This is a genomic window from Marinomonas flavescens, from assembly GCF_004352835.1.
Taxonomy (GTDB): domain Bacteria; phylum Pseudomonadota; class Gammaproteobacteria; order Pseudomonadales; family Marinomonadaceae; genus Marinomonas; species Marinomonas flavescens.
This window is the reverse complement of the sequence record NZ_SJSB01000006.1, coordinates 170,044-213,508: the sequence shown is the minus strand read 5'-3', so window position 1 is coordinate 213,508 and position 43,465 is coordinate 170,044. Positions and strand designations below refer to the sequence as shown.

Here is a 43,465-nt window from a genome sequence, read left to right as displayed (position 1 = left end):
TCCCCTGAAGAGCCGTTCGAGACTAGGACGTTGATAGGTTGGGTGTGTAAGTGCTGTGAGGCATTGAGCTAACCAATACTAATTGCTCGTGAGGCTTGACCATATAACACCAAAGTGGTTTTTGGATGAGAAAGCTCATCAAAGATGACAGAGACACATTACGATAGAAACTGGTTTAACCTTGATTTACGTTATTTCAAAACGAATTGTTAAAGATCCAAGCATGTCTTCGCGTGTTTTGGTTAGCTAGCTGAAAAGTTAGAGCCAGAACGAACGCAGCAGAATTGCTTGACGATCATAGAGACGTTGAACCACCTGATCCCATCCCGAACTCAGAAGTGAAAAGCGTCATCGCCGATGGTAGTGTGGGGGATCCCATGTGAGAGTAGGTCGTCGTCAAGCTTATAATTAAGAGAAGCCCCATCCTGCTACGCAGGGTGGGGTTTTTTCGTTCCCGTGCATATTAACCTCACACCCGTGTGGGGCTCTTATGAAGGAACGCATGTGAGAGTAGGTCGTCGTCAAGCTTATAATTAAGAAAGCCCTGATAGCTAACGCTGTCAGGGTTTTTTTTTGTCTGAAATAAGTCGGAAAAAATACAGAAGGGGCCTAACCCTCCTACGAAAAGTCACCTCTTAGGTTTGTAGTAAGAGTCGTTTCTTGTTCTTCCATTTGCTTGCGCCTGTCTCGTACCTCGACGCGTCAGCACAAATGCAAAACAAGAACCTTTAGTATCTATTGCACAAGGTCAGACCCCTTAAACTTAAACGTTCGCGCAGAATCTAACCAACCACATTACTCGCGGTTTAAGGGCTCTGACCCTCGTCGTAACCGACAAGTTTGCTAGCATCTCTATGTTCTTGATAATAGGTCTAGGCGTTCTTTTATTCAAGACAGGCACCTATAAAAACCAGTAATCACAAGGCTTCAGGTCTTATTCGGTTTATTCCCCCGTATCTCTTCTATACTTAGTGTTTGTTTTCTCAAGGAAGAGGAACGGATTATGCCAATGCCTAGAAGTCAGCAAGTTTGCTTAGACGATACCCCTTATTATCATTGCGTTGCCCGATGTGTTCGTCGGGCCTTTTTATGTGGTGAAGATCCATTCACAGGAACAAGTTATGAGCATCGGCGCAGCTGGGTAGAGAGCCGCTTGTTGTTTCTAGCCAGTGTTTTTTCAATCGATATTTGTGCCTATGCGGTGATGAGTAACCACCTTCATGTGGTGCTGCATATCGATTCAGAAAAAGCGAAGCATTGGTCTGTGTTTGAAGTGTTAGAGCGTTGGCATAGGATTCATAAAGGCACAACGTTTACTCAGCAATATCTGGCCGGTGGTACGCTTCCAGCCTATGTGATTGCTTTAGCAGAAGCTGCGGCAGAAACCTATCGAGAACGCTTAACAGACTTAAGCTGGTTCATGAAAGAGCTTAATGAGCCGATTGCACGGCGAGCTAATCTGGAGGATGAATGCACAGGACATTTCTGGGAAGGGCGCTTTAAGTCTCAGGCTTTACTTGATGAAGCGGCACTCATGGCTTGCATGGCCTACGTCGATTTAAATCCCGTAAGATCAGGTATCAGCGACACTCCAGAAGGCTCTGATTTCACCAGTATTAAGAAACGAGTAGCGGCGACGAAAGGAAAGTATCAAGCTAAGGCGCTTTATCCATTTGTCGGTAATCCACAAAAAGACATGCCAAGTGGTTTGCCTTTTAAACTAGTGGATTACTTAGAGCTCATCGACATGACGGGGCGAATAGTGAAAGAAGGTAAAAAAGGCTCTATTAATGCATCGTTGCTTCCCATTCTGCAAAGACTGAATATTTCATCCGACAATTGGCTGTGTATTGCCACTGAATTTGAAGCCAGAACGGGTAGTGTTGTTGGGCAAGAGTTATCGATTGATCATTACTGTGTATTGCACAACCGGCAGTGTAATAGGAAAAGTACTCAACTACTCGCCTGAGTGATTGTTATTTAGTCTCGCTTGCTTATTACTATCCTGTATATTTGATTTACGAGTAATAAATATGTTTCGGCATGGCGTCTAATTCTCTGTTTTTATTGGATTTATTAGGTGCCTGTCTTTAATGTTTTTTAATGAGGTTTCTTATATGTTGATTAAGTTTTACAGTGAAGAGTCGGCGAGTTTTGTCATGCTTGATGGCGTGGCTAATCAATTACTTACGATTATGGGTCACGGTAGCAGCACGGAAGGGTCGGTCAGTGGTGAGGCATTGAGCTCTGCCTTAGATTGTTTGACTTTGGCGACTAAGAACAACAAGGATGAAGCTGTTAGTGGTAACCCTGATGAGCCAGAAGAAGTTACGTTATCAGCTCGCGCCGCACCTTTGATCGCAATGTTACGTCGAGCCAGCGATGCTGATGGTTACGTGATGTGGCGTCCGAACTAACGCTAATGCTATGAAATAGTTAAGACTAAAATAGTTAAGACAGGCATGATTGAAAATCAGTAAACATATGTCCTCTGGCTCTTTATGGGTTAATTCACCGTAGCTTTTATAAACTTTACTTTTGTTTTCTTAAGGCAGAGGCGCTGGGTTATGTCTGCTGCCAGATGTTAGTCGTTATTCTAATAACAGTGTCTGTCTGTTGTGTTCCTTTCCTTTCTGTGACCTGTGTGATGCTTGGCTACGCAATATTTAATCAGAGGTGGTAAAATTTCATATCGATATTTTTAAGTCAATGTAGCCAGTCTGCTGTTATGGAGTATGTATGTCGGATAAAGGTCTTCTTGGGTCTGTGTATGAAAAAATCGCTAATGAAGAAGATGCAAGGGCGTGTGAGAAGATTGATAGCTCGGTGTGTAAGCAGGTGCCTGGTAATTTTATCAAGCTGATCATTGCGCAGTTTTTTACCAATTTAGGCGATGCGTTGATCAATCCAAAAGTGACTTTGCCTTGGGTGTTGCAAAGTGTAGGAGCGCCGGCGTATTTATTGGGTTGGTTGGTGCCGATCCGTGAGTCTGGGTCTTTACTTCCGCAGTTGGCGATTGCGAGTGTTATTCGTAAGTTACCCATTCGAAAATGGGTGTGGATTGTTGGTAGTGTGCTCCAGTCTCTGAGTATTATTGCTATTGGCGTTGTTGCCGCTACTTTTGATGGAGCATTAGCTGGCTGGTTAATTATTTTATGTCTGATTGTATTTAGTTTAGCGCGAGGCTTGAGTTCCGTTGCTTCGAAAGATGTCTTAGGTAAAACAGTTCCTAAGAGTCAGCGAGGTCAGGTCACTGGTTGGTCTGCGAGTTTGGCAGGCTTGGTTACGGTTGGCATTGCGGTGATGATGATGCTCAGCGCTTTTACGGCCTTTGAGGCCAGTCCTATTGTCTATGGCGCTTGTTTGGTGATGGCGTCTATGGTTTGGTTGATCGGTGCGGCGGTGTATTCTCGGGTGGTGGAATTTCCTGGTGAAGTTGATGGCGGTCGCAATGGTTTGATGGAAGCATTGAAACAGTTGACCTTGTTGAAAACAGATCGAGCGTTTCGTCTGTTTGTTATTACGCGCTCTTTGTTTCTTTGTTCCGCATTGAGTGCGCCTTATTATGTGGTTTTAGCTCATCAAAAACTGGGCAATGGTGTCTGGGTGTTGGCGATGTTTCTCTTTGCTAGCGGCCTTGCTTCTTTAGTGTCAGCGCCTTTTTGGGGGCGTTATTCGGATCGATCTAGTAAGAAAGTGATGGTGGTTGCATGCCTTCTCAGTTCTACTGTTGGTTTTGTTCTTTTTGCTATTTCTTACTTTAAACCCTCTCTCTTTAATCAGGTTATTATATTGCCTGCGTTATATTTTCTGTTAACGATTGCTCATCAAGGTGTGCGTGTAGGGCGTAAAACGTATCTAGTGGATTTGGCTGATGGCAATAAGCGTACAAGTTATGTGGCAGTGAGTAATACGGTGATTGGTTTTATGCTGTTATTGATGAGTCTTATAGGGACGCTGACTCAAGTCATCTCAATAGAGGGGCTTGTGCTTGTGTTTGCGATTATTGCTTTGATTGGCGTGCTAATGGCTATGCGTTTACCGGAAGCATAATGGAAGATTGATAAAACAAGGTTAGTAAAAAGCCGCTTAACAGTGATGTTAAAGCGGCTTTTTATTCGACATAGAATCTTAAGCAGGTAGGTTGGCTTTAAGCCATGTGATTGCTTCAGGATAAGGCGCAGGCATAGCAAGGCTGTTAAGCGCTGAATGTAACACTTCTAGATTGCCAGTACAGAAGTTCAGATGGCCGACTTTACGACCAGGTCTGACGTCTTTTTTGTACCAATACAATTCCAAGCTTTTGATATTTAGCCATTGGTAGTCTAAATCGACACCAATCAGGTTGACCATCATGCTTTGGTTTTTGATTTCAGCTTCGACAAGAGGTAAACCTGTTACTGCGCGGACATGGTTTTCAAACTGGCAAACATTACTGCCGGCTTGGGTCCAATGGCCGCTATTATGAACGCGAGGAGCCAGTTCATTGATGAGTAGCTCATCTCCCACGCGGAAGCATTCCATCGCCATAACACCAACGTAATCTAATGCATCCATCAGTTTGCTGAGCATTACTTCTGCTGTGCTTTGGTATTGATCAAGGCGTTTTAGCGGTGAAATAGACGCGTACAAGATGCCATTGATGTGAAGGTTAAGTGTGAGTGGGTAAAAATATTTTTTACCGTCTTTACCACGCACACCCACCAAGGATACTTCTTCATCAAAGTTAATTGCTTGTTCGGCAATGGCTTGGCCTTTCCAATCATCTGGGATCTCTGACTTTTCTGCTTGTTTAAGCCAATATTGGCCTTTGCCATCGTAACCGCCACGACGGCGTTTCATAAGTACACGCTCGCCTAAGGTTTGGTACGCGTAATCAGCAGTCGAGTCTTGCTCTACTGGAAACCAAGGCGCTGTCGCAAGCTCAAGGCGGTCTAGCCATTGTTTTTGCGTCAGGCGGTCTGCCAGTTGAGGGAAGGTCGCTAAGTTAACAAAGTTCTTATGTGTGGCAAGTTGTTTTGTTGCCACCGTTTCCGGCCACTCTTCACGTTCAGCCGTAACGATGTCATCGGCTTGCAAAGGCAGCGCTTCAGTGGCTTCTATGTCGACAGGGCGAACATCAAGACCAAGTGGTGTGCCTGCTTGTTTTAGCATGGCGCCAAGTTGTCCGGCGCCTAATACCCATAAAGTTGACATTTACACCTCTCGAGGGTCAGGGTGAGCAAGAACGGTTTCCGTTTGTTGAGTGCGGAATGCTTCAATTTTCTTAGCCAGCTCTGGATCAGAGTTGGCAAGAATCTGACAAGCCAGTAGGCCGGCATTAAAGGCGCCTGCCGTACCAATGGCAAGCGTGCCAACCGCAACGCCTTTTGGCATTTGTGCGATCGACAGTAAGCTGTCCATGCCGTTTAGGGCTTTGCTTTGTACTGGCACACCGAGTACAGGCAAGCGTGTGTGTGCGGCAACCATGCCAGGTAAATGTGCTGCGCCGCCAGCGCCGCCAATAATAACTTGGAAGCCTTTTTCAACGGCTTGTTCTGCAAACTGAGTTAATTTAACGGGCGTTCTGTGAGCAGAAACTACTTCTACGTGATAACTCACGCCAAGTATGTCCATTATTTCAGCGGCACTTTCCATGGTGGCCCAGTCACTTTTAGATCCCATAATAAGGGCTACTTTTGCTTGCAAAACAATTCTCCTGATGGCGGTTGTCAACGTGGTGTGCTGAGGGGCAAAGTTACGTTGACGTATGAAATAGAGTCGCTTGATATGACGTGGCCTATCACGTGAATGAAGCGATATTAATTGGGCGATAATATAGCCGATTTTGACAAAAACAGCGAGGGGTTGCAGGGATTGCTTGTTATAGATAGAACGTTAGAGGCAAAAAAAAGAGCGACTTAGAGTCGCTCTTTTAGATATTGTTCGTAATCTGGTATTTTTCGTTCGAATTCGCTATCAAATAATGGCGAAGAAACTAAAAAGTTTGCAGACGATACGCTACAGGCAATGGGGATGTTCCACACTGCCGCAACGCGCAGCAAAGCCTTTATATCAGGATCGTGAGGCATAGGTTCAAACGGGTCCCAGAAAAATATTAGGACATCAATTTTACCTTCTGCTATCAGGCCACCTAATTGCTGATCACCACCAAGTGGGCCACTGATAAGGGACTGAACAGGAACATTTAATTGCTTTTGCATTAAGTTCCCAGTCGTTCCTGTTGCTAATAAGTTGTGCTTGATAAGCTTTTCTTTATGCTTTTCAGCCCACTCTATTAGCTCTGGCTTCATGTTGTCATGTGCCACCAGAGCGACGTTTTTACGCTCTGGTGTTGTAATGAGTTTTTTCAGCAAGACTTTACTCGTCACTGTTGGTTATTCCTTTGCTTCGCCAACTTTCACGACTTTCATCATGTTAGTTGTACCATGACTGACTAGGTGATCACCTTTAGTAACAATAACAATATCGCCGTCATTGATTAAGCCAAGAGACTTAACGTGATCAACAAGACCTGAAACTATAGTCTCAATATTGAACTCTTTTGATGAGAATGCAACAGGGGTTACACCACGATAAAGCGTTACTTTATTCAATGTTGCTTGGTTTGGCGACAAGGCATAAATCGGTAACCCAGAGCTGATACGAGACATTAACAATGGTGTCGTACCTGATTCAGTCAAGCTGATGATCGCTTTTACGCCTTCCAAATGGTTGGCTGCGTACATTGCAGACATCGCAATAGTTTCATCAACATTTGTGAAAGTCACATCAACACGGTGTTTAGAGCGATTGATTGCAGGTTGTTTCTCTGCACCCAAGCAAACACGGTTCATTGTTTGAATAACTTCTTCAGGGTAGGCGCCTGCTGCTGTTTCTGCAGACAACATAACCGCATCGGTACCATCTAGTACGGCGTTAGCAACATCAAATACTTCAGCACGAGTAGGCATAGCGCTGGTGATCATAGTTTCCATCATTTGAGTCGCCGTAATGACTGGGCGATTCAATTGACGGCAGCGTTTGATCATGTGTTTTTGTACACCGATTAGCTCAGCATCACCGATTTCTACACCAAGATCACCACGAGCTACCATGACAGCATCCGACGCTAAAATAATAGCATCTAATGTTTCATTATCAGCGACGGCTTCAGCACGTTCCACTTTAGAAACAATGCCTGCTTTTAGGCCGGCTGCTTCAGCAAGTGCACGAGCTTCATGAAGGTCAGCTGCACTGCGTGGGAAAGAAACAGCTAGGTAATCTGCGTTTAGCAGCGCGGCTGTTTTGATGTCTTCTTTATCTTTAGGTGTTAGAGCGGCAGCCGATAAGCCACCACCTTGGCGGTTGATTCCTTTATTGTTTGATAATGGACCACCAACAATAACTTTAGTAATAACTTCTTGGCCTTTGACTTCAAGCACTTCAAGTACGACACGACCGTCGTCAAGAAGAAGAATGTTGCCTGGTTGAGAGTCTTTCGCTAATTGTGGGTAGTCGATACCAACACGAGACTCGTCACCATTATTTTTATCAAAACCAACATCAAGAACGAAAGTTGCGCCGTCTTTTAGTTGAACTTTTGTGTCTTTAAAGCGAGCGATACGAATTTTAGGACCTTGAAGATCTCCAAGGATCGCAACGTGGCGATTGTTCTTTTTCGCCATTTCGCGAACAATATTTGCACGATCAATATGGTCTTCTGGCTGACCATGAGAAAAGTTAAGACGGAAAACATTGGCACCTGCAAGAATCAATTTCTCAATCATTTCAGGGGAGCTAGAAGCTGGGCCAAGTGTTGCAACAATTTTAGTTCTGCGAGTCATTATAAATTACCAAACATTAGGAAGCGTGTTTCGGAGTATCAAATAGCATAAAGGCTGCATTAGCAGCCTTTATAGGTAGATATTATTTAGCGTTCATCAACGCGATGGTGTTATCTAACATACGGTTAGAGAAGCCCCATTCGTTATCATACCAAGCCATTACTTTAACTAATTTACCTTGGACGCGAGTTTGAGTCGCATCAAAGTTAGAGGTAAAAGCATTGTGGTTGAAATCGCTAGATACAAGTGGATCATGATTTACATGAAGAACTTGAGCCAAAATTGGATCGGCTTTTACTGCATCTTCAATAATTTTATTAACTTCTTCAGTCGTTGTTTCACGAGGTGCTAAGAAGGTTAAATCTACTAATGAAACATTGATTGTTGGAACGCGAACCGCCATACCATCAAATTTGCCTGCAAGTTCAGGAATAACTAAACCAACAGCAGCAGCAGCCCCTGTTTTACTTGGAATCATATTCATTGCCGCAGCACGAGCGCGGTAAAGGTCTTCATGATAAACATCAGATAGACGCTGATCATTAGTGTAAGAGTGGATGGTAGTCATCAAACCGCTTTCAATACCAAGCTTGTCGCTTAATGGCTTAGCTATTGGTGCTAGGCAGTTTGTTGTGCAAGATGCGTTAGAAATAACCGTCATGTCAGATGTTAGGACATCTTGGTTTACACCGTAAACAACCGTAGCGTCTACTTCTTTACCTGGTGCAGAAATAATAACTTTTTTAGCGCCGGCTTTAATGTGTGCACTGGCTTTTTCTTTTGTAGTAAAGAAACCAGTACATTCATAAACAACATCAACGTCTAATTCAGCCCAAGGAAGATCAGCAGGGTTGCGCTCAGAGAAAGTGCGGATTTTATCTGAATTGACATACAGAGCTTCGTGGTCAAATGTTACTTCTTCGCCGAAACGTCCATGCACAGTGTCATATTTAGTTAAGTGAGCATTGGTTTTAGAGTCACCAAGATCATTGATTGCTACAACTTGAATTTGATCACGTTTACCAGATTCGTATAGCGCTCTAAGTGTGTTGCGTCCAATACGTCCGTATCCGTTAATTGCTACTTTAATAGTCATACTCACCTCTAAATATAGTGGAACTCCATTTCGCCTTTGTCTGTAGTGCAACACCAGCAAAATGGGTAAATGTGCTCTTTGACGTAAAAATACTACATAACATGATTTTCAAGCAAGGGAAGAGGGTAAATCTTCCTTATATTGCTCGATAAATAGTCGTTCATTACGTTGTTTAAGATAATACAATAAATTATGTTACTGCTGGACGCTATTTTAAAGGAAAAATAGAGTTTTTTAACGCTTTATGTAAAAAAATTACAGTTTTTTATGATTTATAGCGCTATGCACAGTTTTATAGCGTGATTTTTATGAAAAATGTAGTAATATTACAAAAAAATGATTACACATCAGTCGGGCAGAGACTGCTGTTTAACAAAACGGAGTAAAGTATGAATACTATCGTTACGAAAGTAACTGAAGCCATCATTGAACGCAGCCAGTCTTTGCGCGCTCAATACTTATCCGATATGAAAAAAGCACAAGAGCAAGGCCCACACCGCGGTAAATTATCTTGTGGTAATTTGGCTCATGGTTTTGCCGCTTGTCAGCCGACCGATAAGCAAAAGCTGACATTAATGGAAGAAGCCAACATCGGCATAATTTCTTCTTACAACGATATGTTATCTGCACATCAGCCTTACAATAACTATCCTGACCAAATTCGCCAAGCGGTAGCAGAAATGGGCAGTGTTGCTCAATTTGCTGGCGGTGTTCCTGCAATGTGTGACGGAATAACTCAAGGCCAAGATGGCATGGAGTTAAGCTTATTTAGTCGCGATAACATAGCTCAAGGTGCTGCGATTGCGCTGTCTCATAACATGTTCGATGCCGCTTTGTATTTAGGTATTTGTGACAAAATTGTACCTGGTCTATTGATTGCGGCACTTCGATTCGGTCATCTTCCGGCTTTATTTGTACCTGCTGGGCCGATGCATTCCGGTATTACTAATGCTGAAAAATCGGCAGTACGCCAGCGTTATGCAGAAGGCAAAGCGAGTCGAGAAGAATTGCTTAAAGCAGAATCAGCCTCTTACCACAGTGCTGGTACTTGTACTTTTTACGGAACAGCAAACTCTAACCAATTGTTAGTAGAAATGATGGGGCTGCAATTACCAGGCTCATCGTTTGTTAATCCAGATGATCCATTGCGTGCGGCATTAACAAAACATACAGCACAACTAGCAACTAAGATTACGTCATTGGGTCGTGATTTCCGCCCATTATACGAAGTCATTGATGAGCGAAGCATCGTGAATGCGATCGTTGGCCTATTGGCTACTGGCGGTTCGACTAACCATACAATGCACATTGTCGCTTTTGCGCGTGCAGCTGGCATTATCATCACTTGGGATGACTTCTCAGCCTTGTCTAAAGTCGTTCCATTATTGACTCGAATTTATCCAAATGGCCAAGCAGACATTAACCATTTTCATGCTGCAGGTGGTATGGCGTATCTTGTTAAACAGCTGCTTAAAGGTGGTTTGCTTCATGAAGATGTGATGACCATTGTTGGCAAAGGCTTAACTCATTACACCAAAGAGCCTTTCTTGGAAGGTGACAATGTTGTTTGGCGCGATGGTACAGAACAAAGTTTGGATCTAGGCGTTGTTCGACCAATTGAAGACCCATTCAGCAAAGAAGGTGGTTTATCACTTCTTAAGGGTAATTTAGGTCGTGCGGTGATAAAAGTTTCTGCAGTAGCAGAAGAAAATCGCATCGTTGAAGCGCCAGCCATGGTATTTCACAATCAAAACGACCTAGCTGATGCAATTATTAATGGTGAATTAGAGCACGATTGTGTTGCTGTAGTTCGCTTTCAAGGGCCAAAAGCGATTGGTATGCCAGAGTTGCATAAACTCACCCCTTATTTAGTTAACTTGCAAGACAAGGGTTATAAAGTGGCCCTAGTAACAGATGGCCGTATGTCTGGCGCATCAGGTAAAGTGCCTGCCGCCATTCATTTGACGCCTGAAGCACTAGCTGGCGGCTTAATCGCAAAAATTCAGAATGGCGACTTGGTCCGTTTGGATGCAATATCAGGTACTTTATCAGTACTTGTTTCTGACGAAGAATTAGCCTCTAGAGCAGCAGCGCACCAAGATTTGACGGATTCTCATCAGGGTATGGGTCGCGAACTATTCAGTGCTCAGCGAGCGCTAGTAAACGGTGCTGAGCAAGGTGCTTGTAGCTTGTTTAACGATTAATTTAAGTGTTCCTCTGACTACTAACGTTTGTTAGTAATGGTGTTTAGGGCTTGCTTTGCAAGCCCTTTTTTTTATGCTCTAAATAATGAGTAGTAGCAGAGTAGCAGAGTAGCAGAGTAGCAGAGTAGCAGAGTAGCAGAGTAGCAGAGTAGCAGAGTAGCAGAGTAGCAGAGTAGCAGAGTAGCAGAGTAGCAGAGTAGCAGAGTAGCAGAGTAGCAGAGGCCGTTCAGTTACTGGTATGAGGAGTAAGAGTGATAAAAAAAGCCCAGTTCAATTTACTTGGACTGGGCTTTTTAATGGAATGCTTGTGCTTATTCCATCGTATCTAACGATTTAGTGTACTCGTCGAAAGTATCCGTCACTTTCTTCTCAGGAGCGCCGCTCATCAAACTAAATATGATGATAGCAAGTGTTGAGAAGATGAAGCCTGGAACAATCTCGTATAGGTCGAATATGCCGCCATGTAACTGCTTCCAAACAACGATAGTTACGCCACCAACAATAATGCCGGCAAGAGCGCCGTTGCGGTGCATGTTACGCCAGAAGAGACTCAAAAGAATGGCTGGGCCAAATGCAGCACCAAAGCCAGCCCAAGCATAAGACACTAAGCCCAATACTGAACTGTTTGGGTTCAATGCTAGTACTAGAGCTATGACAGCAATAGCAACAACACCAAGGCGTCCAACGTTTACGATTTCTTTTTGAGTTGCATTTTTATTGATGAGTTGTTTGTAGAAATCTTCAGCTAGAGCAGAAGAGGAAACCAACAGTTGAGAGTCAGCGGTACTCATGATAGCCGCTAATATAGCGGCAAGAAGAATACCCGCTACGACAGGATGGAAAATTGCATTAACCATGATCATGAAAATTTTCTCAGGATCTGCAAGCGTTCCGCCTAGATGATTATCAACAAATACAATCCCTGATAAACCAATAGCAAGAGCACCAGCCATACATATAATTGTCCAGCTAACGGCAATGCGACGTGCAACTTTGATATCTTTGTTAGAGCGAGAGGCTTTGAATCGTGCCAAAATATGCGGCTGACCAAAGTAACCTAATCCCCAAGCAACCAAAGAAACAATGCCAATGAAAGACAGAGGTTGACCTTTTACGTTGGTCCAAATGTCTAGCAATTCAGGATTTTTTGCTGCCAATGTACTTGGAAGCTCAGACCAGCTACCGTCAAGGGCAACTAAAGGAACGACAACCAATGCCGCGGCCATCATTAGGCCTTGCACAAGATCTGTCCATGCAACCGCTAAGAAACCACCAAATAGTGTGTAAGACACAACACAAACTGTACCGATAATAACCGCGTAGGTGTAATCGATGTGGAAAACAGTTTCAAAGAGTTTGCCGCCAGCAACAAGGCCAGAACTTGTGTAAAACAAGAAGAACAACAGGATAAATGCTGCAGAAATGGTTTGAATAAGTTTGGATTTATCTTGAAAGCGAGTCGCAAGAAAATGCGGGATCGTCAAAGAGTTGTCCGCTGTAATACTGTAGGTACGTAAGCGTTTCGCACACAATAGCCAGTTCAACCAAGTGCCCACTAGCAAGCCGCCACCTAACCAGATGGATTCCATGCCAGAGACAAACGCATACCCTGGTAGCCCTAGAAGTAGCCAACCACTCATATCAGATGCACCAGCAGAAATGGCTGTTGGCCAAGGTCCTAGTGAGCGTCCGCCTAAGAAGTAGTCTTCTGAGCTTGATGTGAGCTTATAAGCGTAAAGCCCAATGCCAAGCATGACTATTAGATAAGCTAAAAAAGTAAAGCTTATCGCAAAGCTTGAGTTTTCAATCATTTTAATCCCCGATTCGGTAAAATCATGCTGATACGATGGCTCTTTAAGTGAGAGCCTCAGTACTGTTGATAAAGTATCTACCAAGTTTTGGTAAATGGCCTAAACAGTATGTTGATAGAAGATTCTTCCACCAATTCGTATCGAATAATTATAATTTTTAAATGTTTTTAACGTATAAAGCCGGTGAAATATAGTGCAAGCGTGATGGTCAAACATTGTATATGTTGACCATTTTTAGCACACTTCATGACTAGATTGTGCATTCTAGGTGGGTATAGACGGATTATCTTTCAAAAAACTCTGGCAAAGTTACAAAATCATCTGGAAAGTAAATGAATGCCTGAAAATAAATGTCAAAATTTTGTCAGATCGTAAAAAGACATCCGATGGATGCCTTTTATATTTTCTCGCTTACGGCCGAGCCTATTTCTTTTCAACTTTAGGCAAGCGAGTGTCTTGAACGCTTAATTTAAGCTTTCTAAGGTGTGCATTAAACTCAGGCCCACGTTTCAATAAAACGCCGGTAGCTAATGCATCAATCAAGGTTAAGTAGACGATACGAGAACTCATAGGAGTATAAATATCTGTGTCTTCTGTTTCTTCAATTGGCAGTACAATAGAGCAGTGCTCAGTTAAAGGAGAGTCTGGGTTAGTTATACCGATGACGGTCGCTCCAGCTTCTCTTGCTACACGGGCAGTCTCAATGAGTGGTAGCGTTCTTCCTGTATAAGAAATAACAACAACTGCATCGCCTGGATGTGTTCCTGCCGCAGCCATACGCTGAACTAAAATATCAGTGTAAGCAACAACCGGCATGTTTAAACGAAAGAATTTATGATGAGCGTCTTTCGCAACAGGGCCTGATGCGCCTAAGCCGTAAAACTCAATGCGACGAGCTTGGGCAAGTACATCAACAGCTCGACTAATTAATGCTTCGGGTAAAATTTCTTGCGCGCGAGTTAAGTTGTTCTTAGCCGCTTCGAAGATTTTAGCTGTGACAGCACCAGGAGCATCGTCAGGTTCTACGTTAAGATTAACGTAAGGTGTTCCCGTCGCTAAACTTTGAGCCAAAGATACTTTGAAGTCAGGAAAGCCGCTGCCAATTAAGCTACGACAGAATCGGTTTACCGTAGGTTCACTTACTTCAGCTCGAGCAGCCAGTTTAGCGATGCTAGAGTGAATCGTCGTTTTAGGGTCGGCAAGAATTGCTTCAGCAACTTTGCGTTCTGATTTACTGAGAGTACCTAGACTCTCTTGTATTTTACGAATAATGTCTTCGTGTTTATTCATTGATTTGCTTCAAAATTGTCTATTGACTCGGATAGTTGTATTCGACATTCTGACAGTGACTTACAATTCTGGCAACAAAATGATTAATTTATCTGAGTATTTTGAAAGAATGGTGGTGATTTTACCCCAATTTGATCGAATAACAGCGATCCCTTTCGAAGAAGGTTTTTCAAATCAGGTTTACCGTCTTGATTGGGATGGTTTCCCGCAGTTGGTATTGAGAGTCCCAGCGCTGGATGAGTCTGCTTTTTACATTAATCGCCAGAGTGAAATGCAGATTCTATCGATGGCGGCGCAGGCGGGATTATCCCCAGAGCTGCTTTGGCATGATGAAGTTGGGGCTTTTGTTTGTCGGTATGTGTCTCAGCCTTCTTTTGATTGGAGTGTGACGCATACTTCAGAGAATATTGATCGCATTGCGAGAGCCTTGAAAGTAACACATCAACTCCCCGTCGTTGATCACACGTTCTGTATTTATAAGGTGATTAGTCATTACCTTAATGGTATTCAGCGTTTTCTTTCTGCTAGGCCAGAACTCAAAAAAGAGCATGCGTATTTGGAAGAAAAGTTAGGATCGCTTGAGCGAGTTTCCTTTAAAGGTTCTCCTGTTGTTTGTCATAATGATTTAAATCCTAAAAACCTGTTAATGGATGAGCAAAATTTTTGGTTGATCGATTGGGAGTATGCGGGAATGGGTGATCCTATATTTGATCTTGCGGTAGTCGCGCGATCGCATAATTTAAACCAGACTCAACGGCAAGCCCTTATATTCGCCTATGAACCTTTGCTGGATGAGAAAGATACTTTATGGCGTTTAGAGCAGTACTGTTTGGCGTATTCTCTCAGAGAAATGACATGGTTATTATTGAAACACCTGACAACGCCCGATGATCCTGAAGCACTGGGCTTTTATCATGATTTCAAAACAATGCCGTCTTTGAATCCTTTTTTACTATCAGAACCGACAATTTAGGGTTGTAATATGACACTACCTTCAAGTTGGCAAACACGATTAGCCAGCGAATTTGACAAAGATTACATGCACTCTTTAATGCAGTTTTTATCGCTTGAGAGGCAGGAAAAGAACATCTATCCAGAAGCCAATGATTGTTTTAATGCCTTAGTAGAAACGCCCTTTGAACAAGTAAAAGTAGTGATATTAGGACAAGACCCTTATCACGGCCCAGGTCAAGCTCATGGTTTGTCTTTTTCCGTTAAGCCGGGGGTAAAAGTCCCGCCGTCGTTAGTGAATATTTATAAAGAATTGACCCGTGATTTAGGGGTTCCTCCCGCCGAGCATGGCTTTTTAAATCAATGGGCAGAACAAGGTGTGTTGTTACTGAACAGTGTGCTGACGGTAGAAGCCAGTAAAGCAGGATCTCATCAAAAGAAAGGTTGGGAAACCTTTACCGATAAAATTATTGAGCGGATAAACCAAGAACAAGAAGGTGTAGTGTTTTTATTGTGGGGAGCGTATGCCCAGAAAAAAGGCCGCTATATTGATCGCCAAAAACACTGCGTGTTAGAAAGTGTTCATCCATCGCCTTTATCTGCTTATCGTGGTTTTTTAGGGTGTGGCCACTTTTCTCAAACCAATGCGTATTTACAGAGTATTGGAAAAACACCGATCAAGTGGGCATTAGATCCGATTTGAACGAATAATAAGTCTAAAAAAAGGAGCTCATTGAAGCTCCTTTTTTTGTGGATTATTTAGTGTTTTCAAGTCGATAGGGCAGAGGCTGCAAGGTGACCGCTTGTCCACCTAGGAAAAAATTATCTACATCGGTTGGTTCTATATTGAGGATGATTTGAGCAACATTCAGGTCATTAAAACGCGCGCTTTTAAATACGCTGCCAATGCTTTTACCTTCACTGTCTAATAAAGTGGGGCTAACGTCGTGGTCGCCTTCCCAGCTAAAGAGTGCTAGCTGCTTTTTCGATTTTCCACGGTATTGCATTCGCGCGACGATTTCTTGTCCAGTGTAACAACCTTTTGTGAAGCTGATGCCGCCAGTACGTTGCATATTAAGCCATTGGGGGAGTACTTCTTCACTTTGTTCTACATCGATTAATGGTCGTGCAGTGAGCAAAGACAATAGCTCGGCTTGTGACGGCGCAGGCATGTGTTCATTTACCTGTTCAACGGCTGCATCACGTTTGCGTTGTAAGCAAAGTGTTGCTCGGGTTGGGCTGTCACTGATGGTCAGCGTGATTGATTCATGGCTGATCTCTACTGGCAATTGTTCAGACAATGCGTCTGGAATAGCGCTGCTGGTGGATGCGCTAAAATGCGATTCAATGGCAAACTCTTCGCTTGCATCGCTCAGGGTCACTTTGAAAAACACCGCGTATTTTTTTAAGTGGTTGAGAGCAATTTCAACCAGAGGCTCGTTCATAATCAATAAGGTATCTTCTTGTTCTTGAATAACAAAAAAGTTACTGATAATTCTGCCTTTGACGCTACATATCGCACCGTACAGACCCGTTGATTCAGACAGTTTTGTCATATCGCAAGACGCTTGGCCTTGAAGAAATTTGCTTGCATCGCTGCCATTTATTCGCAATATGCCAAGTTGAGTATTCTGTGTACTGACACCTTGACCAAGTAATGAGGCCACCAAGTGAGAGAAGGTATTCATAGAATAAGACCTATGGTTGTTAATATAAACAACATGATTGAGGTAATTAGAAATCTGGCAAGGGATAAGTAAACGTCTTTGTATTAATTCACTCCCCCTTAGCCTTTGCTAACTAAAATGGCGCTTTTTTTGCGGTTTTCAATTGCCTCTGCGTTAATTTGCAGGCATCTCTTCAGAAAATTGTTGTTTTATCTCTAATAGCTTAGGCAATTCTTGTATCAGTAGCATGACCAGATAAGGGTCAAAGTGTTTGCCACTTTGGTCTTGGATGAAATCGATAGCTTCTTCTATAGACCACGCTTTTTTATAAGGTCGCTCGGAGGTTAAAGCGTCGAAAACATCGACGAGAGCAACGATACGTCCCTCGATCGGAATATCTTCACCAGACAGACCGTATGGATAGCCGCTGCCATCCCACTTTTCATGGTGAGTAATCGCCACTGAGCGAGCAAGTGCAATCAGATGGGATTTCGGGTTGGCTAATATTTCCGCGCCAATATGAGTGTGGTTCTTCATGATCTCATATTCTTCTGCGGTTAGCTTTCCAGGTTTAAGTAGGATGCTATCAGCAATGCCTATCTTACCTAGGTCATGCATAGGTGCTGCCATCATTAATTCATCAGCAACGAATTCATTATAACCGCAGGCCATGGCCATGATTTTAGCAAAATGGCTGACGCGCTGAACGTGCATGCCTGTTTCATTGTCTTTGTATTCAGCAGCTCGGCCTAGGCGTTGGATTAAATCAATGTGCGTCGCTTTAAGTACATTCGCTTGGATCAAGGACAGATGTGTTTTTACTCGAGCAAATACAATAGTTGGCGTAATGGGCTTGGTAATATAGTCGACAGCGCCGATCTCAAAGCCTTTCGCCTCATCGACTGTGTCACGTAATGCAGTAACGAAAATCACTGGAATATGAGCGGTGTCTGGGTTTTGTTTGAGCTTTTCACACACTTCGAAGCCTGTCATTTCAGGCATCATTACATCCAGTAAGATAAGATCGACGCTCTCTTTTTTGACTATGTTTAACGCGTCTTCTCCAGAGCGTGCAAAAGAAAGACGGTATTTGTCTTCTAGTACCTTTTTTAGCACTCTAAGATTGGTAGGTTCATCGTCGACCAATAAAATTCTAGGGGATTTAATCGCGCCGAGTATCATAGAGCTTCCCCTTCAGTGAATATGCTTTTGAGCTGTGCAAGTTCTATTACGCCTTGTTCAAAATCAAAGTTGGATAAATGATCAACGGCTTGTGTAATCGCTGTTTTTGACGAAACGGGGGCGCTGTTAATTAATTGCGTCATTTTGTTGTCATCCAGTTCGCCACTGTTGGCAAGCTCGATGAGCTCGTCGATCAAAGAAAGGCAGATTGCTAGATTGTCTGTTTGTTCTGGGTCGCTTTCTGTTTTGAGTGAGGAATCTTCAGTATTTGGTGTGCTAAATCGTGATAGTTCAGCTAAGAAATGAGAGAAAGCTCGGTCTAGTTTAATAATGTTTTCATCGCAATCTAGATGAGTCTTAGTGCGAGCTGTATTTTCTACGCTGCTGGCTTGCTGGGATAAGTTAACCAAGGCCAAATTTGCCGCTACGCCTTTTATGGCATGTGCTGATTGGCTGAGCTCTTGATACAGCTCTTCATTTAGCAAACGTTTAAATTCCTGGCTAAGGGTCATGTTTTTCTTGGCAAATTTTTCTAATTCTCCAATGTAGAGTTTGCGCTCGCCCCACAAGTCTAAGCCTTTCTCAAAATGAATTTCTTTGCGCTTATGTGGTGAAAGTTCTGCCTTGTTACTCGCGCTTAATAGCGGTAGATCGGTCATGTTTAGTACACGCGCCATTTCATTATTTAATGCCAACCGATCAATAGGTTTAGTAGCGAAGCCATTCATTCCCGCTTTTTTCGCATCAAGGCGGTCTTCCATCAAGACACTGGCGGTTAAGGCAATGACAGGGATATTGTCTAGACCATGACTGCTTTCGTAAGTGCGGATAATCTGAGTGGCTGTTACACCATCCATTTTGGGCATTTGTAGATCCATTAGTATTAAATTTGGCTGCAAGGATTTGTACGCTTCAACTGCTTCCAGTCCATCTCGAGCGGTAAATACCGTGTGTCCTTGGCGAGAAAGAAGGTGTGATAGCAAGGTAATGTTTTGAGGTATATCGTCTACTACCAAAATATCTTGAGGAGGAATGCAAACTAATGCACTGTTTTCCGTTTCAGTCGGCGGCGCTGATATTTCAAGAGGAATGTCAAAATAAAAGGTACTGCCAACATTTATTGTGCTTTTAGCGTGAATGGTACCGCCCATTAAGGCAACCAGTTGTTTAGATATGCTGGTACCCAGTCCAGTACCACCAAAGCGTCGGCTCATAGAGGCATCCGCTTGGGTGAACGGGTCAAAAATATTTTCTAATCTATCTGCCTCAATGCCTATGCCGGTGTCGGTTATTTCAAAACGAATAAAAGGAGGGGCCATCGGGAAAACTCTCAACTCGACTTGCCCAGACTCTGTGAATTTAATCGCATTGCCGATTAAGTTGATAAGAATCTGTCGAATGCGTTCACCAGCCCCTATGTAAGCGATAGCAAGGGAGTCATCTATATCGAACTGCAATGAAATACCCTTGTTCTTAGCTTGTAGCCAGAGAGTAGAAATAGATGAATCCACTAGGTCAGAAAGAATAAAAGGGCGAAGATCGAGCTCCAGTTTATTCTTTTCTAATTTGGCGCTGTCTAGAATATCGTTGAGTAAGTACAGTAAAGAGCGCGCGGACTGGCAAATGGTGTCTAGGTATTTTTGCTGCTCTGGTTCGTTCCCCATTTCGAGTAATAGCTCTGAAAAGCCAATGATGGAGTTCATTGGTGTTCGTATTTCATGGCTCATATTGGCAAGGAAAGCCGCTTTACTTTCGGCGGCCACTTCAGCTTCTTCTTTTGCTTGACGCAGAGCGCTTTCCATTTCAACTCGCTCGGTAATATCAAGCATGACACCGTCTATCCATTCAGGAATGCCGTCTTCATTAAAGACAATATTCGCGTTTTCCAGCACCCAAATGGTGCTGCCTTCTTTGTGTTGTAGCCTATATTCTAGAGAGTAGGAACGATGTTCAGCTATAGCGGTGTTTACTGTCTGTTTGAGTCGGTCTATATCATCGGGGTGAATGGTTTTCGAGACAGTAACTTTACCTTGGTAAAAGTCATCCGCTTGCCAACCAATTAGCTGTTTTACCGCCTTGCTAATAAAAATAGGAGGCATATCTTGATTGAATAAACTTCGAAAAGAGACACCAGGAATGTTCCTAATAAGAGAGCGATATTGTTCTTCACTTTTCTTTATTTTTTCTTCCATCTCTTTGCGGACAGAAATATCCGTAACGAAGCCGACAAACATAGGTTTTTTCCCAACAACGTCGACTCGTCCAATAGCCAGTCGGATAGGGATAATATGGCCATTTTTATGAAGAACTGTAATTTCGTTATCTAAACCGACATGCTGTTTTATCGCGTTTTTTAAATAGGTTATGAGGGCTTTTCGGCTGTGTAAGTTATTCGATTTTGGCAATAAAACGGAAATACGCTTGCCGATTAGCTCTGATTCTGTCCAGCCAAAAATCTGTTCTGCCGCTTTATTAAACGCGAGAATAATACCTTTGGCATCCATCGAAATAATGCCATCTATAGCGGTATCAAGAGTAGTTTGCAGGCGTAACTCATTGTCTGCTTTTTCTTTAAATAGCTGGCGATAGCGTATTTGAGATGTGATATTAGTGGCCAATATGGACAATAAAATGGTAATCGTCGCAATGGTTATAGATAGGCCGTCGTGGTTATTTTCTGTCGCGATCATTGTATGTTGACCAGCCGGCATAATAAAACGTGCGCCTTCCATGCCAGCATAATGCATACCCGAAATCGCCGCCCCCATAATCGAGGCGCTAATGACATTGATAATCTGTAGGTTCCAGGAAGGCCAGGTTTTACTGATGTAATAACGTGCAGACAAAGCAATGATGGCCAGCGCAACCGCAATAGCAATCGATAAAAAGAACCAAAAAGGTTCATAAAGCAAAGTCGCATGCATATTCATCCCAGCCATCCCCATGTAGTGCATGGTACCTATGCCTGCGCCTACCGTAATGCCGCCGATAATTAAGCGTAGAGGAGTGAGGGTTTGCGTGTCTGCCAGCATTCTTAATGCGACATAGGACGCAATCAAACTAGGGAGTATAGAAATAAGTGTTAGAAAAAAATCGTATTCTATGTTGCCATTCATTTGGAAGGCGAGCATGCCTATAAAGTGCATGCTCCAGATACCACCGGCCATGATAAGAGAGCCTGAAATAAGTGCTATTTTTTTGTAAGCAGATGAGGTGATGTGTTGCGCCGCCGTTGCAAAATGCAATGCGAAAAATGAGGCGGCGGCAGCAACGATAATAGAAAGCGCGACTAACGGGTAATCGTAATGCCCTATCATCAACTGATTTTGAGGTATGGTCTGAGTTGTAAAAAATGTATTTAGCCAAAGCATACTTTATAAATTACCTGCATTTTATCGGCTCAATTAGCCTTTAGGGATAATATTGAATGTGACTTTCATCATTAGGCGTTATGTTAAAATCCAAGGTATCTACTTATTACACCCTGTATTCACAACTAAAATTGCAATGTTAAAAATTAAACATTTAATAAAGAAAAATGTTTAATCGCTTAAAAAATGTCAAAAGAAAGTCTGCGTACTATAACTGTTTTGGACTTTGTTAGGTGTGCAAACTTGATGTATTTTGTGGTCTTTTAGTACGAAAGGTGCAAGTTCATAAATTACGTTTGACTGATTGGTAAAATATTTTCAATATGAGCTTAAAGCGCGTAAAAATAAACAACAAAAACATACGATCAACATGAGAATAATGAGCTATGTATTTAGGCCTTGACCTTGGAACCTCTGGACTGAAAGGTGTTGTCATTGATGATAATGGCAATTTAATGGCTCAAGAGTCGGCAGAGCTCAGTGTTAGTTCACCTTACCCTATGTGGTCTGAACAAGACCCCCTGTCTTGGTGGCAAGCTTGTCTGGATGTTGTTGATCAGCTTCAACAAAGGTTAGACCTAAGTAAGTTAAAGGCGATTGGCTTATCAGGGCAAATGCATGGTGCAACGCTGTTAGATGCCCAAGGCGATATTTTACGACCTTGTATTTTGTGGAATGATGGCCGTAGTCAGCAACAATGCCAAACCTTGATGGAACAATGCCCCGAATTTGTTGAGCGTTCTGGAAACTTGGTGATGCCAGGATTCACTGCGCCTAAAGTGCAATGGGTGAGAGAAAATGAACCTGAGATATTTTCCCGCTTGAGCCATGTCTTGTTGCCTAAAGATTACCTTGCTTATCGTCTGACTGGTGTTTTCTCAACCGACTGTTCTGATGCGGCCGGTACCTTGTGGTTAAATCCCGCGACCCGTCAGTGGGACGATGTTCTGTTGGCGGCAACCGGTTTGACGCAAAAAAATATGCCGACCGTGCATGAAGGTTGTGATGTGGTGGGTACTTTGTCTGAAGACGTGGCAGCGTTGTTAAAAATCCCGGTAATTTCTGTGGTGGCTGGTGGTGGTGACAACGCAGTTGGTGCGGTCGGTATGGGTATTACACGACCAGGGCAAGGACTGCTGTCTTTAGGAACATCTGGTGTGTATTTTGCGGTGAGCGAGTCCCATAAAGCCAACCCGAACAATACTGTCCATGCTTTTTGCCATGCGCTCCCCAATCGTTGGCATCAAATGGGGGTAACTTTAAGCGCTGCTAACTCTTTGTCATGGTGGGCAAAAACAGTCAATCTTTCTGTACAAGCATTATTAGAGGCGCTTGAGCACTCCGAAAAGACACAAACTACCGTCATCTTTTTACCTTATCTTAATGGTGAGCGCACTCCGCATAATGACCCTTATGCGCAAGGACAATTCGTTGGTTTGAACAATTCGACAACGCTTGATGATATGACACTCGCTATATTAGAAGGCGTGGCTTTTTCATTATTGGATTGTCAAAATGCATTAGCGACAGCAGGTACTATTGTGTCGGATTTATCATTAATCGGAGGTGGTGCGCGTTCGGCTTTTTGGCGTCAAATCTTATCGAACATCTTAAACAAACGTCTTATTTACCGTGATGGTGGTGAAGTTGGACCGGGATTAGGTGCCGCTCGTTTGGCATTGATTGGTGATAAGCACAAAACAGAAGGCTCTATTGAAACATTGATTGAGCAATATTGCTTTTTGCCTGATGAGCTAGATTCCCATGAGCCTGAGAAAGAGTTTGAAGGCTATTATCAAAGGAAGTACAAATTATACCAAGACTTTTTCACATCAACTCAACATTTAAATAAATCGCTTTCAAACTTATTAAACCCAGAATAATAAAAAGCGGTTATGTTATTAGACATGACCGCTAATTTTTCGTCTTTATATTTTAATATGTTTGACGTTATTCAATACGTTTAGAGCTTTGTGAACGGAAGTCGCGTGGTGTGACGCCTTTGAGTTCATGAAAACGTCGGTTAAAGTTAGCGACATTATTAAACCCAACTTGAAAGCAGATATTTGCAATCTGTTGATCTGTTTCTGTTAATAAATTGCAGGCTCGGCTAATTCGCACTCGATTGACAAATTCGATAAAACGGTTGCCTGTGGCTTTCCTAAAGAATCTAGAAAAGTGACTGTCAGACATATTGATCAAACTGGCCGCGTTCGACAAGCTGATATCTTGGCTGTAATTCTGTGACACATAATCGACAACCGTATTGACTTTACTCTGCAAGGCTTCATTTGATTTTAAGTCAATTTGAACCGTTGAAAGAAGACGATAATTTTGACTTTGAGCCAGTCTTTTAAGAAGAGGAAGTGACTTAATGACTCGCTGTAATCCCGTGCTGTCGCGAACAGATCCAAAGGTTTCTTTTAAGTCATCCAGTTCGATGTCGAAGAACTCGATGCCAGATTTGGCTCTGAGTAACATAGGTAATATCTCTGCCAGCTCAGGAATAATCTTCATTCCGTTGGAAAACGATTCATGATCAAAGCGAATCACCATGTCTCTAACTTGAACGGGGTCTTGATTGTTTTGGCAAATCCAGTTGTGAGGCAGCCTTGGGCCAGTCAAAATGAGTTGGCCAGGATCGTAATTGCCAATATAGTCACCGACAAATACCTTTCCAGACGTTGCTACCATGAAATGTAATTCATAGTCATCATGGGCATGCCAGCGAATGAGGTCGCTAGGATATCCGTGTTCTAGATAGCGGATAGTTTCAATACCGTTATCGACCAGTTCATATTCTGGTGTATTGCGTTTTTTTGTTGTGGACATAAAATTCACCTAAAACAAAAATCAGAGTCTTGCTTTAATAACGCGTAGAGAGGCTTGTAACAAATGTAGATTTGTATAGAGCGACTTTTTGACTCAGGTGTTAATAGTGAGGCCATTATTCCCTAGCAATTACCATATAGCAAAAACCGAGTTTAAAAAATTATTACTTACTCGGCTGCTTCGTTATTAATTGTATTTTTTCTGTTCTTCATGAATCGATTTTGCTAGATCCGTCGCGAAACTTGGATAATCTGTTGCTAAACTTCCCCATAAATAAGGGTCTGTCGCGAAAGCTTGAATGCCCTTTTTGTCGTTTGTAAACGAAGACATAGAAGACAGGTTAGGCTCATGATACTCGATTGCTAATTGCCCCGCTGCGGCTTTATGGATAAACACAAACCAGCAAGCAATGCCTTGGATCGTTTTTGTTGGCGTACCACCGATACGATATACACCTTCTAAAGAAGGGTAAACAAAGATAGGGAACTTTGCGTAGCCATCGGTACAAATTCGTTCTACGGTGTCGCCGATGTTTGTATTGCTAAAGCGTGCCGCAATAATATTAAAATACGCGGGTAAATCGACGATAGAATTGCCTATCGCAGGGATAGAATCTTGCTTAATGAAGTCTGTAAAATACTGCTTTAGTTCATCATCACGCATTGCTTCATCGAAATAGGTGAGTCCCTTCAAGGCCGCTTGATATGTTACGCAAGTATGGCCAGCATTAAGAATACGAATTTTCGCCTCTTCGTAGGGATCAACCTTGTCAACAAATTGTACGCCGACAAGGTCCAGCGCAGGCTTTTCTCCTGCAAAATCATCCTCGATGACCCACTGGGCAAAGTCTTCACCCATGACTGTCATTTCATCGTCAATGCCAAATCGATCTTGCACGTCTTTGACATGAATAAGGCTTGGTTTCGGTGTGATCCTATCTACCATGGCACAAGGGAAAGAAACATTTTCTTTCACCCAGTTAACAAGTGTTGTATCGCCTTTAGCGGATAAAAATTGCATTAGCCCTGTTTCTAATAGCTCGCCATTGTGGCGTAAATTGTCACAACACAGTAAGGTTATTTTAGCGTTAGATGTCTCGCTACGTTTCTTCAGACCTGCGTGTAAAAAAGCGTACAGCGTATTTCTGGCACCTTCAATATCTGCTTTTATAGCAGGATGAGAGGTCATGAGTACACGTTTTTCATCTAGGTAATAACCGCCTTCCGTTACTGTGGAGGTGACTAATTGTGTGCTGGCATCAGCCATGGCATCATCAACATCATTCGGTTTTTGAGCGCCGTCAATTTGGCGAATAATGGAGCGAATATGTTCATACTCTGTCGCACCATTTGGCGCCATTGTTTTAAGAACATACTCTCCTTGTTGAGCCATGAGGCGGGCAAAAGATTGACTGTCTTGAGGCCGAACGTTTACGCCGATCAACCCCCATTTTTTGCCTTCAGGAAGCGCCAAGAACCGATCAAAATACATTGCCTGATGGGCTCGATGAAAAGCACCAACACCAAGATGAATAACGCCTGGGATAATATCCTCTTTTGCATATGGCTGAACTGACAATTGATCACAGTGCTGAGTTGCGGTAAGTGTATTAGGCATTACTTGCACCCTCAGCAATGATGGAAATAACTTGGTCATCTTGGTTAAACAAGATGGCTTCACTTGAATCGATATTGATGTGAACGACATCATCATCTTTTAGAACACTGCGCGCTGAAGCTTTTAAGATGATCATTTGATCATTACTTAATTGGATATGCGCATAAGATTCAGAACCAAGGTGCTCAACAAGTTCTACGCGTCCAGTGATATCGCCATTGTCTTCTACTAAGGATAAATGCTCTGGACGTATGCCTAGGGTAATCGCTTTAGGCAATGAGCCTTTAATGCGGTTGGCAGGGAAAGTGACGCTACTGTTGAGTAGATTCAATGTTAAAGTTTCATCTTTTTCAGCAAAGCTATCAACGTCAATAAGATTCATTTTCGGCGTGCCAATAAATTCTGCAACGAAACGGTTGTTCGGTTGGCGATACAGTTCTAAAGGCGTACCTACTTGTTCAATTTGACCTGCATTGAGTATGACGACACGATCTGCCAATGTCATGGCTTCTATCTGGTCGTGTGTTACATAGATCATTGTCGTGCCCAGTTTTTTGTGTAAACGGGCTAATTCAAGGCGCATTTGTACGCGCAAGGCTGCGTCCAAATTTGATAAGGGTTCGTCAAACAAGAAAACCTTAGGTTGACGAACGATGGCGCGACCAATAGCAACACGTTGACGCTGACCACCAGACAATTCTTTTGGCTTGCGATCTAGTAGTGGGTCAAGCTGTAAGGATGCCGATACAGAGCGAACCTTCTCTTGAATTTCATTATCCGGCACTTTAGCAAGGCGTAAAGCAAATGACAGATTATCTGCTACTGTCATGTGCGGATAAAGTGCATAGGATTGAAACACCATTGCTAAGTCACGTTTGGAAGAGGCGACTTCCGTAATGTCTTTTCCATCTAATTCAATCGATCCACCTGAGGATAATTCTAGACCGGCAATGGTGCGTAATAAGGTCGATTTACCACACCCAGATGGTCCTACGAAGACAAGAAACTCACCCTCGGTAACGTTAAGGTTTATGCCTCTTAACGCATGATAGCTATCGTAATGTTTTTGCAATTCTGAAATAACTAAATAACTCATGGCTAATATTCCTAATAATTATTTTACGGCACCAAATGTAAGGCCTTGGACGAGTTGTTTTTGGCAGAACCAACCAAACACGACGATCGGAGCGCACGCCATCGTTGATGCAGCAGACAGCTTGGCCCAAAATAAGCCTTCAGGGCTTGAGTAAGATGCAATCATTGCCGTCAATGGGGCGGCATTAGAAGCGGTTAAATTGAGTGACCAAAAGGCTTCATTCCAGCATAAAATGATGGATAACAATCCTGTAGAGGCAATGCCACCGATGGACAAAGGAAGCACGACTTTAACCATTTCGTCCCATGGCGTAGCGCCATCCATTCTGGCGGCTTCAAGAATCTCTTTGGGTAGATCTTTAAAGTAAGAGAACAGCATCCAAATAATGATGGGCAAGTTCATTAACGTGAAGATAATGATCAAACCTGTACGACTGTCTAATAGGCCGTTATTACGAAACAGGATGTAAATAGGTACTAATACACCCACGGCTGGCAGCATTTTCGTCGACAACATCCACAACAAAATATCTTTGGTGCGTTTGCTTGGGAAAAATGCCATTGAGTAGGCAGCCGGAATCGCGATGATCAAAGCAATAAAGGTGGAGCCAAATGAGGTGACCACAGAGTTCATTGCGTGCAATAAATAGTCACTGCGTTCCTGTACTATTTTGTAGTTGTCTAGTGTTGGCTCAAAGAACAGAGTGGGCGGCACAGAAATAGCCTGTAGCTCTGTTTTGAAAGACGTCAAAAACATCCAGAAAATAGGAAAGAACAAAAGTAATGCGACAAACCAAGCCAATAGGCCAGTTATGAGTGTTTTAAGTTTTCGTTGCTGATTAAGAGTCATCTTGTTACCTCACACCGTTAGGTTTTTGCCGACGGCACGAATTAGGAAGAAAGCGACGATATTGGCAAGCAACACCGCGAATAAACCACCGGCAGACGCCACGCCTACGTCATATTGAAGCAGTGCTTGGTTGTAGATTAAGTAAGCTAAGTTAGTGCTGGCATAGCCAGGACCACCCCCAGTGGTTACAAAAATCTCAGCAAATACGGCCAATAAGAAAATAGTTTCAATCATCACTACCACGGCAATGGGTCGTGCTAAGTGAGGAATGGTTAAGTAACGAAAAATATGCCAGCCCGTTGCACCGTCCATTTGAGCCGCTTCTTTTTGCTCCGTGTCTTGAGACTGTAACGCCGTTACAAAAACAAGAATCGCAAAAGGTAACCACTGCCAGCTAACCATGATAATCACTGACATCAGCGGATAAGTGCCTAGCCAGTCGATAGGTTGCAAGCCGAGTGATTCAGAAATCCAAGCAAAAATGCCATAGACAGGATTCATCATCATGTTTTTCCAAATCAAGGCGTTGACCGTAGGCATAATGAAGAAAGGTGAGATCAATAAGACGCGAACAATGCTGCGCCCAAAAAATGGTTTATCGATAAGAGCGGATAGCATCACGCCCAAAACGACAGTAATGACCAAGGCAGACAAAAGTAGAATTAATGTGTTTGCAACCGCGGTAATAAAACCAGGATCCGTGACAAAAAACTCATAGTTCATTAAGCCAACAAAGCGATTTTGGCCCGGATACAAAAGATTGTAACGAATGGTCGAGAAGTAGATGGTCATCGATAACGGCACGATCATCCACACTAAAAGCATGATGACGGATGGCGCCATTAATAAGCGAGTGATTGAGCGCTTCATGGTGAGTATCTCTTATTATAATGAATAGGGCGTCGTGCGACAGGTCACAATAAGTAAATAAGGTAGCGGTCGTCCGCTACCTTATTTCTAGTGAAGGCTAGTAATAGCCTGCTTGACGCATCTGACGCTCTGCTGCTTTTTGAGCATTGTTTAATGCTTGATCAACAGTCATTGCGCCAGCAAGTGCTCCAGAAATCATTTGCCCTGTTGTCGTACCAATTGCTTGGAACTCAGGGATAGAGGCAAATTGGACACCTACGTAGGGGGAAGGTTTTAGTGTGCTGTCTTCAGGGTCGGCTGATTTAATGGCTTTCAGCTCCGCACTGGCAAACACCGCTGCTTTTTGGAAGTTAGGGTTTTCATAGGTGCTTTCACGAGTGCCTGTAGGGACAGAGGCCCAGCCTTCGTTTTTTGCAACCAATTTTATGTAGTCTTTAGAGGTCGCCCAGCGCACAAATTTTTGCGCGGCCGCTTCATGTTTGGTCGCAACCGGTACCGCTAGAGCCCAAGCCCATAACCAGTTAGAACCTTTTTTAGTCACTTCATATGGCGTTTGTGCAAAGGCTACTTTATCAGCGACTTTACTTTGCTTAGGATCTGTTACGAAGGACGCAGCAATGGTTGCATCAATCCAGATACCACATTTGCCTTCGTTGAAAAGGGCTAAGTTTTCATTGAAACTGTTTGAACTGGCACCTGGAGGGCCATATTTTCCAAGTAAATCAACGTAGAAGCTAACTGCTTTTTTCCATTCAGGAGAGTTGATTTCTGGTTTCCATTTTTCGTCAAACCAGCGGCCGCCAAATGAGTTTGCCATGGTCGTAACAAGCGCCATGTTATCTCCCCAGCCAGCTTTACCGCGTAAGCAGATACCATAAATACCTTTTTTAGGGTCGTTAATGGCTTTTGCTACATCGCGGATATGGTCCCAGCTATCATGATCGCTGATTTTCATACCGGCTGCTTTTACTAGGTCTTTACGGTACATAACCATGGAGCTTTCGCCATAGAATGGTGCTGCGTAAAGTGTTCCTTTATAAGACAATCCGCTACGAATAGAAGGAAGAATGTCTTTTTCATCATAACTACCACTGGCGTCAATGGGTTGTAACCAACCACGTTGACCCCAAATAGGCGCTTCGTACATACCAATGGTCATCACATCGTATAGACCGCTTTTATTGGCGATGTCTTGTGTGACATTTTGGCGTAATACACTTTCTTCTAAAGTAACCCATTTTACTTTTATACCAGGGTTGGCTTTTTCAAAGTCTGGGGTGAGTTTCTGCATCTCAATCATGTGGCCGTTGTTTACGGTAGCCACTGTAATTTGAGTGTCGGCGAAGGCATTTGCTGTTGTTATCGCTGTCGCTAAAGACACGGCGCAAGCAATGGTATTTTTAGAAAGGCTTTTCATTAGGTTTTCCCTATTTTGGGGCTTTTGTTTTTATATTCATACCTAGTCTTGGAAATTGACTACCAAGTGACTATTAATATAGGTAGATGTGAATTGACTCGCTAGTACGGAAAAGGCTAATAAATGTACTATTTTGTTTCTTTTTAATTAAATTGTTAAAAAATGAGTCAAAATAATACTCTTTTGTTGGTGTTGTTCTTTTCGTGGAGTATTTAAGTAACGGCATTTTAGTGATTAATATCAGGGAATCTTGATAAGCAGTTTTCCGTCCAGTGGCAAATAGATATAATCAAGATATTCTTATAGAGGGTAATTTAATGAGTGATACAGCGGACTCCATCGCCTTTAGGCGTCTTAAAATGCAGTGTCGACGAGGTATGTTGGAGTTAGATGTACTTCTTGAACCATTTTTGGAAGATGTGTTTTTAACACTAGATGAGGAAGATAAGCAGCGTTTCAATACCTTGCTAGCCTGTGAAGACCAAGAGTTATTCGAATGGTTTATGCAAAGAGAAGTACCAGAAGATCCAGACTTTGCTCGTATTGTTGATATTATTCTGACCCGTGTTCAGCCTGCAAACTACCGCACTTAAACCTTCTTTAATTGGCATAACACTCTGGTTATTATTTTCAGGGTGTTGTGCTCTTTTAATGAGGCTATTTTGGTTTCCCCCTTTCTTGTGGATTACCATTTTTTTGCTTGTCTTCTTTTTGTTTGTGTACTTTATTGCTCGAAGACTCAAATTAGGTATGCCACGCGTAGGCATTGATGAAAAGGGTGTTTATTGGCAAGAGGGTGACCAGTCTTATCGATTAGATTTTGTGCGAGTAAATGGGGTTCAGTTGATTGCCAAAGTGAGAGGGAGTTCTCGTTGGCAAGACGGTATTTGGCCTTCTTATCGTGTGATTTATCGAGACAGTTTGTCTTATCACGATTATCGAGTGCTGCGTTCCTTCGCTGCGCAACAAAAGATTCTGAAGCGTAGCGAAGTTACCGCTAAAAAGTAGTTAAGCCGTGGTGTCTGGGCTTAGGATAGTAGGTTTGCTGTTTTCCATTTTGTTTGGGTAGTCCAAGGTAAAATGTAAACCACGACTTTCTTTTCGAGACATCGCAGAGCGAATAATCAAATCAGCAACAACCGCTAAGTTACGCAGTTCCAGTAAATCACTGGACACTTTGTAGTTACTGTAAAACTCTTGAATTTCTGAACGCAGAAGGTCAACTCGATGTTTTGCTCTGAGTAGTCGCTTGTCTGTTCTCACAATACCGACATAATCCCACATGAAACGTCTCAGTTCTTGCCAGTTATGTGTAATGACAACGTCTTCATCTGAATCGGTTACTTTTGTTTCGTCCCAATCAGGAATATAAATGTCTTCATAGTGTGTTTTGGTATTAAGAATATGTTGCGCCGCAGAACGCGCGTAAACAATACATTCAAGTAGCGAATTACTTGCCAAACGGTTAGCGCCATGGAGGCCTGTATAGGCGGTTTCTCCAATGGCATAAAGATTGTTTATATCGGTTGCTCCGTGTTGATCAACTACGACCCCTCCGCAAGTGTAATGGGCAGCGGGTACAACGGGTATAGGGTCCTTCGTCATATCATGGCCATAGGTTAAGCAGCGCTTATATATAGTAGGAAAGTGTTCTTTAATGAAGCTTTCGTCTTTATGGGAAATATCCAATAAAACGTGGTCTATTCCCAAGCGTTTCATTTCATGGTCAATGGCACGAGCGACAATGTCTCGAGGCGCTAATTCGGCTCTTTCATCAAACTCTGGCATAAACCGTGAACCATCAGGAAGCAACAACTTCCCACCTTCACCGCGCACGGCTTCCGAGATAAGAAATGTTTTAGCCTTGGCATCATATAGGCAAGTAGGGTGGAATTGATTGAACTCCATATTGCCAACGCGACAGCCCGCACGCCAAGCCATGGCTATGCCATCTCCTGATGCCGTGTCAGGATTACTAGTATAAAGATAAACTTTACTGCTTCCTCCACAGGCTAAGGAAACGGATTGCCCTTGGAACACCTCAATAACATCATCGTCCAGATTAAGGGCGTAAACGCCAACGACTCTGTTGTCACCTGCTAAGCCAAGTTTTTGAGTCGTAACAAGGTCTATTGCCACTCGGTCTGGAAAAAAGGTGATGTTAGGGTGATTGATGGCATTTTTAATCATCGTCTTAGAGATGGCTAAACCTGTTGCATCAGCGCTATGAATAATTCGACGATGACTATGACCACCTTCTTTTGTTAAGTGGTAATTTTCGCTTTCTCCATAGCGGGTAAAAGGCACACCTTGCTCAATGAGCCAATTAATACTTTCTTTAGAGTGCTCTACCGTAAACCGAATGGCATCGGGATCACCTAGTTCGACACCTGCATCTATGGTGTCTTCAATGTGAGATTCGATCGTATCTTCGTCTGAAAGCACCGCCGCCACACCACCCTGGGCATAAAGTGTCGAGCCTTCTCGAATGTCTGCTTTTGTTAAAATAGCGACACTGTGAGTGTTGGCAAGTTCTAGTGCTAAGGTCAGCCCAGCAGCACCGGCCCCAATGATGACGATATCGTGTTTAAAGTGACGGCTCATAATATTGATCTGATTCATGTCTAAAGTATTAATGTTACTATTGTTATTGTGAAATAGTGAACAATTTTTGAAGATACATTTTTTTCTCAAAAATCTGTACCCTGTGAAAATATAAAGTCTCTATAACATTTATGGGAACTCGCTTTGTGTCTCGTTGTCTTCTTAGTGAATAAGCAGCACAGGCGCGTCAATGAGGTTTATTAAGAGGTGCCTATGCAGCCCGAAACGTCTTCAGATCAGGCGTTAGTTAAAAAAGTCCAACAAGGCGATAAAAAAGCCTTTGATTTGTTGGTTCTAAAATATCAATACAAGGTCATTGGGCTGATTGGTCGTTATGTTCAAGATAAACATGAAGTTCTGGATGTCGCTCAAGACAGCTTTATAAAAGCGTATCGTGCCATCCACTCCTTTCGAGGAGACAGTGCTTTTTATACTTGGCTTTATCGTATTGCGGTTAACACAGCAAAAAATTATTTGGTGAGTCGCTCTCGTCGTCCGCCAGGGTCAGATGTTGAATTGGATAACGATGAAGCCTTTAGTGTTCATGATGCGTTACTAGATTCTACTACGCCTGATGCCATTTTAAACAGAGATCGTCTCGAAAGCGCGATCCATGAAGCCATTCGTGCACTTCCTGAAGAGCTTCGTGGTGCGTTGAGTTTAAGAGAATTTGATGGACTTAGTTACGAAGATATTTCACAGATAATGGATTGTCCCGTTGGGACCGTTCGATCAAGGATTTTCCGCGCACGTGAAGCCGTGGAAAAACAAATACGTCCATTTATGGATGGAGGAAATGACCTATGACAACCTCTAATGATAGTAAACAAGCGGTTTTAGAAAGCCTATCTGCGATGTTTGATGATGAGGCAAATGAACAAGATCTTCATGATTTGTTGAAACAGGATTCTGCTGAGCTAAATAAGCAAATGGAAGCCTTTCATCTAATTCAGCAATCGTTACGTAAAGACTCAGGTTCTGAAGCTGAAATTGATCATGGTTTTAATTTTGCCGAACGAGTGAGTCTTCAATTAGACGAAGAGGTGCATCAATCACCTGCTAATAACGTAGTGGCATTGATGCCCATGTTAGAAGAAAAGATAATACCGAAGAAGCGTCCGTTGTGGGCTGGCTTCGCGATTGCGGCAAGTGTGGCTTTTGTTGTTGTATTAGGTGGTGATCTTATCTTAGATACCGGCTCGACTAGTACTACGGCTTTAGCTGCAAAAACGACACCTAACAACTTACACACTCATGTAGCGTCGTTATCTGATTTGAAAAAACAACCAATGGACGCTGATAATCTACGGTTGAAAAATTATTTACGTCAGCATGCCGAGCAAGCAACGATGACAGCGGGTCAGGGTATGATTCCGATGGCGCGTATTGCTAGCTATCCGACAAAAAAAGAGTAAAGACATGAAGTTGTCCGTGTTGTTACGAGTTTACTTACTGATGTTGGGGATACTGCTGTCACCTTTTGGTCATTCGGCAGAAATCAAGCCTGATGCAGTTCAGTTGCTAAGAGAAATGTCTCAATCTTTTTCTCAACTGGATTATGACGGTGTTTTTATACATTCTGAAGATACTCGAATAAATAGCATGCGAGTGAAGCATGAACTTAGAGATGGCAAGGAATACGAAAGCCTTGTTGATCTAGATGGCAATAAAATACAAGTTATTCGAGTCGATAATACGGTTATCTGTGTTTACCCTAATGAAGCCATCGCTGATAAGCATATTGTATCCAGTACACCATTTAAGCGCTTTATAGGGCTGGATAGTGAGCGCTTAAAATTAGGTTATAACTTTGTTATAAGACCAGAGATGGGACGCATCGCTGGCCGTGAAGCGTTTAATATTCGTCTAATTCCTAAAGATCAGTACCGTTATTCTCACGAAATTTGGCTTGATAAACAAAATAGCTTTTTATTAAAACACGATGTGATTGATCAAAGTGGCACCTTGCTCGACAGAATACAATTTACCTCGGTAAACTTTACACCAGACTTGAAAGAGGGAGATTTTATCCCCAAGAAAGAGTCGTACTTGAAGAAAATGGTCGAGCCTAAACCGAGGCGCATTAAGAGTCATTGGAAATTTGATTGGTTGCCTGATGGCTTCTCTTTGGTTTGGCCAGAGGCAAGAGCATTGAATCATGGTACGAGCATGTTGCTATTATCCGATGGCATGGCGACTATTTCTATTTTCGTCGAGCCAGTTAAGAAGGAAAAAGCGACGTCTTATTTATCTATGAATGCGACAGTTGCGGGTGAAAAAACGATTAAAGTTGGTAAGCAACTGTACTTGGTTACTATGGTTGGAGAGGTTCCTGAAGTGACCATAGAAAAACTTATGTCCGTATTTATGCCAAAGGCAGAATTATGATTGAAGAATCCGGTACCGTACTTTCGACTGAGAAAGGTTTTGCCGACGTAGAAACCATACGAACCAGTAGTTGCACCTCTTGTCGTGCAAGACACGGTTGCGGGCATCATGCTATTGCTCAAGTGTCTGCTAGTAATCGTATGCGAATGAAAGCAATTGACACCTTCGATGTTGAAGTCGGCCAAAAAGTAATCATTGGTATCCCTGAAGATACCTTGCTGCAAGCTTCTTTGTGGGTGTATCTCGTTCCTTTATTAGGCTTGGTAGGAGGTGCAACACTTCCTTCTCTTTGGCACGCTAGTAACGGCGAATCTGTTGTTTTATCGTTAGTTGGTCTTCTTTCAGGACTCTGGTTAGCAAAGAAAAAATCACAGAAAGAAGAGAATAACCCCGATTTTTATCCCAAAATTTTACGAATTTCACCCACTCAGGGAAACCAAATTCCTTTAGTCTTTACTCCCTGAACCTTAAAAACCTTCATTTAGTACAATACAAAGCTTGATACGTCTTAAGGAGACTAGTCAATGAACAGATTGCTTAAGCAAATAAACATAGGGGCCGTCAGTGTTTTTATGATGTTTTCTATGTTCGCCAACGCTGCTGAACTTCCTGATTTTACTAAGTTGGTGGAAAAGGCATCGCCTGCTGTCGTCAATATCAGTACTGAGCAAATGGTAAAAACCAAAGCCGTAGCAGAAGACGGTAATCCGCAGATTGGACAAAATAGCAAAGAATTAAATGAGTTTTTCCGTCACTTTTTTGGCCAACAGCCTTTTAATGGTGGAAATTCACAAGCACCAGAAGAAAGTGAAAGAAGCTCTTTAGGGTCGGGTTTCATTATATCTTCAGATGGTTACATTTTAACCAACAACCATGTTGTTAAGGGTGCTGATGTTATTCACGTTAGTTTAAATGACCGTCGTGAGTACACGGCTAAAGTCGTTGGTACTGACAGCCGTACCGATTTGGCTTTACTTAAAATTGATGCGAAAGACCTTCCTACCGTGAAAATGGGGGATTCAGATAAGCTGAAAGCGGGTCAGTGGGTGCTAGCAATAGGCTCGCCATTTGGTTTTGACCATACGGTAACCGCAGGTATTGTCAGTGCAACAGGACGTAACTTACCTTCTGATAATTATGTGCCATTTATTCAAACAGATGTAGCGATTAATCCTGGTAACTCAGGTGGTCCTTTATTTGATTTGAATGGTGAAGTTGTTGGTATTAACTCACAAATTTACACTCGCTCTGGTGGTTTTATGGGGGTTTCTTTTGCGATCCCAACAAACGTTGCCATGTCTGTTGTTAAGCAATTAAAAGCGAGCGGTAAAGTGTCTCGTGCTTGGTTAGGTGTGTTGATTCAAGATGTGAATAATGACTTAGCTGAATCATTTGGCCTAAAACGTCCGCATGGTGCTTTAATTAGCCGTGTTATGCCGAAATCTCCAGCAGAGAAAGCAGGGTTGAAATCAGGCGATATTATCTTGGCATTTAATGGTAAGGATATTAATCACTCAGGTGAGCTTCCTTACATTGTTGGTCAAATGAAAGCCGGTGATAAAGTTGATGTAGAAGTCTTCCGAGATGGAAAAGACAAAACGATTCCTTTGACGCTAGAAACTCGTCCTAACAATCAAAAGTCTTTGGCCCAGAAGAAAGAAGATCAAAGCCGTTTAGGTATGATCGTCGGTAATTTGCCTGCTGATTTAGCAAAACAACTGGATATCAAAGGTGGTGTTGTTGTTGAGCGTGTAATTGGTGGTGTCGCTTCTCGAAATGGTCTTGCAAAAGGTGATGTGATTACCATGCTAAATGGTCAGCATATTAAGGGCGCGGCAAACTTCTCAGAAATTGCGAAGAAAGTGCCTAATGATCGTTCTGTACCAATGCGTGTTATTCGCGATGGCTACCCAATGTTTATTCCATTCAAGATTACTAAATAATTTGTAGTGTCTTGCCTAAATGCTAAAAAGCCTCTGTTTGTTAATGCGAACAGAGGCTTTTTTATAGATTAAAAAAACGGCCTTGTTAAGGCCGCTTATGGTTATATTTTACTTCTTTGCTACCGCTTTTAATTAGAGCTGTTTAGAGAAGATTTTTGAATTACGTTGGTAGTTGTAAAGTGCTTGCTTCTTAGCGGGCAAACTAGACAGAGATGTTTCACTAAATCCGCGTTCTATAAACCAATGGGCTGTTCGAGTCGTTAATAAAAAGACGGTTTCTAAATGAAGATTTTTAGCAGCCTGTTCGATGCCTTTTAACAAACGATCACCTCTATTAGAGCCACGGTAGTCTGGTGAAACCGCTAAGCAAGCTAGCTCTCCTGAATGCTCTTGTTCGAAAGGATAAATCGCGGCACAGGCAACGATAGCACCGTCTCGTTCAATAACAATAAAGCGATCGACTTCATTTTCCAGCAGCTCTCGTGAGCGACGTACTAAAACACCTTTTTCTTCCAATGGTGCCAATAGCGCCATCATACCGCCGACGTCATCAATATGGGCAGGGCGAAGCTGCTCGTAGCTGTCTTCGTCAATCATGGTGCCAGCACCCTCGCGACTGAATAGCTCTTGTATTAGTCCACCATTTTCATTAAAAGAAATGATATGAGCACGGGGCACATGCTGACGAACGGCTGAAACACAAGCTTCCAATGCGGCATGAGTGATTTTATTCAGTGTTTTACCGTTTAAAATAATGTCAGCATCGTGCGTTAGTAATTCTGAATAAAGTTCGCCAGATTGATCGAAAATACCTTCTTCTTCAGTAAAAATGATCAGTTTATCGGCTTTTAGTTGTACTGCCGCTTGAATGGCAACTTCTTCTCCTTTCAAGTTAAAGACTTCACCAGTGGGTGAAAACCCTAAGTGGGGTAACAGCACCATGTTGTCATCTTCGAGCAGTCTAAAAATCGCATCAGAATCGATACGGCGAACTTCTCCAGAGTGCCCATAATCAATGCCATTGACCACACCGAGTGGACGAGCAATAACATAATTACCACTGCACACTTTTAGTCGAGCGCCTGCCATAGGGGTATTAGAAAGGCCCATGGATAGCTGAGCTTCAAGTTGGACTCTTACCGCCGCAGATGCTTGTATTATGTCCATCAATTGATCTTGAGGCGTTATGCGATAACCTGCTTCGAAAGTACTAGGGTGTTCTCTACTTGCTAGCATTTTATCAATTTGTGGGCGAGCGCCTTGAACTAATACAAGCTGAATGCCCAGTGAATCTAGCAGTGTGAGGTCGTGTATGATGCCTGAAAAATAAGCGCTTTCTAGCGCTTCGCCAGGAATCAAAATGACAAAAGTTTTTCCCCTATGGGCATTAATATAAGGAGATGAGTGGCGAAACCAGTCCACATATTTTAGTTGGTCAGACACGCTGTTCCTCATTTTCTGGATGATTAGATTGATTGTTTTGCAAACAATAGCGTTCGATTAAGCCACGCAGTACTTGTTGCATTGGTTTGATCTGGTTTAATGCCATAAACTCGTTTGGTTGATGGGCTTGATCAATTGAACCTGGGCCTAATATTAATGTTTCAATACCTAACTGATTGAAAAACGGACCTTCTGTGGCAAAACCCACGCTTGTCGCGGTATTTTTAGTTAACTTTTCACAGGTTTTAATTATGTCTGATTCTATAGGGGTGAAGAAAGAGGGAATGTTGGTAAATAAACTATCCATTTCTATTTTCGTGCCTGTTTTGCTTTCAATACTTGGCAGTAATCTAGAGATTTCATCAACCAAAGATTGATTGCTCATACCGGGTAATGCGCGCAAGTCAAAATCTATCTCACAACGTCCACAAATACGGTTTGCACTGTCGCCACCATGGATACAACCAAAATTCATGGTTGGATAATCTATGACGAAAGAAGCATCGCGGTATTTTTGCTTCAAATTATCGCGAAAAGCCATTAGCTCAGTCATAACAGAATGCATGGCGTCCATGGCACTGTTGCCAAGATCTGGGTTAGATGAATGACCAGATTGTCCCGTAACGCGAATGCGCTCCATTAAAATCCCCTTGTGAGCATGCACAGGGGTGAGGGAGGTAGGCTCTCCAATTAAAGCATAACGGGCTTTTATTTTATTCTGAGATACTAAGGCGCGAGCGCCAGCCATCGAGGTTTCTTCATCTGCAGTAGCAAGGACAATCAGAGGCTGTTTAAGATTCTTCAAATCCATTTGGCGAACAGTATCTATAACAATAGCAAAGAAGCCTTTCATATCGCATGAGCCAAGGCCGTAAAGTTTGTTGTCTCGTTCTTCCAGTAAGAAGGGATCAGATTGCCAACGACCTTGATCATAAGGCACGGTGTCGGTATGACCTGAAAGCACCAAACCACCATCGCCTTTGCCCAGCGTCGCAATCAAGTTTACCTTGTTTGGGTATCCTGGAATTGGCATGACTTCACATTGAAACCCTTGTGAAGAAAGCCACCCTTCCAATAATTCAATGACGTCTTTATTTGACTGATCCCAGTTTGATTGACTAGAACTTATAGATGGCGATGCAATAAGCTGTGACATCATATTAATAAGCGATGGTAGTGCGGCCATGACGGCTCCTCCCGCAGAGTAGTTATCTAATATTACTATTGTCGGCTAGGCATCTGATACAATTAAAACGAAGATTATGCGGTCTCTGATGTTAGTCAAACATCAGAAGTAAAAGAGGTTTTTATATTTATGGCTACCGAGCTAGAGCTTAAGTTAATGGTTCAGTCCGAGTATCTCAAGTCCACAAGTGAGTTTCTGGATGAAATTTGTGCGCTTTCGCAATCAAAGACAACATCGCGCCAAGCAACCTTGTCCTTGATGAACGGTTATTTTGATACTGAAAATGCCACTTTAATGCAAGCCGGGATAGCTTTGCGTATACGTGCTGTGAATCAACAATTTATCCAAACAGTAAAAACCCGTGGTAGCAATAGAGTGGGAATGCACGCGCGTGGTGAATGGGAATGGACGATTCCGAGTGATCAGCTAGACCTGTCTCTCCTTGATGAAGTGCCATTGCCAGAAACACTCAAAGATATGGCGTGGAGTCGAGATCTTGTTGAAGTCTTTCGTACCGACTTTGAGCGTCAAGTTTGGCTGATACAAGAGCAAGATACCTTAATGGAAGTTGTGTGTGATTTGGGCAAGGTCACATCACCTTATGGTGAGGACGCCATTAAAGAGCTAGAGCTTGAGCTTAAAGCAGGCGATGAAACTGGTTTGTATCGTTTTGCATTAACTTTAGCAAAACAACTGCCGTTGCAAGTTAGCACTGTCTCGAAAGCACAAAGAGGTGTGCGCCTGAAACAAAGCACTATTGAGTTTCCTAATAAGCCTCATAGCTCTGCAACGGCATTGGAGTTAGCCACGTATTGGTATGAAGTCTGGCTTGTATACTGGGAAGCAATGTTCTTTATGAAAGACGACGTGTTAATACAACCCATTCGCCATTCAATGACGCAACTGAGCCGTTGCTTACCAAAGGAATTTGCTAAACGCTTAGAGCTTCTAGACGAGGCTTATCAAGCAGTGCTGTATACTGATGGTGATTTGATTTCTGGATTTGCTAGCTTGAAAGAAACAGGTATTGTGATGTTAGAAGTTGGTCAGTGGTTAAATAATGCCTCGCATGATACGACTCACTGATACCAATATTGTGCTTGCATGAAAAGTTAAAGTGCTTATAAAAGCCGAGCAGTAATATACCGTTAATAACAAAATTGCTAATAAGGATCTCGTTTTGATTTCTCCTGTTTCAAATCCAGCTTACGCATCTTTTTGTGAACAACAAGAAAATCGCAGTTTATTAGCCGAAGCGATTCAAGACGCCCGACAACGGCATGGATTGTCTAAATTAACGGATCAACAAGTGGCTATTGTAGAGCCGCTTTGGTTATTAAGTGACTATCTTCATCAGCAGTGTGAACGATTTCCTCATTGGTTAGATGACTTGCTAGGCTTAGAGGCGCTTCCTGACTTGCCTTCGATTGATGACTTAATCACTGGAGACTTTTTTGTTTCAGCGTCGTCAGGCGCTAGTTTAGCGTTTGTCGATCTTGATGAAGCCGCTTTAATGAAGCGGCTCAGGTCGTATCGACAGTGGTGGATGGTGCGACTGATAGCGTTAGATATTCAGCAAAAAATCACACTAACAGACCTGACGTTAAGATTGAGTGTGTTGGCTGACGTGTGTGTGAATGCGAGTTTGAATTGGACAGAGAGTCATTACCAAGCACTGTACGGGCAAGCGCTGGATGAGAGTGGTGAGCGCCAGTCTCTGATCGTTATTGGGATGGGGAAATTGGGTGGTAATGAGCTTAATTTGTCATCGGACATTGATCTGATTTTTGCTTTTCGTGAGCACGGTGAGACACAAGGTGGCAAAAAAAGTCTGACTCACCAAGAATATTTTACAAAGCTTGGGCAAAAGCTTATTCAACATCTAGATCAACTGACTGCGGACGGTTTTGTCTTTCGCGTCGATATGCGACTACGTCCATTTGGGCAGTCCGGTACGTTAGTCTTAAATATGGATTCATTGGAAAACTACTACCAAGATCAAGGTCGAGATTGGGAACGTTATGCAATGATCAAAGCACGTGTAATGTCTGGAAATGAAAAAGACATTACTGCATTTGAAATGCTAAGAAAACCGTTTGTATACCGAAAATATTTAGACTTCGGTGCCATTGGCGCTTTGCGAGATCTGAAAAAGATGATCGCTAAAGAAGTACGCCGTAAAGATATAGAGCACAACATTAAGTTGGGTGAAGGTGGGATTCGTGAGGTTGAGTTTATCGCCCAAGCCTTGCAAATTCTTCATGGCGGACGGGACAGCAGACTGCAATGTCCTGCGTTATTAAAGGTTTTACCTTATCTTAATGAACAAGAGTATTTGACCACCACTGAGGTGGAACAACTCACCGATGCATATCAACTGTTAAGACGCACAGAGCATGCTTTGCAAGCGGTAAAAGATGAACAAACCCAGTTGCTGCCAGACGATGAGTATGAACGCTTGCGCATTGCTCTGATGGTCGGATTTTCTTCATGGCAGGCTCTAGATGAGGCTCTTTGGAAAGTACGCCATAACGTACACAGTGTGTTTCAAGAGCTCATCGATGACGGTGAAGAAACCAGTGAAGAAATTAAAACCCAAGACACATGGCGATTATTGCTAAAACACGCCGACAATAACGATAAAGAAGCCATTAGCGACGCATTGGATGGCATCGTTTGGCAAGATAAAGACGCCATTGTTCAGCGTATTGCTATTTTTCTATCGTCTAAAAGCATCGCCTTTATGCAACCTATCGGGCAAGAGCGCCTTGCGATCTTCTTAGCCATGTTTGCCACTCAATTAACCCATGAAAGTAAGCCTGATTTAGTAACAAACAGAGTGTTGCCGATTTTAGAAGCCGTATTGCGTCGCACCGCTTATCTTGTACTGCTCTGTGAGAACCCAACCGCGATCACGCATCTTATCCGCTTGTGTCGAGAGAGTGCTTGGTTCAGTGACGCTATTTCAGCGACACCGTCACTGCTGGATGAGTTACTCGATGCCTCTACCTTGTTTTCGCCCCCTACTAAAAGCATGTTAGAGGATGAGTTACAGCAGATATTATTACGCCTACCAGAAGAAGATGAAGAAGCGCAAATGGATGCGATGCGACGTTTTAAATTGTCGATTATTTTGCGCATTGCAGCCTGTGATATAACAAACATATTGCCAATAATGAAAGTGAGTGATCACTTAACATGGCTGGCCGAGGTGTTGTTAGAGCAGGTGCTTCATCAAGCTTGGCGCTACTTAACTCACAAACATGGCTTTCCTGTTAGCGATGGCGTCGAGGCTGAACATCCACAATTCGCGATTATTGGTTACGGAAAATCTGGTGGTTGGGAGTTAGGTTATGACTCAGATTTAGACCTTGTTTTTATTCATGGCGCAAAAGCCAGCGGGTATACAAATGGTGCGCGAAGTATTGATAACTTAACTTTTTATACTCGTTTAGGTCAGCGTTTGATTCATATTATTACCAGCTTTACAGCGGCAGGTCGCTTATATGAAGTAGATATGCGTTTACGTCCTTCGGGTAATTCTGGTCTGTTAGTCACCAGTTTAGAGTCATTTCAAGATTATCAACAGAACAAAGCCTGGACATGGGAGCACCAAGCGTTGACCCGTGCACGAGCGTTGGCTGGAGAGCCTTTGTTAAGAGGTAAGTTTGAAGACAGCCGTAGAGCCTTGATTAGCTCGCAACGCAATCGAGAAGACTTAAAAGCTGAAGTCGTGAAAATGCGTGAAAAAATGCGTGTTCATCTTGATACTGGTGGCAAGGAAAAGGGTTTTGATCTTAAGCAAGGTGCTGGTGGTATTAT

Annotated in this window: 35 protein-coding genes and 2 rRNA genes (1 of these 37 cut by a window edge); 18 read left to right on the top strand and 19 right to left on the bottom strand. The window is 42.8% G+C overall.

What is annotated here, in order from left to right; translation table 11 throughout:
- From E0D70_RS08625 to E0D70_RS08605, 5 genes are all read left to right on the top strand, one after another.
- Positions 1-103: ribosomal RNA gene (locus E0D70_RS08625) — 23S ribosomal RNA — on the top strand; the annotation flags it as partial.
- A 184-nt stretch (positions 104-287) separates the two neighbouring features.
- Positions 288-402 (top strand): 5S ribosomal RNA (gene rrf, locus E0D70_RS08620).
- A 601-nt stretch (positions 403-1,003) separates the two neighbouring features.
- The gene (locus E0D70_RS08615; RefSeq protein ID WP_133011864.1) at positions 1,004-1,969 is read left to right on the top strand and encodes a transposase; all 966 of its coding nucleotides are present in this window, start codon (positions 1,004-1,006) and stop codon (positions 1,967-1,969) included.
- Between the two features lie 148 nt (positions 1,970-2,117).
- Complete coding sequence (locus E0D70_RS08610) at positions 2,118-2,417, top strand: DUF1840 family protein (protein ID WP_165942887.1); 300 nt, start codon at positions 2,118-2,120, stop codon at positions 2,415-2,417.
- A gap of 322 nt (positions 2,418-2,739) precedes the next feature.
- The gene (locus E0D70_RS08605) at positions 2,740-4,053 is read left to right on the top strand and encodes an MFS transporter (protein ID WP_133011862.1); all 1,314 of its coding nucleotides are present in this window, start codon (positions 2,740-2,742) and stop codon (positions 4,051-4,053) included.
- Positions 4,054-4,131: 78 nt separating this feature from the next.
- On the opposite strand, the gene purK is transcribed toward E0D70_RS08605, so the two are convergent.
- From purK to gap, 5 genes are all read right to left on the bottom strand, one after another.
- Positions 4,132-5,196, bottom strand: coding sequence for a 5-(carboxyamino)imidazole ribonucleotide synthase (purK, locus tag E0D70_RS08600; protein ID WP_133011861.1), 1,065 nt, complete (start codon positions 5,194-5,196; stop codon positions 4,132-4,134).
- Positions 5,197-5,688, bottom strand: a complete 492-nt coding sequence (gene purE, locus E0D70_RS08595; protein ID WP_133011860.1) for a 5-(carboxyamino)imidazole ribonucleotide mutase — start codon at positions 5,686-5,688, stop codon at positions 5,197-5,199.
- 212 nt (positions 5,689-5,900) lie between these two features.
- Positions 5,901-6,371 carry a methylglyoxal synthase gene (locus E0D70_RS08590; RefSeq protein WP_133011859.1) on the bottom strand — a complete coding sequence of 157 codons (471 nt, stop codon included), beginning with the start codon at positions 6,369-6,371 and terminating at the stop codon, positions 5,901-5,903.
- Positions 6,372-6,377: 6 nt separating this feature from the next.
- Complete coding sequence (pyk, locus tag E0D70_RS08585) at positions 6,378-7,826, bottom strand: pyruvate kinase (RefSeq protein ID WP_133011858.1); 1,449 nt, start codon at positions 7,824-7,826, stop codon at positions 6,378-6,380.
- A gap of 82 nt (positions 7,827-7,908) precedes the next feature.
- The gene (gene gap / locus E0D70_RS08580; protein WP_133011857.1) at positions 7,909-8,922 is read right to left on the bottom strand and encodes a type I glyceraldehyde-3-phosphate dehydrogenase; all 1,014 of its coding nucleotides are present in this window, start codon (positions 8,920-8,922) and stop codon (positions 7,909-7,911) included.
- 389 nt (positions 8,923-9,311) lie between these two features.
- Here gap and edd point away from each other — a divergent pair, with 389 nt between their 5' ends.
- A complete protein-coding gene (gene edd, locus E0D70_RS08575) occupies positions 9,312-11,126 on the top strand; it encodes a phosphogluconate dehydratase (RefSeq protein ID WP_133011856.1) in 1,815 nt (604 codons plus the stop codon).
- A gap of 311 nt (positions 11,127-11,437) precedes the next feature.
- On the opposite strand, the gene putP is transcribed toward edd, so the two are convergent.
- Together putP and hexR are read right to left on the bottom strand one after the other, a co-directional pair.
- A complete protein-coding gene (gene putP / locus E0D70_RS08570; protein WP_133011855.1) occupies positions 11,438-12,937 on the bottom strand; it encodes a sodium/proline symporter PutP in 1,500 nt (499 codons plus the stop codon).
- A 423-nt stretch (positions 12,938-13,360) separates the two neighbouring features.
- Positions 13,361-14,227: a transcriptional regulator HexR gene (gene hexR / locus E0D70_RS08565; protein WP_133011854.1), complete on the bottom strand. Its 867-nt coding sequence runs from the start codon at positions 14,225-14,227 to the stop codon at positions 13,361-13,363.
- Between the two features lie 79 nt (positions 14,228-14,306).
- Between hexR and E0D70_RS08560 the strand changes: the two genes are divergently transcribed.
- Both E0D70_RS08560 and ung read left to right on the top strand, forming a co-directional pair.
- Positions 14,307-15,200: a phosphotransferase gene (locus E0D70_RS08560; RefSeq protein WP_165942886.1), complete on the top strand. Its 894-nt coding sequence runs from the start codon at positions 14,307-14,309 to the stop codon at positions 15,198-15,200.
- A 9-nt stretch (positions 15,201-15,209) separates the two neighbouring features.
- The gene (gene ung / locus E0D70_RS08555) at positions 15,210-15,881 is read left to right on the top strand and encodes a uracil-DNA glycosylase (RefSeq protein WP_133011852.1); all 672 of its coding nucleotides are present in this window, start codon (positions 15,210-15,212) and stop codon (positions 15,879-15,881) included.
- Positions 15,882-15,933: 52 nt separating this feature from the next.
- On the opposite strand, the gene ygfZ is transcribed toward ung, so the two are convergent.
- The 3 genes from ygfZ to E0D70_RS08540 form a co-directional block, all read right to left on the bottom strand.
- Entirely contained in the window at positions 15,934-16,866 is a 933-nt protein-coding gene (gene ygfZ, locus E0D70_RS08550) for a CAF17-like 4Fe-4S cluster assembly/insertion protein YgfZ (protein ID WP_133011851.1), read from the bottom strand.
- A gap of 153 nt (positions 16,867-17,019) precedes the next feature.
- Complete coding sequence (locus tag E0D70_RS08545; protein ID WP_133011850.1) at positions 17,020-18,027, bottom strand: response regulator; 1,008 nt, start codon at positions 18,025-18,027, stop codon at positions 17,020-17,022.
- Complete coding sequence (locus E0D70_RS08540) at positions 18,024-21,398, bottom strand: PAS domain S-box protein (RefSeq protein WP_133011849.1); 3,375 nt, start codon at positions 21,396-21,398, stop codon at positions 18,024-18,026. The genes E0D70_RS08545 and E0D70_RS08540 overlap by 4 nt, the downstream gene beginning before the upstream one ends.
- Before the next feature lie 386 nt (positions 21,399-21,784).
- On the opposite strand from E0D70_RS08540, the gene xylB reads away from it, so the two are divergent.
- Positions 21,785-23,281, top strand: coding sequence for a xylulokinase (gene xylB, locus E0D70_RS08535; RefSeq protein WP_133011848.1), 1,497 nt, complete (start codon positions 21,785-21,787; stop codon positions 23,279-23,281).
- Positions 23,282-23,348: 67 nt separating this feature from the next.
- Here the strand turns inward: xylB and E0D70_RS08530 are convergent, their stop codons facing one another.
- From E0D70_RS08530 to E0D70_RS08505, 6 genes are all read right to left on the bottom strand, one after another.
- Positions 23,349-24,230: a helix-turn-helix domain-containing protein gene (locus E0D70_RS08530; RefSeq protein WP_133011847.1), complete on the bottom strand. Its 882-nt coding sequence runs from the start codon at positions 24,228-24,230 to the stop codon at positions 23,349-23,351.
- A gap of 186 nt (positions 24,231-24,416) precedes the next feature.
- Complete coding sequence (locus E0D70_RS08525; RefSeq protein ID WP_133011846.1) at positions 24,417-25,847, bottom strand: mannitol dehydrogenase family protein; 1,431 nt, start codon at positions 25,845-25,847, stop codon at positions 24,417-24,419.
- Positions 25,840-26,943, bottom strand: a complete 1,104-nt coding sequence (locus E0D70_RS08520; protein ID WP_133011845.1) for an ABC transporter ATP-binding protein — start codon at positions 26,941-26,943, stop codon at positions 25,840-25,842. The genes E0D70_RS08525 and E0D70_RS08520 overlap by 8 nt, the downstream gene beginning before the upstream one ends.
- A gap of 18 nt (positions 26,944-26,961) precedes the next feature.
- Positions 26,962-27,792 carry a carbohydrate ABC transporter permease gene (locus E0D70_RS08515; RefSeq protein WP_133011844.1) on the bottom strand — a complete coding sequence of 277 codons (831 nt, stop codon included), beginning with the start codon at positions 27,790-27,792 and terminating at the stop codon, positions 26,962-26,964.
- 9 nt (positions 27,793-27,801) lie between these two features.
- Entirely contained in the window at positions 27,802-28,662 is an 861-nt protein-coding gene (locus E0D70_RS08510; RefSeq protein WP_133011843.1) for a carbohydrate ABC transporter permease, read from the bottom strand.
- Between the two features lie 97 nt (positions 28,663-28,759).
- Positions 28,760-30,079: an ABC transporter substrate-binding protein gene (locus E0D70_RS08505; protein WP_133011842.1), complete on the bottom strand. Its 1,320-nt coding sequence runs from the start codon at positions 30,077-30,079 to the stop codon at positions 28,760-28,762.
- Between the two features lie 317 nt (positions 30,080-30,396).
- Here E0D70_RS08505 and E0D70_RS08500 point away from each other — a divergent pair, with 317 nt between their 5' ends.
- Entirely contained in the window at positions 30,397-30,672 is a 276-nt protein-coding gene (locus E0D70_RS08500) for an FAD assembly factor SdhE (protein WP_133011841.1), read from the top strand.
- A 58-nt stretch (positions 30,673-30,730) separates the two neighbouring features.
- Positions 30,731-31,087, top strand: coding sequence for a hypothetical protein (locus tag E0D70_RS08495; protein ID WP_133011840.1), 357 nt, complete (start codon positions 30,731-30,733; stop codon positions 31,085-31,087).
- Here the strand turns inward: E0D70_RS08495 and nadB are convergent, their stop codons facing one another.
- Complete coding sequence (gene nadB / locus E0D70_RS08490; protein ID WP_133011839.1) at positions 31,088-32,683, bottom strand: L-aspartate oxidase; 1,596 nt, start codon at positions 32,681-32,683, stop codon at positions 31,088-31,090.
- Positions 32,684-32,896: 213 nt separating this feature from the next.
- On the opposite strand from nadB, the gene rpoE reads away from it, so the two are divergent.
- From rpoE to E0D70_RS08465, 5 genes are read left to right on the top strand one after another with little or no spacing between them, the layout of a single operon-like run.
- Entirely contained in the window at positions 32,897-33,490 is a 594-nt protein-coding gene (rpoE, locus tag E0D70_RS08485) for an RNA polymerase sigma factor RpoE (RefSeq protein ID WP_133011838.1), read from the top strand.
- On the top strand, positions 33,487-34,098 hold the full coding sequence (locus tag E0D70_RS08480) for a sigma-E factor negative regulatory protein (protein ID WP_133011837.1): 612 nt from the start codon (positions 33,487-33,489) through the stop codon (positions 34,096-34,098). Before rpoE ends, E0D70_RS08480 begins: the two co-directional genes overlap by 4 nt.
- A 4-nt stretch (positions 34,099-34,102) precedes the next feature.
- The gene (locus tag E0D70_RS08475; RefSeq protein WP_133011836.1) at positions 34,103-35,071 is read left to right on the top strand and encodes a MucB/RseB C-terminal domain-containing protein; all 969 of its coding nucleotides are present in this window, start codon (positions 34,103-34,105) and stop codon (positions 35,069-35,071) included.
- Positions 35,068-35,535 carry a SoxR reducing system RseC family protein gene (locus tag E0D70_RS08470; RefSeq protein ID WP_133011835.1) on the top strand — a complete coding sequence of 156 codons (468 nt, stop codon included), beginning with the start codon at positions 35,068-35,070 and terminating at the stop codon, positions 35,533-35,535. The genes E0D70_RS08475 and E0D70_RS08470 overlap by 4 nt, the downstream gene beginning before the upstream one ends.
- A 60-nt stretch (positions 35,536-35,595) precedes the next feature.
- Complete coding sequence (locus E0D70_RS08465; RefSeq protein WP_133011834.1) at positions 35,596-37,014, top strand: DegQ family serine endoprotease; 1,419 nt, start codon at positions 35,596-35,598, stop codon at positions 37,012-37,014.
- A gap of 132 nt (positions 37,015-37,146) precedes the next feature.
- Here E0D70_RS08465 and argA read toward each other — a convergent pair whose 3' ends face one another.
- Entirely contained in the window at positions 37,147-38,469 is a 1,323-nt protein-coding gene (gene argA, locus E0D70_RS08460; RefSeq protein WP_133011833.1) for an amino-acid N-acetyltransferase, read from the bottom strand.
- Complete coding sequence (gene argE, locus E0D70_RS08455; protein WP_133011832.1) at positions 38,450-39,643, bottom strand: acetylornithine deacetylase; 1,194 nt, start codon at positions 39,641-39,643, stop codon at positions 38,450-38,452. Before argE ends, argA begins: the two co-directional genes overlap by 20 nt.
- 129 nt (positions 39,644-39,772) lie before the next feature.
- Here argE and E0D70_RS08450 point away from each other — a divergent pair, with 129 nt between their 5' ends.
- On the top strand, positions 39,773-40,729 hold the full coding sequence (locus E0D70_RS08450) for a CYTH domain-containing protein (RefSeq protein WP_133011831.1): 957 nt from the start codon (positions 39,773-39,775) through the stop codon (positions 40,727-40,729).
- Between the two features lie 94 nt (positions 40,730-40,823).
- Positions 40,824-43,465, top strand: the 5' portion of a protein-coding gene (glnE, locus tag E0D70_RS08445) for a bifunctional [glutamate--ammonia ligase]-adenylyl-L-tyrosine phosphorylase/[glutamate--ammonia-ligase] adenylyltransferase (RefSeq protein WP_133011830.1). The gene runs 289 nt beyond the window's last position; only the first 2,642 of its 2,931 coding nucleotides appear in the window; its start codon is at positions 40,824-40,826; its stop codon lies off the right edge, out of view.

Bases quoted from the DNA above. Each gene is read 5' to 3' on its own strand.
- E0D70_RS08615 (WP_133011864.1), top strand. From the start codon at position 1,004: ATGCCAATGCCTAGAAGTCAGCAAGTTTGCTTAGACGATACCCCTTAT.
- E0D70_RS08610 (WP_165942887.1), top strand. From the start codon at position 2,118: ATGTTGATTAAGTTTTACAGTGAAGAGTCGGCGAGTTTTGTCATGCTT.
- E0D70_RS08605 (WP_133011862.1), top strand. From the start codon at position 2,740: ATGTCGGATAAAGGTCTTCTTGGGTCTGTGTATGAAAAAATCGCTAAT.
- purK (WP_133011861.1), bottom strand. From the start codon at position 5,196: ATGTCAACTTTATGGGTATTAGGCGCCGGACAACTTGGCGCCATGCTA.
- pyk (WP_133011858.1), bottom strand. From the start codon at position 7,826: ATGACTCGCAGAACTAAAATTGTTGCAACACTTGGCCCAGCTTCTAGC.
- gap (WP_133011857.1), bottom strand. From the start codon at position 8,922: ATGACTATTAAAGTAGCAATTAACGGATACGGACGTATTGGACGCAAC.
- edd (WP_133011856.1), top strand. From the start codon at position 9,312: ATGAATACTATCGTTACGAAAGTAACTGAAGCCATCATTGAACGCAGC.
- putP (WP_133011855.1), bottom strand. From the start codon at position 12,937: ATGATTGAAAACTCAAGCTTTGCGATAAGCTTTACTTTTTTAGCTTAT.
- hexR (WP_133011854.1), bottom strand. From the start codon at position 14,227: ATGAATAAACACGAAGACATTATTCGTAAAATACAAGAGAGTCTAGGT.
- E0D70_RS08560 (WP_165942886.1), top strand. From the start codon at position 14,307: ATGATTAATTTATCTGAGTATTTTGAAAGAATGGTGGTGATTTTACCC.
- ung (WP_133011852.1), top strand. From the start codon at position 15,210: ATGACACTACCTTCAAGTTGGCAAACACGATTAGCCAGCGAATTTGAC.
- ygfZ (WP_133011851.1), bottom strand. From the start codon at position 16,866: ATGAATACCTTCTCTCACTTGGTGGCCTCATTACTTGGTCAAGGTGTC.
- E0D70_RS08545 (WP_133011850.1), bottom strand. From the start codon at position 18,027: ATGATACTCGGCGCGATTAAATCCCCTAGAATTTTATTGGTCGACGAT.
- E0D70_RS08540 (WP_133011849.1), bottom strand. From the start codon at position 21,398: ATGCTTTGGCTAAATACATTTTTTACAACTCAGACCATACCTCAAAAT.
- xylB (WP_133011848.1), top strand. From the start codon at position 21,785: ATGTATTTAGGCCTTGACCTTGGAACCTCTGGACTGAAAGGTGTTGTC.
- E0D70_RS08530 (WP_133011847.1), bottom strand. From the start codon at position 24,230: ATGTCCACAACAAAAAAACGCAATACACCAGAATATGAACTGGTCGAT.
- E0D70_RS08525 (WP_133011846.1), bottom strand. From the start codon at position 25,847: ATGCCTAATACACTTACCGCAACTCAGCACTGTGATCAATTGTCAGTT.
- E0D70_RS08520 (WP_133011845.1), bottom strand. From the start codon at position 26,943: ATGAGTTATTTAGTTATTTCAGAATTGCAAAAACATTACGATAGCTAT.
- E0D70_RS08515 (WP_133011844.1), bottom strand. From the start codon at position 27,792: ATGACTCTTAATCAGCAACGAAAACTTAAAACACTCATAACTGGCCTA.
- E0D70_RS08510 (WP_133011843.1), bottom strand. From the start codon at position 28,662: ATGAAGCGCTCAATCACTCGCTTATTAATGGCGCCATCCGTCATCATG.
- E0D70_RS08505 (WP_133011842.1), bottom strand. From the start codon at position 30,079: ATGAAAAGCCTTTCTAAAAATACCATTGCTTGCGCCGTGTCTTTAGCG.
- E0D70_RS08500 (WP_133011841.1), top strand. From the start codon at position 30,397: ATGAGTGATACAGCGGACTCCATCGCCTTTAGGCGTCTTAAAATGCAG.
- E0D70_RS08495 (WP_133011840.1), top strand. From the start codon at position 30,731: ATGAGGCTATTTTGGTTTCCCCCTTTCTTGTGGATTACCATTTTTTTG.
- nadB (WP_133011839.1), bottom strand. From the start codon at position 32,683: ATGAGCCGTCACTTTAAACACGATATCGTCATCATTGGGGCCGGTGCT.
- rpoE (WP_133011838.1), top strand. From the start codon at position 32,897: ATGCAGCCCGAAACGTCTTCAGATCAGGCGTTAGTTAAAAAAGTCCAA.
- E0D70_RS08480 (WP_133011837.1), top strand. From the start codon at position 33,487: ATGACAACCTCTAATGATAGTAAACAAGCGGTTTTAGAAAGCCTATCT.
- E0D70_RS08475 (WP_133011836.1), top strand. From the start codon at position 34,103: ATGAAGTTGTCCGTGTTGTTACGAGTTTACTTACTGATGTTGGGGATA.
- E0D70_RS08470 (WP_133011835.1), top strand. From the start codon at position 35,068: ATGATTGAAGAATCCGGTACCGTACTTTCGACTGAGAAAGGTTTTGCC.
- E0D70_RS08465 (WP_133011834.1), top strand. From the start codon at position 35,596: ATGAACAGATTGCTTAAGCAAATAAACATAGGGGCCGTCAGTGTTTTT.
- argA (WP_133011833.1), bottom strand. From the start codon at position 38,469: ATGAGGAACAGCGTGTCTGACCAACTAAAATATGTGGACTGGTTTCGC.
- argE (WP_133011832.1), bottom strand. From the start codon at position 39,643: ATGGCCGCACTACCATCGCTTATTAATATGATGTCACAGCTTATTGCA.
- E0D70_RS08450 (WP_133011831.1), top strand. From the start codon at position 39,773: ATGGCTACCGAGCTAGAGCTTAAGTTAATGGTTCAGTCCGAGTATCTC.